Origin of the sequence: Actinoplanes sp. NPDC051851 (assembly GCF_040681165.1) — a bacterium.
Taxonomy (GTDB): Bacteria; Actinomycetota; Actinomycetes; order Mycobacteriales; family Micromonosporaceae; genus Actinoplanes.
In genome coordinates this window covers 1-57,340 of record NZ_JBFAYF010000054.1, presented here as the reverse complement: position 1 = coordinate 57,340, position 57,340 = coordinate 1, and the positions used below count along the sequence as shown (strand labels likewise).

47 protein-coding genes (1 of these 47 cut by a window edge) are annotated in these 57,340 nt (G+C 71.4%); 22 read left to right on the top strand and 25 right to left on the bottom strand.

Annotation, left to right across the window (positions count from 1 at the left end):
• Positions 1-743: the 3' portion of a DUF2716 domain-containing protein gene (locus AB0M08_RS36660; protein ID WP_364503891.1), read on the top strand. Its footprint begins 136 nt before the window's first position; only the last 743 of its 879 coding nucleotides appear in the window; its start codon lies beyond the left edge, outside the window; it ends in the stop codon at positions 741-743.
• On the opposite strand, the gene AB0M08_RS36655 is transcribed toward AB0M08_RS36660, so the two are convergent.
• Positions 704-1,237, bottom strand: coding sequence for a GNAT family protein (locus tag AB0M08_RS36655; protein WP_364503921.1), 534 nt, complete (start codon positions 1,235-1,237; stop codon positions 704-706). The two genes, AB0M08_RS36660 and AB0M08_RS36655, sit on opposite strands and share 40 nt — an antisense overlap.
• Positions 1,238-1,374: 137 nt before the next feature.
• On the opposite strand from AB0M08_RS36655, the gene AB0M08_RS36650 reads away from it, so the two are divergent.
• Positions 1,375-1,623 carry a hypothetical protein gene (locus AB0M08_RS36650; RefSeq protein WP_364503888.1) on the top strand — a complete coding sequence of 83 codons (249 nt, stop codon included), beginning with the start codon at positions 1,375-1,377 and terminating at the stop codon, positions 1,621-1,623.
• Positions 1,617-1,934, top strand: coding sequence for a type II toxin-antitoxin system PemK/MazF family toxin (locus tag AB0M08_RS36645; protein WP_364503885.1), 318 nt, complete (start codon positions 1,617-1,619; stop codon positions 1,932-1,934). The genes AB0M08_RS36650 and AB0M08_RS36645 overlap by 7 nt, the downstream gene beginning before the upstream one ends.
• Positions 1,935-1,985: 51 nt before the next feature.
• Here the strand turns inward: AB0M08_RS36645 and AB0M08_RS36640 are convergent, their stop codons facing one another.
• A complete protein-coding gene (locus AB0M08_RS36640) occupies positions 1,986-4,421 on the bottom strand; it encodes a Tex family protein (protein ID WP_364503882.1) in 2,436 nt (811 codons plus the stop codon).
• A 164-nt stretch (positions 4,422-4,585) separates the two neighbouring features.
• On the opposite strand from AB0M08_RS36640, the gene AB0M08_RS36635 reads away from it, so the two are divergent.
• Entirely contained in the window at positions 4,586-5,305 is a 720-nt protein-coding gene (locus tag AB0M08_RS36635; protein WP_364503879.1) for a protein phosphatase 2C domain-containing protein, read from the top strand.
• Between the two features lie 51 nt (positions 5,306-5,356).
• Here AB0M08_RS36635 and AB0M08_RS36630 read toward each other — a convergent pair whose 3' ends face one another.
• The gene (locus AB0M08_RS36630) at positions 5,357-7,093 is read right to left on the bottom strand and encodes a serine/threonine-protein kinase (RefSeq protein WP_364503876.1); all 1,737 of its coding nucleotides are present in this window, start codon (positions 7,091-7,093) and stop codon (positions 5,357-5,359) included.
• A 196-nt stretch (positions 7,094-7,289) separates the two neighbouring features.
• Between AB0M08_RS36630 and AB0M08_RS36625 the strand changes: the two genes are divergently transcribed.
• Entirely contained in the window at positions 7,290-7,517 is a 228-nt protein-coding gene (locus tag AB0M08_RS36625) for a PspC domain-containing protein (protein WP_364503873.1), read from the top strand.
• A 7-nt stretch (positions 7,518-7,524) separates the two neighbouring features.
• Positions 7,525-7,809: a hypothetical protein gene (locus AB0M08_RS36620; RefSeq protein ID WP_364503870.1), complete on the top strand. Its 285-nt coding sequence runs from the start codon at positions 7,525-7,527 to the stop codon at positions 7,807-7,809.
• A 7-nt stretch (positions 7,810-7,816) separates the two neighbouring features.
• On the opposite strand, the gene AB0M08_RS36615 is transcribed toward AB0M08_RS36620, so the two are convergent.
• From AB0M08_RS36615 to AB0M08_RS36605, 3 genes are read right to left on the bottom strand one after another with little or no spacing between them, the layout of a single operon-like run.
• Positions 7,817-8,323 (bottom strand): redoxin domain-containing protein, encoded by a 507-nt coding sequence (locus AB0M08_RS36615; protein ID WP_364503867.1) that lies wholly within the window; start codon positions 8,321-8,323, stop codon positions 7,817-7,819.
• 1 nt (position 8,324) lies between these two features.
• The gene (locus tag AB0M08_RS36610; protein ID WP_364503864.1) at positions 8,325-9,803 is read right to left on the bottom strand and encodes an NADH-ubiquinone oxidoreductase-F iron-sulfur binding region domain-containing protein; all 1,479 of its coding nucleotides are present in this window, start codon (positions 9,801-9,803) and stop codon (positions 8,325-8,327) included.
• On the bottom strand, positions 9,800-11,416 hold the full coding sequence (locus tag AB0M08_RS36605; protein WP_364503861.1) for a translation initiation factor III: 1,617 nt from the start codon (positions 11,414-11,416) through the stop codon (positions 9,800-9,802). The genes AB0M08_RS36610 and AB0M08_RS36605 overlap by 4 nt, the downstream gene beginning before the upstream one ends.
• A gap of 375 nt (positions 11,417-11,791) precedes the next feature.
• Between AB0M08_RS36605 and AB0M08_RS36600 the strand changes: the two genes are divergently transcribed.
• A complete protein-coding gene (locus AB0M08_RS36600; protein ID WP_364503858.1) occupies positions 11,792-12,586 on the top strand; it encodes a hypothetical protein in 795 nt (264 codons plus the stop codon).
• 111 nt (positions 12,587-12,697) lie between these two features.
• Positions 12,698-13,297 (top strand): DUF3455 domain-containing protein, encoded by a 600-nt coding sequence (locus tag AB0M08_RS36595; protein ID WP_364503855.1) that lies wholly within the window; start codon positions 12,698-12,700, stop codon positions 13,295-13,297.
• Between the two features lie 635 nt (positions 13,298-13,932).
• On the opposite strand, the gene AB0M08_RS36590 is transcribed toward AB0M08_RS36595, so the two are convergent.
• The 5 genes from AB0M08_RS36590 to AB0M08_RS36570 form a co-directional block, all read right to left on the bottom strand.
• Positions 13,933-14,676 (bottom strand): protein phosphatase 2C domain-containing protein, encoded by a 744-nt coding sequence (locus AB0M08_RS36590; RefSeq protein WP_364503918.1) that lies wholly within the window; start codon positions 14,674-14,676, stop codon positions 13,933-13,935.
• 74 nt (positions 14,677-14,750) lie between these two features.
• Positions 14,751-20,207, bottom strand: coding sequence for a carboxyl transferase domain-containing protein (locus AB0M08_RS36585; protein WP_364503853.1), 5,457 nt, complete (start codon positions 20,205-20,207; stop codon positions 14,751-14,753).
• 324 nt (positions 20,208-20,531) lie between these two features.
• Complete coding sequence (locus tag AB0M08_RS36580) at positions 20,532-22,274, bottom strand: glycoside hydrolase family 6 protein (protein WP_364503850.1); 1,743 nt, start codon at positions 22,272-22,274, stop codon at positions 20,532-20,534.
• Positions 22,275-22,441: 167 nt separating this feature from the next.
• Complete coding sequence (locus tag AB0M08_RS36575; RefSeq protein ID WP_364503847.1) at positions 22,442-23,095, bottom strand: HAD-IA family hydrolase; 654 nt, start codon at positions 23,093-23,095, stop codon at positions 22,442-22,444.
• Positions 23,096-23,752: 657 nt separating this feature from the next.
• Positions 23,753-24,325 carry a hypothetical protein gene (locus AB0M08_RS36570; protein ID WP_364503844.1) on the bottom strand — a complete coding sequence of 191 codons (573 nt, stop codon included), beginning with the start codon at positions 24,323-24,325 and terminating at the stop codon, positions 23,753-23,755.
• Positions 24,326-24,574: 249 nt separating this feature from the next.
• Between AB0M08_RS36570 and AB0M08_RS36565 the strand changes: the two genes are divergently transcribed.
• Complete coding sequence (locus AB0M08_RS36565; RefSeq protein WP_364503841.1) at positions 24,575-26,104, top strand: sensor domain-containing diguanylate cyclase; 1,530 nt, start codon at positions 24,575-24,577, stop codon at positions 26,102-26,104.
• A gap of 6 nt (positions 26,105-26,110) precedes the next feature.
• Here the strand turns inward: AB0M08_RS36565 and AB0M08_RS36560 are convergent, their stop codons facing one another.
• Together AB0M08_RS36560 and AB0M08_RS36555 are read right to left on the bottom strand one after the other, a co-directional pair.
• Positions 26,111-27,253: an acyl-CoA dehydrogenase family protein gene (locus AB0M08_RS36560; protein WP_364503837.1), complete on the bottom strand. Its 1,143-nt coding sequence runs from the start codon at positions 27,251-27,253 to the stop codon at positions 26,111-26,113.
• A gap of 29 nt (positions 27,254-27,282) precedes the next feature.
• Positions 27,283-27,501, bottom strand: a complete 219-nt coding sequence (locus tag AB0M08_RS36555; protein WP_364503927.1) for a hypothetical protein — start codon at positions 27,499-27,501, stop codon at positions 27,283-27,285.
• Between AB0M08_RS36555 and AB0M08_RS36550 the strand changes: the two genes are divergently transcribed.
• A complete protein-coding gene (locus AB0M08_RS36550; protein ID WP_364503834.1) occupies positions 27,413-27,607 on the top strand; it encodes a DUF397 domain-containing protein in 195 nt (64 codons plus the stop codon). The genes AB0M08_RS36555 and AB0M08_RS36550 overlap by 89 nt on opposite strands.
• Here AB0M08_RS36550 and AB0M08_RS36545 read toward each other — a convergent pair.
• Positions 27,541-28,308 (bottom strand): DUF6082 family protein, encoded by a 768-nt coding sequence (locus AB0M08_RS36545; RefSeq protein WP_364503831.1) that lies wholly within the window; start codon positions 28,306-28,308, stop codon positions 27,541-27,543. The two genes, AB0M08_RS36550 and AB0M08_RS36545, sit on opposite strands and share 67 nt — an antisense overlap.
• A gap of 115 nt (positions 28,309-28,423) precedes the next feature.
• On the opposite strand from AB0M08_RS36545, the gene AB0M08_RS36540 reads away from it, so the two are divergent.
• Together AB0M08_RS36540 and AB0M08_RS36535 are read left to right on the top strand one after the other, a co-directional pair.
• Positions 28,424-31,345, top strand: a complete 2,922-nt coding sequence (locus AB0M08_RS36540; RefSeq protein WP_364503829.1) for a glycine--tRNA ligase — start codon at positions 28,424-28,426, stop codon at positions 31,343-31,345.
• Between the two features lie 347 nt (positions 31,346-31,692).
• Positions 31,693-32,679 carry a glycerophosphodiester phosphodiesterase gene (locus tag AB0M08_RS36535; protein WP_364503827.1) on the top strand — a complete coding sequence of 329 codons (987 nt, stop codon included), beginning with the start codon at positions 31,693-31,695 and terminating at the stop codon, positions 32,677-32,679.
• A gap of 96 nt (positions 32,680-32,775) precedes the next feature.
• On the opposite strand, the gene AB0M08_RS36530 is transcribed toward AB0M08_RS36535, so the two are convergent.
• From AB0M08_RS36530 to AB0M08_RS36510, 5 genes are all read right to left on the bottom strand, one after another.
• Positions 32,776-33,084 carry a hypothetical protein gene (locus AB0M08_RS36530; RefSeq protein ID WP_364503824.1) on the bottom strand — a complete coding sequence of 103 codons (309 nt, stop codon included), beginning with the start codon at positions 33,082-33,084 and terminating at the stop codon, positions 32,776-32,778.
• Positions 33,085-33,096: 12 nt separating this feature from the next.
• Positions 33,097-34,338 carry an inorganic phosphate transporter gene (locus tag AB0M08_RS36525; protein ID WP_364503821.1) on the bottom strand — a complete coding sequence of 414 codons (1,242 nt, stop codon included), beginning with the start codon at positions 34,336-34,338 and terminating at the stop codon, positions 33,097-33,099.
• A gap of 240 nt (positions 34,339-34,578) precedes the next feature.
• A complete protein-coding gene (locus AB0M08_RS36520; RefSeq protein WP_364503818.1) occupies positions 34,579-36,000 on the bottom strand; it encodes a hypothetical protein in 1,422 nt (473 codons plus the stop codon).
• 23 nt (positions 36,001-36,023) lie between these two features.
• The gene (locus AB0M08_RS36515; RefSeq protein WP_364503915.1) at positions 36,024-37,292 is read right to left on the bottom strand and encodes an aspartate aminotransferase family protein; all 1,269 of its coding nucleotides are present in this window, start codon (positions 37,290-37,292) and stop codon (positions 36,024-36,026) included.
• Between the two features lie 39 nt (positions 37,293-37,331).
• On the bottom strand, positions 37,332-38,696 hold the full coding sequence (locus tag AB0M08_RS36510; RefSeq protein ID WP_364503815.1) for an aminotransferase class I/II-fold pyridoxal phosphate-dependent enzyme: 1,365 nt from the start codon (positions 38,694-38,696) through the stop codon (positions 37,332-37,334).
• Positions 38,697-38,893: 197 nt separating this feature from the next.
• Between AB0M08_RS36510 and AB0M08_RS36505 the strand changes: the two genes are divergently transcribed.
• Genes AB0M08_RS36505 through AB0M08_RS36475 form a run of 7 tightly spaced genes read left to right on the top strand, consistent with a single transcriptional unit; the run spans position 38,894 to position 45,722 of the window.
• Positions 38,894-39,736, top strand: a complete 843-nt coding sequence (locus AB0M08_RS36505) for a nitrilase-related carbon-nitrogen hydrolase (protein ID WP_364503812.1) — start codon at positions 38,894-38,896, stop codon at positions 39,734-39,736.
• Complete coding sequence (gene hydA / locus AB0M08_RS36500; RefSeq protein ID WP_364503810.1) at positions 39,733-41,133, top strand: dihydropyrimidinase; 1,401 nt, start codon at positions 39,733-39,735, stop codon at positions 41,131-41,133. Before AB0M08_RS36505 ends, hydA begins: the two co-directional genes overlap by 4 nt.
• Before the next feature lie 13 nt (positions 41,134-41,146).
• Positions 41,147-42,142, top strand: coding sequence for a TIGR03842 family LLM class F420-dependent oxidoreductase (locus tag AB0M08_RS36495; RefSeq protein WP_364503807.1), 996 nt, complete (start codon positions 41,147-41,149; stop codon positions 42,140-42,142).
• Positions 42,139-42,981: an ABC transporter permease subunit gene (locus AB0M08_RS36490; RefSeq protein ID WP_364503805.1), complete on the top strand. Its 843-nt coding sequence runs from the start codon at positions 42,139-42,141 to the stop codon at positions 42,979-42,981. Before AB0M08_RS36495 ends, AB0M08_RS36490 begins: the two co-directional genes overlap by 4 nt.
• On the top strand, positions 42,978-43,763 hold the full coding sequence (locus AB0M08_RS36485) for an ABC transporter ATP-binding protein (RefSeq protein ID WP_364503802.1): 786 nt from the start codon (positions 42,978-42,980) through the stop codon (positions 43,761-43,763). The genes AB0M08_RS36490 and AB0M08_RS36485 overlap by 4 nt, the downstream gene beginning before the upstream one ends.
• A 5-nt stretch (positions 43,764-43,768) precedes the next feature.
• Positions 43,769-44,533 (top strand): ABC transporter permease subunit, encoded by a 765-nt coding sequence (locus AB0M08_RS36480; protein WP_364503799.1) that lies wholly within the window; start codon positions 43,769-43,771, stop codon positions 44,531-44,533.
• A 46-nt stretch (positions 44,534-44,579) separates the two neighbouring features.
• The gene (locus AB0M08_RS36475; RefSeq protein WP_364503796.1) at positions 44,580-45,722 is read left to right on the top strand and encodes an ABC transporter substrate-binding protein; all 1,143 of its coding nucleotides are present in this window, start codon (positions 44,580-44,582) and stop codon (positions 45,720-45,722) included.
• 4 nt (positions 45,723-45,726) lie between these two features.
• On the opposite strand, the gene AB0M08_RS36470 is transcribed toward AB0M08_RS36475, so the two are convergent.
• From AB0M08_RS36470 to AB0M08_RS36450, 5 genes are read right to left on the bottom strand one after another with little or no spacing between them, the layout of a single operon-like run.
• Entirely contained in the window at positions 45,727-46,503 is a 777-nt protein-coding gene (locus tag AB0M08_RS36470) for a hypothetical protein (protein ID WP_364503793.1), read from the bottom strand.
• Between the two features lie 54 nt (positions 46,504-46,557).
• Positions 46,558-47,442 (bottom strand): hypothetical protein, encoded by an 885-nt coding sequence (locus AB0M08_RS36465; RefSeq protein ID WP_364503790.1) that lies wholly within the window; start codon positions 47,440-47,442, stop codon positions 46,558-46,560.
• On the bottom strand, positions 47,430-47,933 hold the full coding sequence (locus AB0M08_RS36460) for a hypothetical protein (RefSeq protein ID WP_364503787.1): 504 nt from the start codon (positions 47,931-47,933) through the stop codon (positions 47,430-47,432). The genes AB0M08_RS36465 and AB0M08_RS36460 overlap by 13 nt, the downstream gene beginning before the upstream one ends.
• A 47-nt stretch (positions 47,934-47,980) precedes the next feature.
• The gene (locus AB0M08_RS36455; protein WP_364503784.1) at positions 47,981-50,269 is read right to left on the bottom strand and encodes a bifunctional diguanylate cyclase/phosphodiesterase; all 2,289 of its coding nucleotides are present in this window, start codon (positions 50,267-50,269) and stop codon (positions 47,981-47,983) included.
• On the bottom strand, positions 50,266-52,086 hold the full coding sequence (locus AB0M08_RS36450; RefSeq protein WP_364503781.1) for a GGDEF domain-containing protein: 1,821 nt from the start codon (positions 52,084-52,086) through the stop codon (positions 50,266-50,268). Before AB0M08_RS36450 ends, AB0M08_RS36455 begins: the two co-directional genes overlap by 4 nt.
• A 116-nt stretch (positions 52,087-52,202) precedes the next feature.
• On the opposite strand from AB0M08_RS36450, the gene AB0M08_RS36445 reads away from it, so the two are divergent.
• Together AB0M08_RS36445 and AB0M08_RS36440 are read left to right on the top strand one after the other, a co-directional pair.
• On the top strand, positions 52,203-53,228 hold the full coding sequence (locus AB0M08_RS36445) for a hypothetical protein (protein WP_364503778.1): 1,026 nt from the start codon (positions 52,203-52,205) through the stop codon (positions 53,226-53,228).
• Positions 53,229-53,340: 112 nt separating this feature from the next.
• Positions 53,341-54,786: a serine/threonine-protein kinase gene (locus AB0M08_RS36440; protein WP_364503775.1), complete on the top strand. Its 1,446-nt coding sequence runs from the start codon at positions 53,341-53,343 to the stop codon at positions 54,784-54,786.
• 23 nt (positions 54,787-54,809) lie between these two features.
• Here the strand turns inward: AB0M08_RS36440 and AB0M08_RS36435 are convergent, their stop codons facing one another.
• Positions 54,810-55,823 (bottom strand): LacI family DNA-binding transcriptional regulator, encoded by a 1,014-nt coding sequence (locus tag AB0M08_RS36435; protein ID WP_364503772.1) that lies wholly within the window; start codon positions 55,821-55,823, stop codon positions 54,810-54,812.
• 188 nt (positions 55,824-56,011) lie between these two features.
• On the opposite strand from AB0M08_RS36435, the gene AB0M08_RS36430 reads away from it, so the two are divergent.
• Entirely contained in the window at positions 56,012-57,019 is a 1,008-nt protein-coding gene (locus AB0M08_RS36430) for a LacI family DNA-binding transcriptional regulator (protein WP_364503769.1), read from the top strand.
• Positions 57,020-57,340: the final 321 nt, after the last annotated feature.

The following is a 57,340-nucleotide window of genomic DNA, read 5'->3' as shown; positions in this document are numbered from 1 at the left end:
CCCTCGACGCGGGCGAGGACCTGCCCGCGGCGGACTGGCCGCGCGCCCTGCTCGCCACCGAACTGGCGTTCGCGAGCAGCAGCCTCGGTTTCGCCATCGACTGGCCCGACGACACCGGCTACCCCGACCTGGCCGCCATCCGGGTACTGCGCGAGATCCAGGAGCAGTTCCACTACGACCGTCCCCCGGCCACCCCGCACGAGCCCGCGTGGACCCCGATGCCCGACGGCGAGGACGACGAGATCTGGCGACGTTTCCAGGCCCGTTTCGCGTTCCGCCCCGGCATGCGCTCATTCCCCGCGATCGACGAGCCCACCCCGTCGGTCACCTTCGACCTCGCCGCGATCCACCAGCGCCCCGCCCGCTCCACTGCCGCCCACGACGCCCGCACCGACCTCCTGAACGCGTCCGCCCTGACCGCTTTCACGGAGATCCTCCCCGACGGCACCCGGCTGGCCGCCCTCGACTGGCAACACCGGTGCTATTGGTTCCGCCCCGACGTGCAGGCCCGTAGCGGCGGCCCGTGGCGGCTGAGCCCCTGTCCCGACGGCGACTACTACGTCTTCCTCACCGAGGACCTCACCTGCGGCACGTTCGGCCACCCGTGGGAGCAGACCCTCTGCATCTTCGGCGAGCCCCTGGTGACCGCCCTGACCCCGCTCCTGGCCCCGTGGCTCCCGATCAAGCGCTCCTCGCCGCCGTCTCAGGAGCGCGCCGTCCACTCCTCCGCGAGCAGCCCGTAGAGCAGGTCGTCGGTCCACTCGCCCTTGATGAACGTCTGCTGCCGCAGCAGCCCCTCGCGCTGAAATCCCAGCCGCTCCATCAGCCCCGCCGACCGCACATTCCGGGCATCACACTCCCCGGTCACCTTGTGCAGCCCTTGCAGCCGGAACAGCCGATCGAGCACGGCCCCCACCGCTTCAGAGGCAAAACCCTTTTTCTGGTACGCCGCCGCCAGAGTGAACCCGATCTCCGCCTGCTGGAGGTTCTCGTGCAGCCGCACCGCGACGTCCCCGATCAGCACACGCTCTTCCGCGTGCTCCACGGCGTACTGGAACCACCCGGCCTTGTCGGGCGAGCTGGCCGCGAAGTTCCGGACCGCGACCACCGCTTTCTCCACCGGATAGGGCGCCTCCCACGACTGATACCGCGCCACGTCCGGATCCGACCGGTACTCACTGAGCACGCTCGCATCCGACGCCCGGAACCGCCGCAGAACCAGCCTTTCGGTACCCATCAACACCCGCCGAGAATACGACCCGATTCCCGGGGGCGACATCGCCCCTCGTAAGGATGATTCGTGAGGCGTTTGCCCGACAGGTGGCATACCTCCGGTGGACAAGGAAGGCGCTTCCCCATCGGTACGATAAAAGTATGACCGTGAAGCTCAGTATCAGCGTCCCCGACGATGTCGCCGCCTATCTGCAGAGCTCCGGGAACGCCTCCGCCGCGGTGACCGAGGCGGTCCGCCGGGTCCTTCCCGAGACCCGGCGTGCCCGTCAGCGGGAGGCGGCGCAGGCATATGGGGAGTTCCTCCGCAAGCGCACTCCCGAGCAGGTCGAAACCGACCGCCTGTTCATCGAGGCGAGCAACGACATTGCCTTACGGGACAGCGCGTGGTGAGGCGGGGACAGATCTGGACACTGCTCCGCGGCGGCTCCCAGCATCGAGTGCTGGTGATCAGCAACGACGAGTTCAACGCCGTCGAGGAGCTGGCCGCCTGGGCGCTCAGCGTCGTCCGGGAGGTTCCTCATCCCAACCATCTCGCGGTCATGCTCGGCCCGGGCGATCCGTTGAGCGGCGCCCACGTCCGCATCCACGGCGTGGTCCAGATCCTCGACCGCTCGGCTCTGCGCGACAACCACGGCTACGTCTCACACACCACGATGGCCGCCGTCGAGGAGTCCGTCCGCGACTTCCTCGATCTCCCCTGACGGCGTACGAAAAAGGTCCCGACCGGAGCCGGGACCTTTGACGGAGAAGGCTCAGTCGCGGGTGAGACCGGCCCGGCGGAGAGCGTCCGCCATCGCGTCGTTGCCGAACGAAGGCTGACCACCACGCTGGCCGCCGCCCTGACGGCCAGCCTGACCGCCCTGGCCCTGGCGACCGCCGCCCTGACCACCACGCTGGCCGCCGCCGCCCTGACGGGGCTGGCCACCCTGGCCACCGCCGCCTTGACGGCCGCCGCCACCCTGACCACGGCCACCGCCGCCGCCCTGGCCGCCGCGGTCCTCGCGCGGGCCCCGGCCCCGGGACGGCTCGTCGGAGAGGCGCATGGTGAGGGAGATGCGCTTGCGGACCTCGTCGACCTCCAGGACGCGGACCTTGACCACGTCGCCGGACTTGACCACCTCGCGCGGGTCCTGGACGAACTTCTCGGAGAGCGCCGAGACGTGCACCAGCCCGTCCTGGTGGACGCCGATGTCGACGAACGCGCCGAACGCCGCCACGTTGGTGACCACGCCCTCCAGGACCATGCCCGGCTTGAGGTGGGCGATCTTCTCGACGCCCTCGGCGAAGGTGGCCGTGGTGAAGGCCGGGCGCGGGTCGCGGCCGGGCTTCTCCAGCTCCTTCAGGATGTCGGTGACGGTCGGCAGGCCGACGGTGTCGGTGACGAACTTCTCCGGGCGGATGGCGCGCAGGATCGGGCTGTTACCGATCACCGTCCGCAGGTCGGCGCCCGCGTCGGCCAGGATCGTCCGGACCACCGGGTACGACTCCGGGTGCACGCTGGAGGAGTCGAGCGGGTCCTCGCCGTCGCGGATCCGCAGGAAGCCGGCGCACTGCTCGAACGCCTTCGGGCCGAGCCGGGAGACCTTCTTGATCTCCTGGCGGTTGGTGAACGGGCCGTTCTCGTCGCGGTGCAGCACGATGTTCTCGGCCAGTCCGGCGGTGATGCCGGAGACCCGGGTGAGCAGCGGCGCGGAGGCGGTGTTGACGTCCACGCCGACGCCGTTCACGCAGTCCTCGACCACCGCGTCGAGCGAGCGGGCCAGCTTCACCTCGGAGATGTCGTGCTGGTACTGGCCGACGCCGATCGACTTGGGGTCGATCTTGACGAGCTCGGCGAGCGGGTCCTGCAGGCGGCGCGCGATCGAGACCGCCCCGCGCAGCGAGACGTCCATGCCGGGCAGTTCCTGACTGGCGTACGCCGAGGCGGAGTAGACCGACGCACCCGCCTCGGAGACCATCACCTTGGTCAGCTTCGCCTCGGGGTGCCGTTTGATCAGGTCGGCGGCGAGCCGGTCGGTCTCCCGGGACGCGGTGCCGTTACCGATCGCGATCAGCTCGACGTTGTGCTTGGAGGCGAGCGCGGCCAGCCGGTGGATCGACTCGTCCCACTTGTTCTGCGGCACGTGCGGGTAGATCGTGTCGGTGGCGACCGCCTTGCCGGTCGCGTCGATCACCGCCACCTTGACGCCGGTGCGGAAGCCGGGGTCCAGGCCCATCGTGGTGCGGGTGCCGGCCGGCGCGGCGAGCAGCAGGTCGCGCAGGTTCGCGGCGAAGACCCGGACCGCCTCGTCCTCGGCCGCCTCACGCAGCCGCAGCCGCAGGTCGGCGCCGAGGTGGATGAGCACCCGGGTACGCCAGGCCCAGCGGACCGTGTCGAGCAGCCAGCGGTCACCGGGGCGCCCGTGGTCGGTGATGCCGTTGCGCCCGGCGATGCGCCCCTCGAAGTAGCCCTCGTCCTCCTCCGGGTGCGGCTCCATGGTGAGGTCGAGGACCTCCTCCTTCTCACCGCGGAGCATGGCCAGGATGCGGTGCGAGGGGAGCTTCGCGTACGGCTCCGCGAAGTCGAAGTAGTCGGCGAACTTCGCGCCGTCGGTCTGCTTGCCGTCGCGTACCTTGGCCACCAGACGGCCCCGGGTCCACATCTGCTCCCGGAGGTCACCGATCAGGTCGGCGTCCTCGGCGAACCGCTCGATCAGGATCGCCCGCGCCCCGTCCAGTGCCGCCTGCGCGTCGGCGACGCCCTTCTCCGCGTCCACGAAGGCCGCTGCGGCCGCTTTGGGGTCGACGGTGGGGTCGCCCAGCAGTCCGTCGGCGAGCGGCTCCAGGCCGGCCTCACGGGCGATCTGCGCCTTGGTCCGCCGCTTCGGCTTGTAGGGCAGGTAGATGTCCTCCAGCCGGGCCTTGGTGTCGGCCTCGAGGATCTGCTGCTCCAGGGCGTCGTCCAGCTTGCCCTGGGAGCGGATCGACTCCAGCACCGCGGCGCGCCGGTCCTCCAGCTCCCGCAGGTAGCCCAGGCGCTCCTCGAGCGTGCGCAGCTGGGCGTCGTCGAGGGTGCCGGTCACCTCCTTGCGGTAGCGGGCGATGAACGGCACCGTGGCCCCGCCGTCGAGCAGCTCGACCGCCGCGGTGACCTGGCCTTCGCGGACCCCGAGTTCGGAGGCAATGCGCTGATGGATCGCTGTCGTCACGACGACGATTGTTACCGAGGCCGTGGCAGCTTGTCGCGCCGCCCCGCAGACAGCCCCCCGGATGATGCCTCCGGCCTGCGGTGATGCCAAATTTCCTGACACGGGTCGTCCGAGGGGGCACGTTTACTAGAGACAACCCAGGAGGGCTTTGGCATTGTTGCTACATGACGCTTGCTGTCCGGGCGGTCGCCGCCACTGATCAGGGCCTGGTCCGGTCCAACAACGAGGACGCTGTCTTCGTCGGCAATCGCCTCTTCGTGGTCGCGGACGGCATGGGCGGTTTACCGGCCGGTGAGCTGGCCAGTGACATCCTGGTGCAGGCACTCGGCGAGGTCGACCTGAAGCCGGACACCGGAGAGCCGTTGCAGGATCTGATCGACGCGCTCCAGGTCGCCAACAAACAGATCGAGAAGGCCGTCTCCGACGACGACGCCCGCGAGGGCATGGGCACCACGGTCACCGCGCTGCTCCTCTCGGGTGACCGCCTGGCCGCCCTCAACGTCGGCGACTCCCGCTGCTACCTGCTGCGCGACGGCGAGTTCACCCAGCTGACCCGGGACGACACGTATGTGCAGGCGCTGGTCGACCAGGGGGTGCTGACCCCCGACGACGCCCGCCGCCACCCGCAGCGCGCGCTGGTCACCCAGGCGGTCCAGGGCGGCTCGTTCCGCCCGGCCGGCCGGATGATCCCGGTCCGGGTCGGCGACCGTTACCTGCTCTGCAGCGACGGCCTCTCCGACTACGTGGAGGACGGGGTGATCGCCCAGACGCTGCGCGACCACGCCGACCGCAAGACCTGCGCCGCCGAGCTGGTCAACCGCACGCTGGAGAACGGCGCCCCGGACAACGTCACGGTCATCGTCGCCGACGTCGTCGAATCCTGAGAACCTCTTCCGGTACGCCCGCGGCGCGCTCCGGGCGTACCGGAAAGGTCTTCAGCGCCAGATCTTGATGTCGGTGAAGGCGACCTCGTAGGGACCCTTCTCCGGGGCGTCGCGCTCGTTGAAGACGCCGAGCACGATCCGGCCGCCGGTGAAGGTGGGCTCGGTGAGCTCCGCGGTGCCGATCGGCGCGCCCTCCCGGAGGATCTCCACGGTGTTCCCGGCGACCCGCAGTCCGATCCGGGTCGGCGCGGCGTCCAGGGCGATCGGGTCGGCGAGCACGAAGGTGCGCAGCACGGTGATGGTGCCGTCCCGGCGGTGGATGCCGACGTAGACGTTGCGCTCGCAGACCCGGGCCTGGTAACCACGCAGGTCCTGGAAGCGGAACCAGATCGCGGCACAGCTGTCCGGGGTGACCAGCCGGACGCCGACCTCGGCGGAGAGGTCCGCGGGCATCTGGTCGAGCGGCCCGTTGCAGCGGTAGGTGCCGCTGGTCCCGCGGCGGGCGATCAGCGCGCCGTCGAAGGCGCAGCTGGCCTTCTCGCTCGCCTGCTCGCTCGGGATCCAGAGGGACTTCTGCCGGAGGCCGTCCTCGATCAGCACCTCGGCCGGGGAGGAGGAGACGCCGGGCGCGGGCGCCGCCCCGCTCTCCTGGCCGGTGCTCATCACGGCGAGGAGCACGCCCGCGGCCACGGCCACCACCGCGACCAGCGCCGCGGCCGGGACCCAGCGGCGCCGGCGCCGGGCCGGGAGCACCGGCACCGGCGGCGGGGCGCCCTTGGTGGTCTCCGAGATCGGGACCGTGATGATCGAGTTCTCGTCGTAGCCGACCAGGCCGGGCGGGATGTCCAGGGTGGGCGCGTACCCGGTGACGGCCTGCGCCTCGACCGCCGCGGCGCGCAGGTCGGGCTGCTTGGCGAACGCGGCGGCGGTGGCGGCGGCCGGGCGGGGCCCGGAGATCAGCAGGTCGAGCAGCTCGCGGGAGCTGGGCCGGTTGGCCGGGTCCTTCTCCAGCGCGTGCGCGACCAGGTCGCGCAGCGGCGCGGAGAGGCCGTCCAGGCGCGGCGGCTGGGTGAGGATCCGGGCCGCGGTGGCCGGCGGCGAGTCGGCGTTGAAGGGGGTACGGCCGGTGCCCGCGTACGCCACCACGCTCCCCCACGCGAACACGTCCGCCGCGGGCGTCACCGGGGTGTCCCCCTCGGTGCTGAAGCGCTCCGGGGCCATGTAGGCCACCGTGCCGACCATCTGATCGGTCCGGGTGTTCGCGCTCGTCGCCTCCATGGCCCGGGCGATCCCGAAATCGATCACCTTGGGGCTGCCCGGCGCGAGCAGCACGTTGCGCGGTTTGAGGTCGCGATGGATCACTCCGGCACCGTGGATCGCGGTCAGCGCGGTGGCCACCCCGATCGCCACGCCGTGCAGGTTCGAGGCGGTCAGCGGCCCCTTCTCCTCGACCACCTTGGCCAGGGTCGGACCGTCCACGAACTCCACCACGAGGTACGGGTGCTCGTGGTCGGGATCGGCGTCCAGCACCTCGGCCGTACAGAAGGGCGGAACCTGCCGTGCCCGGTCGACCTCGGAGCGGAACCGCCGGCGGAACTCGTCGTCGTGGGCCAGGTCGGCGCGCACCATCTTGACCGCGACCAGCACACCGCTTCCGGTACGGGCCAGATAGACCGTGCCCATGCCGCCCTCGCCGAGCCGCCCGATCAACTCGTAGTCACCGAGTCTGCTCGGGTCGGCCGGCCGCAGCGGCTGTCCGTGCGCGCCCGGCTCCGTGCTGTCGCCCATTGTCCTCGCCGCCCCTTGGACCGCCCCCGCGGCCGCCTTCCTTTCGCCGGAGGCACTGTATCGGGCGGCGTGATCGCGTACGGACCCTAGGGGGCCGGGATCCGGGCTTCCTCGGGGCGTCTCCGGATGGGAAGGCTGGCATCGGGGTATCACCATGGAGTCGTCACCATTTGACGCAGGGGAAAGTGAGAAACCCATGAACGCCGTGCACGACACGATGGCTCGTCAGGGACTGGTCCGCCCGCGCGACGGCCGGATGCTGGGCGGTGTCTGCGCGGGGCTGGGCCGCCGTTTCGGGCTCGACCCGTGGATCGCCCGTCTGCTCTTCGTCGTGATCCTGTTCCTGATCCCGGGCAGCCAGATCCTCGTCTACCCGATCCTCTGGATCCTGATGCCGTCCGAGCAGACCGGCCCCACATGGTGACCCACCGATGACCGTCGTCGCCACGCTCGTCGTCGAGGGCCCGCCGCGGGCCCTCGCCACGGTCACCCGCACCTACGCCGTCACCGTCGACGGCGTGACCAAGGGGCGGGTGCGCGCCGGGCGCACGCTGGAGCTGGCCCTGCCGCCCGGGTCGCACACCGTGCAGGCCCGGGACGGCGGGCACACCGGGCCGCCGCTCCCGGTGCACCTCGGCCCGGGGCGGCGTACCCGGCTGCGGATCGAGCGGGACGGCGCGGGCAAACCGCACCTGACCCCGCTCGACGCGGATTAGCGGCGGATCAGAGAAGGACCAGCTTCTTCAGCTCGCCGGTGAGGGCCAGGTCGTCGAGGTAGCTCTGCTTGACGATCGTCCCGGCCGAGTCCAGCAGCACGTACGTGCTCTGCTGGGTGATCCCGAACTTGTTCCAGATCTTGCCGGGTGTGTCATCCAGGTGGGTCACCGTCCCGACCTGCATGTCCGAGACGAACTCCTTCATCGCGCCGACCGTGCCCAGCCCGGCGATGCCGAGGAAGGTGAGCCGGTCGGCGTACTCCTCGTGGAAGTCGCCGACCGACTGGGCCTCGACCGCGCAGGTGGCGCACCACGGCGCCCAGAACCACAGGATCGACGGCTTCCCGGCCAGCTGGGCGGCGTCGTACGCGACGCCGTCCAGCGTGGTGCCGGTGAAGTCGAGCGTCTCCGGTGTGCCCGCCTTCGACGCGGCCGTGGACGGGGCCCCGGCCGTGGGCTCGGCGCAGGCCGCCAGGAGCAGCGGCAGCGCCAGCAACGCTCGACGAGTGGTCATCTCAGTGGCCGCCCGCCGCCGGGTCGATCAGGCGCAGGGCCAGGGCCGGGCAGACGTTGACCGCCTTGCGCGCCCCGTCCTCCAGCCACGGCGGCAGCGGGGTCTGCGGGAACGCCGGGAACCCGTTGTGGTCCAGCCGGATGATCTCCGGTGCCACCGCCGAGCAGAGCCCGTGCCCGTCGCAGCGCGACCAGTCCAGGGCCAGCTTCCGCGCCCCGGTCTCCGCCGTGTACGGCAGCGGCAGGATGCCCTTGACCGACTTGCCGCAGCCCTCGCCGTTGGCGTGCGCCTCCACGTCCTTGGCGAAGACCTCGAGGGCGGAGAGCGCGAACCGCGAGGTGCCGTCCGGGTGGCTGCACGCGCCCCGGCCCTTGACCAGACCGGCCGCCTGCCGCACGTTCTCCAGCGCGTTGCCGCCGAGCGACACCAGGGTGACCGCCCGGGCCAGGTCGGGCAGGCCGAGCCGGCACGGGCCGCACTGACCGGCCGACTCGCCGGCGAGGTACTGCACCACCTGGGCGGCCTCGCCGATCGGGCAGGTCTTCGAGCCGATCGGGATCAGCATGCCGGCGCCGAGCGTGCCGCCGACCTTGGCGAACCCCTTACGGGAGATCATCACGGTCTCGGCCTGCTTCGCGGTGATCCACTTGCCGTGGTAGCCACCGACCAGCAGACCCGGGCCGATGTCCGCGCCGCACATGTTGAGCACGTCCATCAGCGGGGTGCCGCTGGGCGCCTCGACCACCGCGGGCGAGCTCGACGCGCCGCCGACGGTCAGCATGACCGTGCCCGGCTCCTCCGGCAGACCCACCGAGTTGTACTCCCACGGCCCGAGCCGGGCCGCGATCGCCAGCTGGGAGTACGTCTCGGCGTTGGAGAGCAGGGTGGGCAACCCCATCACGCCGTTGTCGCTGGACCGGACCTTGCGGCCGGGCGGGATGTGCGCCTCGCCGTTGATGCCGCGGACCAGCGCGCCACCCTCACCGGAGATGAACCGGTGGGGCACCGTGACGATCCGGGTCGGGCAGGGCATCTTCCGCTCGGCCAGCGCGGCCATCAGCGAGTTCTGGCCGACACCGTCGTCGGCGACGCCGATGACGATCTCCTCCGCGTCCAGGGCGGCGGCGGCCAGCGCCGCGCCGTCCAGGATCAGGTGCGGGCCGCGGGTCAGGACCGCCTTGTCCTTCCAGGACGGCGGCTCACCCTCGGTGCCGTTGACCACGATGATCGGCGGCAGGTCCTGCCGCTTGCAGGAGTCGATGACCGCGCGGACCTTGCGGGCGAACGGGAAACCCGCGCCGCCACGTCCGCGCAGCTCGATCCGGTCGGCGAGACCGATCAGCTCACCCGAGGAGAGCGCGGCGAACCCGCCGTGGACCTCCTGGTGCGCCTGGAGGTCCAGCCGGCCGTACTCGTCGTAGCCCGCGGTGATCCGCGGGGTCCCGATCGCGGTGACCGGGGGAACCTGCTGGGTGCTCAACGCTCACCGCGCAGCTGCGAGAAGTACGCCTCGTCGTCATCACGTCCCCGGCGGCCGCCGCGCTCCGGCTCCTCGCCACCGCGACGGGACCGACGGGACTCCATGCCGACCAGGGTGGGCGTGTCGTCGTCCGCGAAGTCGACGAACTCGGACCGGCTCTGGCGGCGGGCCCGCGGGGGCTCCTCGTCCTCGTACCGGGCGGCGCGCTGACGCGGGGCGGGCTCCTCGTACCGCGGCTCCTCGTACCGCTCGTCCTCGGCACGGCGGCGGCCACGGGGGCGCTCGTCGTACTCGGGCTCCGGGGCGCGGCGCGAGCGGGGGGCGGGCTCGTCGTCGGCGTACCGGCGCATCCGGGTCTGGGTGTCCTCGAAGTCGTCCCGGCGCATCCGCGTGCCGGTCTCCTCCAGCGAACGCCGCGACCGGGCGCCGGTGTTCTCCTCGTCGTCCTCGAACCGGCGGCTGCGCGGGCGCGGGCCGTCCTCCTCGACGTCGTCGCGACGGCGGCGGGACCGCGGGGCGGGCTCGTCGTCGTAGTACTCCTCGCGGGGACGGCGGGTCACCGCGCGGGTCGGCTCGTCGTACTCGTCCTCGACGGGGCGGCGCTGCCGGGGCGCGGGCTCCAGGTCACGGCCGCCGCGGGGCGGGTAGTCCTCCGCGACCGGGGCCGGGCTGGCCGCGGGGACCTCGGCCACCGGGGCCGGGGCGGGCGGCGCGGGCGGGGCCGGCGGGGTGGCCGGGACCCAGCTCTGCACGTTCGGCGCGGCGGCCGGGGCCATCAGGTCGACGCCGGTGTTGCCACCGCGAGCGCCACCGCCGCCACCGGCGAACCGGTTGCGGGCGCCGGAGGCCGTGGGCGCGACCTCGCTGGGCGGCGCCTTGACCGCGCCGACACCGGCGGCGGAGGAGAAGTCCTTGCGCCGGTTCAGGCTGACCGAGAGGCGTACGGCGAGAGCGACCAGGACGGCCAGGACGCAGACGATGTAGCTGACGATGACCCAGGTCTTCGCCGCGCGACCGGCGCCGAGGCCGTGCAGCAGGGCGATCGGCCACATCAGGTACGACACCGAGTGGATGGTGCGCCACATCCACGGCTTGCCACGGCCGATGAACCGGGCCCGGATCAGGCCGCTCCAGGTCACCATCACCAGGATGTAACCGGAGATCTGGCCGAAGCCGATCCAGAGCGTGTTCGTCGGCGTGATGAACGGGATGAAGATGTCGATGATGCGGATGTGCGACTCGACGGTCTTGGTCCAGAGGTGGATCGCGAGCGCGGAGATCGCCATCACGCCGGTGGTCCGGTGCGTGGACTGGAGGAAGACCCGCTGCCTGATGGAGAGGACCAGGCGGTCGGTGGAGATCACGCCGACCATGATCGTGATGGAGAGCGAGACCAGGGTGAGAACACCCATGTAGAACTCGGAGTAGATGAAGAAGTAGTAGTACCCGACGCGGCCGGGTGCGGTCATCATCGCGACCGCCCATAGTGCCGCCAGGATGCTCGCGGCGAGCAGTATCACCGCGCTCATCGGGACGGACCGGCTTCCCGTAGCGCCGACGTCGACCGCCACCCTACTGGCGGCCGCTTTCTGGTTGTTCTTCGACCGGGCCATTGACTCCTCGTTTTCCGCAACGGTCACGTCCCGTGGGCGGTGGGACGCCGGCGTCCGTGGGGAACGCCCCGTGCTCAAGTTCCGCTGGACCCGCCCGCGGCTGGCTTTCCCCTGCGATGCCCCGGCCGTGTCCTTCCCGGATTACGTGCCGGACGTGCGTTCGGATGAACCCGTTCAGAATTTTTGGTCGGCTCTTTTCCGTGATCGCCCGGACACTCTTCGCACATGGCCGCTGAGCTGCGGCGATGACGCCTCCCGCCAGGCCTTAAGGAGAAGATAAGGAGTGACACGGGTTACGGCGTGAACCATTCGGCCACGGACGGCGAACTATCTGTTGCAAGGCGAATCGAGGGGTACTCCAGGGAGGGGATCGCCGTGCGGTACTACACCGCTCTGCTCTGCGCCGCGCTCGCGGGCGGCGCCATGAGCACGGTCGGTGCGGCGCCGGCCGTGGCCGACGTCAGGGGCATCAGCGTCGAGCTCGACGCACCGAACAACGCGGAGGCCGGCGGCAACGCCCGGACCGTCACCGCGGTCACGTCATCGGAGCTGCGCCAGTGCCGCAAGGTGCGCTTCGCGCTCATCGTGCGGGGCGGCACCGTGCCGGTCGACGGCATCCAGGTCGTACGGTTCGAGGACGACGGCCAGTTCGCGACGCAGAAGACGGTCGAGGACAACACCGCCACGTTCGTCGACGAGGCGGTCGACCCGGGCACGCTCTGCCGGAACCGTACGGTGACCGGCCGCTGGCGGATCGGCTTCACCGGCGAGGCGGGCGGTACGGTCCAGTTCGAGGTGCAGGCCTTCGACGCGCAGAACACGCTGCTCAGCGCGGCCGGCGCGGCGACCGAGGTGGCCGGCACCGCGGAGACCACCGAGCCGTCACCGGAGCCGACCGAGACGACCGAACCGGCCGAGGAGGAGACCACCGAACCCGCGGAGGAGGAGACCAGCGACGACGCGGTCACCCCGGTCGAGGACGAGACCGGCGACACCGGAGCGCTGGAACCGGCGTCCAGCGAGACCACCAGTCTGCTCGGCCCCGGTCTGGTCGTCGGCGGCGTCTGCGTCTGCCTCGGCATCCTGCTGCTGCTCCGGCTCCGCTCACGGACGAAGGAGGCGCGCCGGCAGGCTCAATCCGTTCCGACCGGCTTCTACCCTATGCGCTGATTTGTCGACTTAAGATCACTTCCTCCGGGTGAATCCCCTACGGAACGGGACTGCCCGGGCTTCACGGCGGTTACCGTGAGCCCAGCGTCACCGTCCATAGGGGAGGACTCCGTGACCCCGCGTACCAAGATCGCGTCTGCTTTCGGCGGCCTGGCCGCCGTCGCCCTCGGCGTGCCCGCCGGCGTCTCGTTCGCCGGCACCGGCGAGCGGGCACCGACGGAGACCCGACCGGCGACCACCCAGGACGACAGCTTCCTCGGTGGCGGGCTCACCGTGCCCGCCACCCTGGAGCCACCGCCCGGCAACGCCGTGCACGCCGTCCTCAAGGCCCGCGGCGTGCAGATCTACACCTGCACGTCCGGCGCCTGGCAGCTGACCGAGCCCGCCGCGTCGCTCAACGGCATCACGCTGAGCCCGGTGCGGAAGGTGACCGCACTGCACTTCCGCGGCCCGAGCTGGGAATCCGACCAGGACGGCTCACTGGTCGAGGGCGCCCGGCCGGTCTCCGCCCCGTCCACCACCCCGAACAGCATCCCGCAGCTGCTGATCACGGCGGCCCGCACCCGCGGCGACGGCCTCTTCGGCGGCGTCACCTACATCCAGCGCCTCGCCACGTCCGGCGGCGTCGCCCCGGCCACCACCTGCACGACCGGCGACACCCTGGCGGTGCCGTACCGCGCGGTCTACCGCTTCTTCCGCAAGAAGTCCTGACCCGCCACCACCCCGGCCACCCTTCTCAGGGACGGTGCCCGCACACGGTCACGCGTCGCGGGGCGGCACCGGAACACGATCGCTCACTCCAGGGCGGCACCGGGACACGATCGTTCACTCAAGGGCGGCTGCGGGACAGGACTGACCCCGCTGGTCAATTCTGGACCGCACGGGTGGGACGCCGGATCCCGCGGCGAGTACCCGTCCGAAACACTCGCCGACCGCGGATCGCCGATTCCGTCGGCCAGGTTTCGGCCGGCCAGGTTTCGGTCGCGGGCCCGCCGGGCGGCGGTGCCCGCAGGCGGTGGGCCGGCCGTCCAGGGCGCCTCGGCCGGTCCGGCTGGCGATCCGGGGCGCCTCAGACCGGCCTGGCTGGCGATCCGGGGTGCCTCAGGCCCTCCGAGAGACCCCTGAGCACCAGCCACCAAGATCATCCCAGCAGTTGATCGTGAAAAGTCGATCAAACCCGACGAACCGGGGCCCTGTGGACAAACCCCGACTGTGGATAACCCCCGACCCGGACCATGACCGAGAACGCCCACCCCGCGCCCCCCGCCGGTGACGATCCCGCCGGAATCGACCAGCAGGGACAGGGCTTCCGGCCGGCCGATCGATGTCCGGTCGGGGCGCCGCCGTCACACGACGAGGACGATCGCGGTGGCGTTGTCGGCACCGCCCGCGGTCAGCGTCGCGGCGAGCAGGGCACTGACCGCGGTCACGGGATTCCGGGGCGCCAGGGCGGCGGCGATCTCGTCGTAGGAGAGCTGGTCGGAGACGCCATCGGTGCAGAGCAGCAGCGTGTCGCCGGTGCGCAGCGTGACGTCGAGGACGTCCGGTTCCGGTTCGTCCGGGTGGCCGACGTAGCGGGTCAGCCGGTAGCGGGCCGCCCGTGCCTCGGCCGAGTCCGCCGCCCACCAGCCGTGCACCGCTGCGAGCCAGGCCCACGTGTGGTCGACGGTGAGCAGTTCCAGCAGGCCGCCGCGCAGCCGGTAGACGCGCGAATCGCCCAATTGCGCGATCCGGGCGGTCGCCCCGCCGTCCGATCCGGGCACCCCGGCCAGGGCGGTGAGGGTGCATCCGGTGAGTTCACGCAGATCACGGGCTTTTTCCCGTACGCGCACATGAGCCTCCGCCGTCGCGGCCCGCATCGCCGCGGGGGTGCGGCCCTCCGCGCCGGCCGCGTGCACGACGGTCTCCACCGCCAGGCGGCCGGCGGCCGCGCTCCCCTCCCCCGAACCCATCCCGTCGGCGACCACCGCGAGCGGCGACGACGGATCGAGGTGGAACCGGTCGTAGTTCGCGTCGTAGTGATCGCCGGTCACGCTGCCGCCGGCCGCCCGGACCGGCACGTCCCCGATCCGCCACGACGCTTCGTTCATCTCCACCCGCCCATTAAAACGGCCAGGCCCGATGAGGGGCCTGGCCGTTTCCGCAGGATCTACTCCAGCCGGGTCTACTTCAGCCGGGCCTCGATGGCCTCGATGATCTTCGGGCGCAGGTCGGCCGCCCGGATCACCGCGTCGACCGAGCCGACCTCGACCGCGCGCTGGATGTTGTGGATGCGGTCGAACTCGGCCGCCACCTCACCCTGCTTCTCGGTGCGCACCGACGCCCGCAGCTCGTCCAGCTCCGCCGTCAGCGCACCGCGCTCCGCGCCCGCCGAGACCGAGACCCGGGCCTCCAGCTCACGGACCCGCGGGTCGGCGGCGGTCCGGGCGTTGACCTCGCCGATGAAGACGACCGCCGCCGCCGGGGCGCCACCGAGCACCGAGGCGAACGAGCCCTCCAGGGCCAGAACGGTCATGTTCGGGTTCAGCGCCTTGGAGAAGACCACGAACGCGCCGCCGTGGTAGCGGGAGATCACCACGAAGACGATCGGGCCCCGGAAGTTGACGATCGCCCGGCCGATCTCCGCGCCGTACTCCAGCTGGAGTTTGCGCATCGACTCCGGGGAGCCGTCGAAACCGGACAGGTTGGCGAGCACGACGAGCGGCCGGTTGCCGCTGGCCGCGTTGATCGCCCGGGCCGCCTTCTTCGACGAGCGGGGGAAGAGCGTGCCCGCGCTGTAGGTGTCCGGGCCGTCGGTGGGCGGGAAGCCCCGCCGGGTCACCGACTGCGACTCGATGCCGAGCAGCGCGACCGGGATGCCGCCGAGGTGCACGTCCTGCACCACCGCGGTGTCCGCGTCGGCCATCCCGGCCCAGCGCTCCAGCACCGGGTGGTCCTGGTCGGCGACGGCCCGCATGACCGTACGGATGTCGAAGGGCTTCTTGCGGTCCGGGTTCTTCGCGGCCGAGAAGATCTCCCCGACGGTGGCGAAGTCGGTGCCGGCCACCGTGTGCGGGAAGGGCGAGATGTCCCGGTTCACCGGGTCGGTGGTGGCCGTCCGGCGGGGACCGGACTCGCCGGGCACCACGTACGTGTGGTCGTAGTGCGACATCAGCACGTCGCGGGCCGCCTCGAGCGACGGCGCCCAGTACTGTGCCTGACCGTTCGGGCCCATCACCCGGTCGTAGCCGCCGATGCCGAAGTTGTCCTCGGCCGAGACGCTGCCGGAGAAGTCGAGCGACTGCTTGCCGGTGAGCACCATCGCCGAGTCCGGGGTCATCACCAGGATGCCCTTGGTGTGCATCAGCATGGTGGCCTCGGCGTTCCAGTACGGCTGGGCGCCCACGTTGATCCCGGCGACCACGATGTTGATCTCGCCGCCGTCCTGGGTGAACTCGACGATCCGCTTGAGCGCGGCCGCCACCCAGTCCATGTTCTCGGTGCCGGACTCCATCGAGATCCGGGCGCCGGCGGAGAGGGCGTACCACTCCAGCGGCACCGACATCTTCTCGGCCAGGTCGAGCGCCGCGATCACCCGGCGGCATTCGGCCTCGGAGAGCGCGCCGAGCGACTTGGTCGGGTCGCCGAGCAGCACCACCCGGGCGATGCCCTCCGGGTGCCGGCTGGTCACGGTGGTGACCACGCCCGCGACCAGGGCCGCCTTGTTCCGGCCCTTGGGGCGGTCGACCGGGACCAGCACGTGCTTCTTGTCCAGGTCGTACTCGGTGAAGGCGCCGAGCATGCCGGTCAGCTCGTACGGGTAGACGGTGTTCCGGCTGGCCGCCCGCATCACCTTGAGGCGGTAGTCGTCGAGCGGCTGGACCACCTCGTTGCCGTGCTCGCCGATGGTGAAGGTGGCCCGGCCGGTGACGCCGAAGGTGACCCGGATCGCGATCTTCCGGAGCTCGCCGGTGGAGCGGACGCGCTCCCGGCCGATGAAGAGGATCTCCTCCAGCCCGGCGCCGACCGTGGTCGGCGCGACCCGCGTGAAGATCATCTCCAGCTCGGCGTCGGTGAGCCCGATCGGCGGCCACACGTAGACGACGATCCGGTTGGTGTTGAACCGCTTGTTCGACGGCCGGCCCGCCTGGGCGCGCCGGATCGAGTCGAGACAGGTCGCGATGGTGTCCTCGGCGGACGGCACGGCGACCAGGCGGCCGTCGTGCTCGCGCAGCGCGGTGAGGTTACGGACCTGGGCGAACGCGACCAGCCGGTCGTCCGAAGGGTTGCCCTTCGCCACGCACTGGAAGAGGTAGACCTCCTCGTCCGAGGAGGGCAGCCGGGTGAGGTCGAACTCCCGGAGGCTCTCCAGCTGCATGCGCTCCGCGATGTACGGGTGCAGGCCGCGGATCAGCCGGTCCTCCGCCCAGCCGTCCCCGGCGGGCCGGTAGGTGAAGTGCTGGTGCATGACCGAGCCGTGCCGGCCGGCGACGGTGACGGTGAGCCGGCGTACCTGCTCGGGCAGCGGCGTCCCGGCGATCACCTCGGCCAGCGCGACCGTCATCGCGTCCGGGTCCTCCGGCTGGTTCTCCCAGGCCAGGTAGAGGTCCGCGACGATCTTCCCGTTGCCGCCGGCCAGCTCGGCGAGACCGTTCAGCGCGCCGCCGAACGCGTCGAAGCCGACCGCCGCCGAGACCACCGCCGAGTCGGCCCGGTCCACGACCACCAGCTGGACGCCGCCGGCCTCGGTCGCGCGGACGCCGGTGATGCCCTTGTTGCCGTAGTAGCGCCGGGTCAGCACCTCCAGCAGCACGGTGTTGTCCAGGTTCGCCCGGACCAGCCGCTGGCCGAGCAGGCGCATCAGCGGCTCGGTGCTGCGGACCATCTCCGCGATCCGGTCGGCGCGGTCCGCCGCGGCCGGGTTCTCGTCGAGGAAGCGCAGGTGCTTGCGGATACCGGCGTAGACCAGGGCCCGGTTGCGGCGCAGCAGCGGCTGGCCGAACCAGGCGAAGACCACCCCGCGGGCCAGGTCGGCGATGACCGGGAAGCGCACCTGGGTCGCGGCGACCAGGCGCTCCAGGGCCAGGCCGGCCGGCTCACGCAGCGTCTCGTCCGGCGGCGGCTCCTGCAGCCAGGCGCGGAGCAGACTCGCGATCACGCCCGCGTCGGTGGCGGCCCGCTGCTGGGCGAGGAAGATCCGGAAGACCGCCGCCTCGAGCTCGGGGGTCCGCTCCAGCTCCTTCACACCGTACGATCCCAGCGCCTTGGCGAGCTTGGACTGGAACTTCTCCGGCAGTCCGGCACGCTCCACGTCGAGGCTCTGGAGATAGGCGTGGAAGTACTCGCGCGCGCTGTGCACGTGGCTCAGCCCGGTGCCGTCGTCGCCGGCCGGCCGGTTGCGGCTCAGCTCGGCGAGGGTGGCGAAGACGTCGACCAGGTCGACCTCGCCGGAGAGTGGGCGGAACCCGGCCTCGGTGGACGCTCGGCGCGCGGCCAGGTACCCGGCGAGCACCCGGCGCTCGTCGTGCGGGTCGGCGTCGAACCCGAGCAGCAGGCTGCGCAGCGCGTCCTGGCCATGCTCGGCCAGCGCCCGCGGCGGCACGTCCCCGGTCGCCTCGGGCAGGTCGATCTCGACCGCGTCGCCCGAGGCGGTGTCCTCGTCCTCGCCGTCACCGATCGGCTCCAGGCGCAGCAGCGGGGCACCGCTGTCCACCTTGGCGCCGACCGTGACGGCCAGCTCCTTGAGCCGGGCCTTGAACGGCGCGCGCAGCACCGTCTCCATCTTCATCGCCTCAAGGACCACCACCGGGGCCCCCGCCTCGACCTCGGCGCCGGGCTGCAGCGGGGTCGCCACCACCAGGGCGGGCATCGGGGAGCGCAGCACGCCGCCCTCGTCCCGGCTGATCCGGTGGGTCACGCCGTCCACCTCGACCAGGTGGATCGGGCCGTGCGTACCGGTCAGCAGGCGGTACCGGCTGCCGTTCACGGTGATCTGGCCGGTGTGCTCGTCGTAGCGCTCCAGCTCGACGTCGGCGGTGCGCACCTCGGCGCCCGTCTCGATGCCGACCCGGAAGCGGTGGGCGCCGACCCGGGCGGTGCGGACGCGGTAGCCGACGCCGCGCAGCTTCAGGTCGAGCGGGGTGCCGCTCTGGTGCTGCACCTGCGGGCGGCCGCCGAACGCGGTGGAGAGCAGGCGCTGCTGCTCAGCGCGCTCGTCCTCCTCGTACGCCTCGATCGCGGCGGCGGCGAGGGCGACCGCGGAGTGCCGGTGCGAGACCAGCCGGCCCTCGTTGCGGACCCGGTCGATCCAGCCGGTGTCGGCGCTGGCGTCGATCACCTCGGGCTGGTCCAGCAGGTCGAGCACGAAGCTCTTGTTGGTCGCGCCGCCCTCGATGATCACGACGGTCTCGCGCATCGCCCGGCGCAGGCGGCCGAGGGCCTCGTCACGATCCTTTCCGTACGCGATGATCTTCGCGATCATCGAGTCGAAGTCCGCGGGGATGGTGTCGCCCTCGCTGACGCCGGTGTCCACCCGGATGCCCGGGCCGGCCGGCAGGTCCAGGCGCGCGATCCGGCCCGGCGAGGGGGCGAAGTCGCGGTCCGGGTCCTCGGCGTTGAGCCGGGCCTCGACGGCGTGCCCGCGCTCCACCGGCTGCACCCCGTCCAGCGTGCCGCCGGAGGCGACGTGCAGCTGGGCCTTGACCAGGTCGAACCCGGTGGTCGACTCGGTGATCGGGTGCTCCACCTGGAGCCGGGTGTTGACCTCCAGGAAGGCGAGCAGGTCGTCACCGGGGTGGTAGAGGAACTCGACGGTGGCCGCGCCCCGGTAGCCGACCCGGACCGCCAGCCGCTCGGCCGACGACTTCAGCTCGGCGGCCCGCTCCGGGCTGAGCACCGGCGAGGCCGACTCCTCGATCACCTTCTGGTTGCGGCGCTGCACCGAGCAGTCCCGGACGCCGAGCGCCCACGCGCTGGTGCCGTCCGCGATGACCTGGACCTCGACGTGCCGGGCGCCGGTGACCAGCCGCTCCAGGAAGACGATGCCGCTGCCGAACGCGCGGGCCGCCTCCTGGCTGGTCCGCTCGTACGCGTCGGTCAGGTCCTCCGGGCTGGCGACGACCCGGATGCCGCGCCCGCCGCCACCGGCGGTCGCCTTCAGCATCAGCGGGTAGCCGATCCGCGCGGCGGCCTCGATCGCGGCGTCCAGCGTCTCCACCGGCCCGCGGCTCCACGGCGCGACCGGGACGCCGACCTCCTCGGCGATCAGCTTGGCACCGATCTTGTCGCCGAGCTTGCGCATGGCGTCCGCGCTCGGGCCGACGAAGGTGACGCCGATCCGCTCGCACAGCTCCGCGAAGGCCGGATCCTCGGCGACGAAGCCCCAGCCGACCCACGCGGCGTCGGCGCCGGTCTCCACCAGCGCGCGCTCGAGGGCCTTCAGGTCGAGATAGGGCCGCGCGGCGGCGGGACCGATCTCGTACGCGATGTCGGCCTCTCGCACGAACGTCGCCGTGCGGTCGACGTCGGTGTACAGGGCTACTGTCTGTAACGGCGTCGCGGTCTCCGCCGCGAGCTCACGGACCGCGTGGATGAGCCGCATGGCGGCCTCACCACGGTTGACGATGGCGATACGGCTGAACACGGACCGAGCCCGTCCTTTCCAAGACGCTTTACGGTTACCGGCGAGTAATACAGGCGGTGACCGGTAGCTGACTCTAATGGATCGCAAGACGGGCGAGCCGGAGCCCTTCCGTCACGAAACAGGAAACAGCCACCTGTCCAGCTAGTACACTATTGCGGCAATACGGGCGAGTCGTCCGGGCGGTGGGCGACTACCGCATCATCGCACCGGCACGTTGCATCCATGCTTCTCAATGTAACGCCAAGATCGCCGTGACGGATCCCCCGGACACGGAGAACCCCCGCCCCGGGCATGATCGGGGCGGGGGTTCGTCTTACCGGTGGGTCAGCTCAGCGGCGGGTACGCGTTCGTCATCAGCTGCTGGAACTGGGCCGAGAACCAGTGGCCCGACAACGGCGCGTTCGCCAGCGCCCCGGTGAGGTTGTTGCCGTTGCGGGCGTTACCCGTGTACGTCGGGTCACACATCCGGTCGAAGCCCTTGCCCTCGTCGTTGGCGATCTCGGTGCTGGAGCCGTCCGACTCGCCCGGCGGCTTCGCCCAGACGTACGCGTCGATCCCGGAGGCCGGAGCCGCCGTGGGACGCTCGCCGAGGCCCGCGCCGCTCTGGTTGCACCAGTTGCCGGCGTGGATCCGGCGGTCGATGCGGGACGCGTTCACGAAGGTGTTGAGGTCGGTCGAGGTGGAGGCCGCGGTGGGCCGTGCCGTACCGCCCCAGCCGTTGCGGGAGGTGTCGATCAGCATGCCGATCGTGGACGGGAAGCCCACCGAGACCAGCTTCGTCCGGAACGCCTGGGCGAAGGTGAGCTCGTCGACGTACTGGTTCCAGTCGACCCAGGAGGACTGCCGCACGCTGGTCCCGTTCACCGTGGTGCCGATGGTGAAGTACGGCTCGGTCAGCGCCGAGTAGTTCGCCGTGTCCGTGATGAACCCGGTGACGTTGCTGACGCTGCCGGAGAGGACCGCGGTCTGGTACATCAGGTCGGCGGTGGGCGCGAAGTTCGAGTCCCAGCCGATCCAGCCGTGGTGCGCGGCGTCCAGGTAGTTGTAGACGTTGCCGAGGGCGCCCAGCTTGTTCAGGGCGTACGCGATCCCGGTCTGGTAGTTGCCGTTCGCCTTCATCACGTCGCACGCCGCGGTGGCGCCGGCCGCGCTACCCGTGTTGGTGATCAGGTTCGGCAGCGAGTCGATCTCGACGACGTTGATGATCCGCAGGCTGGCGTACTTCGCGTTCGACATGATCGCGGCGATCGGGTCGATGTACTCGGTCTTGTACCGGCCGATCTCGGTCGGCCCGAGCTCACCGTTGGAGGCGAGCGCCGCGCAGTCCCGGCCCGGCAGGTCGTAGATCACGAACTGGATGTACCCGGCGCCCTGGGCGAGCGCGGCGTCCAGGTGATCGGCGAGGCCCATCCCGCCGTCGACACCCTCGATCGCGGCGATCCGGTCCAGCCAGACCGCGGTCGGGTTGCTGGAGATCCGGCTGCCACCGGTCTCGGCGTCCGCCTTCGCCTTCCACTCCGGGTTCACGTAGCCCTTGGCCCCGGCGTACGGGTTGTCGACCTTGGCACTGGTGCTCGTCGACGTGGACGGGGTCGGCGAGGACGAGGTGGTCGGCGAGCTGGAGGTGGTCGGCGACGTGGTGGTGGTGCCTCCGGTGCAGGCGACGCCGTTCAGCGAGAGGGTGGCCGGCGTGGCGTTCGTCCCCGAGTAGGTCGCCTGGAAGCCGAAGTTGACCGACCCGTTGGTGGCCACGCTGGTCGACCACGACGGGTTGACCGCGGTGACGTGCTGGCCGGACTGGGTGACGGTGGCGTTCCAGCCCTGCGTGATGGCCTGGTTCCCGGCGAAGTCCCAGGTGACGTTCCAGCCGCCGCTGATCGCGTCGCCCAGGTTGGTGACCGTCACGTCAGCGGTGAACCCGTTGCTCCACTGGTTCACCGTGTACTTGGCGCTACAGCCTGCGGCCGCGCTGGCGTCGGTCGCCACGAACGTGGCCCCGGCGCCGGCCAGAAGACTCACGGCGGCGGCCGCCGTGAGCGCTCGGGCCCGGGTGGGAATGGGTCTCATGTGAGGACTCCTCGAGACGTGGGGGGCGGCGCCACGTGGACGGACGCCACTGGGAGCGTCGGCCAACACATCGGTGGCGATCACTGGCCGTGCCGACAGCATGACATGGGAGCGCTCCCAGCGCAATGATCCGGAAACACCCGGGCAACGCCTGGTTCACGCCCTGATCAGAGCCGGTCGAGCACCTCGGCGAGCGTCATGGAGGCCGCGCTGGACAGCACCAGGTCGGCGTGGCCGTACCGCGCGTGCGCGGTGAACGGGTTCGGCACCGCGACACAGCGCAGCCCCGCCGACGCGGCCGCGGTCACCCCGTGCGGGCTATCCTCGAAGGCGACCGCCCGCCCCGCCGGAATCCCGAGCCGCTCCAGCGCCAGGTGGTACACCGCCGGGTCCGGCTTGTGCGTGCCCACCTCATCACCGCTGGCCAGCACCTCGATCCGCGACAGGTCGCCGGTCCGGCCCAGATTGCCCCGCACCCAGGCACCTCGCGAGCTGCTCGCCACCGCCAGGCGCAGCCCCCGCTCCTCCGCCTCGTCGAGCCAGGCCCCGATCCCGGGCGCGAGCCCCAGCGTCAGATGAGCCCTCTCCCGGTACGCGTTCCGCCGCGCATGACTCGCGTCCCGGTCATAGCCGGCACCGACCGCCATGGCCAGCGCCGCATACCGGTCCTCACTGGTATCCCCACCGTGATCCGCGAAGAACCCACCCTCATCCAGCTCCAGCCCGTGTCGGCGCCACTCCCACCGCCAGCTCTCCAGAAGCGTCGTCTCCGTCTCCATCAGCAGCCCATCAAAGTCAAAAACCAACGCCTCAACCCCCACCCCGCGATCATCCCCCACCCCACCCAACACATCACCCCCGATGCATCACCCCTGATGCATCACTCCTGATGCATCACCCCTTGATGCATCAGCCCTGATGCATCAGCCCTTTGAATCCGCCCCCTGATGCATCACCCCCGATGCATCACTTCCGATGCATCACTTCCGATGCATCACTCGTGATCCGACAGGCGTTCTGGCAAGCACACCCGCGTGAAATCCTCGACCGGGTATGCGAGCGGCGATCGTGGTCCGCAGGGCGACCCGGGATCACGATCATGGTCCGCCGGGGCGACGGGAATCCATGATCACCGATCGAGTACTTCCGGCGCCCCTATACGGGCTGCCCACGCACACGATCACGCATCGTGTACGCCCACCGCCCTGCATCCCGGCTGATCGTGAACTCGCACCGCCCGTCCCCCACCGTCCGTGCACGCGGACCGCCCGAATCCGGCCGCTCGTGCACGCGAGCGGCCCGTCCAGCACCGATCGTGTGCACCCGCCGCCCATGCAGCGAGCCGCCCATCCCTCACCGCCCGGGCGCCAAGCGCACCCAGTGATGCGTCGCCTCAGCCGGAACCGTCACGCGCGCCACTGCGTACGGAGCGAAGGCGGACGTCGCGCAGACCGGCCGCGAAAGAGCCCCGGCAGAGCTCAGCGCGGGAGGAGTTGCAGGGGGTGGCAGGTCGGGGTGTCGAGGGAGCGGCAGTACGCCGTGACCTCGCCGGCGTCGAGGAAGTCGCCGAGGGCCACGGTCACCCAGCGGGGCGTACCCGAGGCCGTGCCGAAGTCGCTGGTCCGGAGCAACACGATCGGATGATCAGAACTGGCCATTTCGCGGCGCATCCGCTGGTGTTCCCCGAGCACCTCGACCGGCGCCGCGCCCGAACGTTCGGCCAGTTCGGCGACCCACTGGCCGGCCGGGGTCACGGTGGTCAGGTCGTCGCTGTTGATGTAGGCGAGTTCGGCCAGCGCCGCCTCATCCTCGTCCCCGCCCTCCATCACCGGCGGGTCCGGGCGCGTGCCGAAACCCTCGCGCACGGCCGACACCGCGGTGGCCGACGACGGCGACGGCGGAGAAGGCGACGGCGTGGCCGCGTCGAGGTGCGAGGACGCCAGTATCACACCGGTCACGACGAGGGCGATCGCGGCCACACCGGTCAGCAGCCAGGTGCGGCGGTCGCTCTTGCGCGGTCTGCTTTTCGCGTACGGGTCCCGAGAAGCCATGTCGCTCCCGCCGTGAACACAAGCCCCGTGGGGTGACTCGACGCTAGCCCCGGGACACCTTGATGAGACGCTAGCCCCGGGACACCCCGATGACCAGCGCGGACGACGGTATTCAGTCGACCGGGGACCGCTCTGCTCCGGACGTACGCCCAGGGGAGGCGGAAGCGGAGATCCCGCCGCAACCCAACTGCGCCCCGCACCGGGCGTCCGGAGGCTCAACCGGCGGGCGCGCGTGCCGACCCTAGGACCATGACCGTGGGCAACGGAGTGCCATCCGCCGGACCTCTCACCGAGGTGACCGGCAGCTCGGCCGTGGAGCCGGACCGGCAGGGGCTACTCCTGGCGGAGCTGGTCGGGTTCATGACCAAGGACACCCCTTCGGTCCAGCACGTGCTCGATCTGACCGCCCCGCACCTCACCGAGATCGCCGGGCTGACCGCCGCCACCGTCTACGAGCTGGACTCGGAGACCGGCATGATGAGCGCGACCGCCCGGCTCGGCGAGCCGGGGCGGCGGGACCAGCTGGTCGCCGGCAAGGTGTTCCGTACCCCGGCCGGTGGCAAGCCGGTGGTCAACGGCGAGCAGATGGCGATCCGGCTGCGCATCGGCGGGCAGACCGTCGGCGTGCTGCTGCTCACCGGTACCGCCCTGGCCGAGCTGCGCGACGACACCGTCTCGACGCTCGCCCTGCACCTCGCCACCACGCTGCAGGGTTTGTTCGCGGAGAAGCAGCGTCAGTTCGTGGCGCACACCAGCTCCACGATCCAGGACCTGTTCGAGAAGGGTATGTCGGCCGGCAACGTGGAGGCCGCCGCCGAGCTGCTAGCCCACTCCTGCGCGACCGCGTTCCGCACCGAGTACGCCGGCCTGCACCTGGTCGACGGCGAGGGCCGGATCCGGTACGTGTACGGCGTCGGGCTGCCCGCCGAGAGCAACCGCCAGGTCTTCGACAACATGGTCGGCAAGCTCGCCAACGACTCGGCGCTCTGGCGTGCCGCCGCCGAGTCCGGCGAGCCGCTGCTCTTCGCCGACACCAAGGCCGCCAAGGTGCTGCCCGGTGGATTCATCGAGGTGGCCGGCGTGCAGTCGTTCATCGCGGTCCCGCTGATCTCCGGCAGCGGCCCGGTCGGGCTGGTCCTCTGCGGCGACGCGTCCGGAGCCCGCGAGTGGAGCTCCCGGGACCGCATCCTGGCCCAGCAGCTCTCCGTCGAGGGCGCCCTCATCATGGACAGCGCCCGGATGCGCGAGGCCGCCCAGATGCACGTCGAGGAGCTGACCCACCAGGCGTTCCACGACTCGCTGACCGGCCTGCCGAACCGCAAGTACCTGCTGGACCGCGGCGAGCAGGCGGTCGAGATCGCCATCGCCACCGGCACCCGCCTGGGCCTGCTGCTCCTCGACCTGAACGGCTTCAAGCAGGTCAACGACACGATCGGCCACCACGCCGGCGACGTCCTGCTGCAGCTGGTCGCGAAGCGCCTGGACTCGGTGATCCGCCGCCCGGACATGGTGGCCCGGCTCGGCGGCGACGAGTTCTCGGTGCTCATCACCACCAACCCGGACGAGAGGTCGGCGGTCGCGGTCGGCGAGCGGATCTGCGAGCGCTTGAAAGACCCGTTCCAGATCGACGGCCGCGAGATCCGGATCGGCGCCAGCATCGGCGTGGCGATGTTCCCGTCCCACGCCACCGAGTTCGGCATCCTGATGAAGGACGCCGACGCGTCGATGTACCAGGCCAAGCGCTCCGGCGGCGGCGTCTACCTGACCCCGCCGCGCTGAGGTCGCTCAGACGAAGGCGCCGTGGCCGGTGACGGCGCGGCCGACGATCAGGGAGTTGATCTCGCGGGTGCCCTCGTACGAGTAGATCGCCTCGGCGTCGGCGACGAACCGGCCGATGTCGTAGTCGAGGACGATGCCGTTGCCGGCGAGCAACTCGCGCGCCCAGCCCACCACCTCGCGCATCCGGGTGGTGCAGTACGCCTTCGCCAGCGCCGAATGCTCGTCCCGGTACTGCCCCGCGTCCTGCAGCTGGGCCAGCCGGACGCACATCCCGAGCGAGCCGGTCACGTTGCCGACCATCCGGACCAGAAGATCCTGGATCAGCTGGAAACTCGCGATCGGCCGGCCGAACTGCTCGCGCTCCTTGGCGTAGTCGAGGGCGATCTCGTACGCCGCCAGCATCACCCCGACCGCCTGCCAGGCCACCCCGCTCCGGGTCTGCCGCAGCACCGTCGCGGTGTCCGCGAACGAGTTCGCGTCCTGCAACCGGTCCGCTTCCGGTACGCGTACGTCGTGCAGCTCGATGTCCGCGTTCTGCACGATCCGCAGCGCGATCTTGTTCTCGATCTTCGTCGCCGTGAAGCCGGGCGCGCCGCCGGGCACCACGAAGCCCTTGACCCGGTCGTCCGCCTCGTCCCGCGCCCAGACCACGATCAGGTCGGCGAAGGTGGCGTTGCCGATCCAGCGCTTGCGCCCGTTCAGCACCCAGGTGTCACCCTCGCGGCGGGCGGTCGTCCTCAGCCCCGCCGCCACATCCGACCCACCGGTCGGCTCGGTCAGCGCGAACGCCCCGATCTGATCGAACGCGGCCATCCCGGGCAGCCACCGCTCTCGCTGCTCCGGCGACCCGCACGTCTGAACGCTCCCCATGGCCAGCCCGGCGTGCACCCCGTAGAAGGTCGCCATCGAGGCGTCGGCCCGCGCCATCTCCAGCGCCACCCACCCGGTGAGCAGCGCGGACTGCTCCCGCCCGGCCAGCCCGAGCCCCGCGAACCCCTTGACGAGATGAGCGGGGAACTCGGCCCGCGCCCAGTACTCGTTCGCGATCGGACTCACCTCGGCGCCCAGGAACTCCCGGACCCGGTGCACGACCGCCGCCTCATCCTCGGACAGCAGTCCCTGAAACCCATAAAGATCTCCAGCCAGCATCCCCAGCTACTTCCCCACGGAGCGCCGCGCTAGACCTCACCGTGGAGATCCGGGTATTCGTAAGCCATCACCCAGGCGGGGTCATCGTTTTTGTCACCGCGCGGCCCGGCGTTACGCTCGGGCCGCCGCGTTATCGGCAACCGAATTGGGGGGCAGTTCATGAAACCGGTATGGCGTAAGAGTTCATATTCCGTCGCGAACAGCGCCTGCGTGGAGATCGCGATGAGCGATAACCGGGAAATCGTCATGATGCGGGATTCCAAGAATCCGTCGGGACCGGTCCTCACCTACGGCTCGGGAGCGTGGCGCTCCTTCGTCGAGGACGTCCGGGCCGACCGGCTCCGCCTGGCGTAGGCGCGGCCGAAGACCAGCAGGCCACCCAGGACCACGAGACCGGAGACAGCCACCGCCGCGCCACCGGGGAACGGGCGCGCCTTCGCCGCCGGCGCACCCGTTCCGGTGGCCACCCTCCCGGCGGCCCGGAATTCCCCGGTCACGATATCAATGAATCTATGCCGCTCCGGATGCTCACGGGTGCCTATCCACGCATCGCCGACGCGGGCCCACCATTGCCTGGTGATTCCACTGCGGAACATGCTCGCGGCCATCCCCCGCAATTCCTCGTCGTCGATTTCGCCGAGCTCCCAGATCGCCAGCCAATACATCATCGTGAGATTGGCGTAGATCTCCTGCCGGGCGTGATCGCCGCGAGCGGTCTCGGCGTCGAGGACCTCGATCAGCTCGGGGTTCTCGATGGCCAGCTTGAGAAGCTCCAGGTGCTGCTGCCGGTCGAGGTCGGCGAGTTCCTGGCGGATCTGGCGCTGCTGGAAGAGCAGGGAGGCTCCGACGCCGCTGAGCGCGAGCGCGGAGAGCAGCGCCGAGGCGCCACCGAAGGCGTCGCCGATGTCGGCGAGACGGTCCCAGGGGAGGGCGGCACCGGAGAGCAACACCATCGCCACGGGAACGGCCAGGCCGAGCGACAGCACGGCGAACGCGGTGACCATCCAGAACCTCAGGGCGGCCGGCTTCGGCGCATTCACCCATCCCGTCGTCATGGACCCAGCATGACCACGCATAGCAACCATTCGATTGCTATCCGTGCGCCACGTTGGACTCGTTCCGGGGAAATCGGCTGCTGGGACTCCGGGCGGGCGTCCTAGACTTCGGCGCATGCTCACCATGCAGGACGCACTGGCCAGGTTGACCGCGTACTGGGCGGAACAGGGGTGCCTGACCGTGCAGCCGATGAACACCGAGGTCGGGGCCGGGACGCTGAATCCGGCGACGTTTCTGCGCGTGCTCGGGCCGGAGCCGTGGAAGGTCGTGTACGTCGAACCCTCCGTGCGGCCCGACGACTCGCGGTACGGGGAGAACCCGAACCGGCTGCAGACGCACACGCAGCTGCAGGTGGTCCTCAAGCCGGACCCCGGTAACCCGCAGGAGCTCTACCTGGGCAGCCTGGCCGCGATCGGGATCGACGTGGCGGCGCACGACGTGCGGTTCGTCGAGGACAACTGGGCCTCGCCGGCGCTGGGCGCGTGGGGGCTGGGCTGGGAGGTCTGGCTGGACGGACTGGAGATCACCCAGTTCACCTACTTCCAGCAGGCCGGTGGGCGCAACCTCGATCCGGTGAGCGTGGAGATCACGTACGGGATCGAGCGGATCATCATGGCACTGCAGGAGAAGCAGCACTTCAAGGAGATCGCGTACGCCCCGGGCGTGAGCTACGGCGAGGTCTTCGGGCAGTCCGAGTACGAGATGTCGCGGTACTACCTGGACGACGCGGACATCGACGCGAACCGGCGGCTGCTGGAGATCTACGCGGGCGAGGCGCAGCGGATGATCGACGCGGGGCTGCCGGTGCCGGCGCACACGTACGTGCTCAAGTGCTCGCAGGCGTTCAACGTGCTGGACTCGCGCGGCGCGGTCTCCACGGCCGAGCGGGCGGCGGAGTTCGGCCGGATGCGACGGCTCGCCGGTGAGGTGGCGAAGCTCTGGGTGGCCCGCCGCACCGAGCTCGGGCTTCCGCTGGGCACCGTCGACGAGCCCGCGCCGGCCCGTCCGGCGGGCGCCGCGCGGACCGGGACGGCCGCGCGCACGCTGGTCTTCGAGATCGGCACCGAGGAGCTGCCGCCGGCCGAGCTGCGGTCGGCGCGCGAGCAGGTGGCGCGCCTGGTCACCGAGGGGCTCGGCGGGACACGGCTGGGGCACGGCGAGATCCGGGTCTTCGGGACGCCGCGCCGGCTGATCGCGGTGGTCCAGGCCGTCGAGCCGCGCGAGGAGGATCACGTACGCGCGGTGCGGGGCCCGCGGACCACGGCCCCCGCCGCGGCGATCGAGGGCTTCGCCCGGGGGCAGGGAGTCTCGCCGGACGAACTCGGCGAGGGCGAGTTCAACGGCGTACTCCACAAGATCCTGGAGAGGCACGAGGCGGGACGCGCGGCACCCGAGGTGCTCGCCGACGTGCTGGCGAAGGTCGTGACCGGGCTGCGCGCCGCGAAGAACATGCGCTGGAACGATCCGTCGCTGGCCTTCAGCCGCCCGGTCCGCTGGCTCACCGCGCTCTGGGGCGACGACGTGGTCCCGGTGGCGGTCTCCACGCTGGCCGCGGGACGGCGGACCCGGCTGCTGCGCACCGCCCTGCCGCCGGAGATCGAGATCGCGTCGGCCGAGACGTTCATGGAGACGCTCGGGGTGAACGGCATCGTCGCCGACCACGAGGACCGCCGCGAGCTGATCGTGATCGGCGCGCAGGACCTGGTCTACCCGGACGGCACCGTCGACGTGACCGGCGAGGCCGCGCTGATCGACCAGATCACCGAACTGGTGGAGCAGCCGCTGCCGCTGCTCGGCACGTTCGACGAGGGCTACCTGACCCTGCCGGACGCGGTGCTGACCACAGTGATGCGCAAACATCAGCGATACCTTCCGGTACGCGACGAGGACGGCCGCCTGCTCCCGATGTTCGTCACGGTGGCGAACGGGCCGGTCGACGTCGAGTTGGTCCGCACCGGCAACGAGGCGGTGCTGCGCGCCCGGTACGAGGACGCGCGCTTCTTCTACCGGGCCGACCGGGAGACGCCGCTCGCCGCCCTGCGCGCCCGGCTGGACCGGCTCACCTTCACCGACCGGCTCGGCTCGATGGCGGACCGCGCCGGCCGGATCGCCGTGCTCGCCCAGCGGCTGGCCACCCTGCTGGACCTGTCGTCGCCGGTCCTGGACCGGGCCGGTGAGCTGGTCAAGTTCGACCTGGGCTCGCAGCTGGTCACCGAGATGACCAGCCTGGCCGGGGTGATGGCCCGGGACTACGCGCTGCACGCAGGCGAGGAGCGTTCGGTCGCCCAGGCGGTCTTCGAGGCGGAGCTGCCCCGGCACACCGGCGACGAGCTGCCCCGGACGATCCCGGGCGCGCTGCTCTCGCTCGCCGACCGGCTCGACCTGGTGGCCGGGCTCGCCGCCACGGTGGGCCTGCCGACCGGTTCGAGCGACCCCTTCGCGGTACGCCGTGCGGTGCTGGGCCTGATCGCCGTGCACCGGAACACGCCGCCGGTCTTCGCCCTCGACCTGACCGAGGCGCTCGCCCTGGCCGCGGAGGCCCAGCCGGTCCCGGCGCCGCCCCTCGACGCCCTGGGCGAGTTTCTGGCCCGGCGCCTGGAGCTGGTGCTGACCGAGGAGGGCCACCCGGTCGACCGGGTCCGTGCGGTGCTCCCGCACGCCGGCCGCCCGGCCCTGGTCGACGTGCTGCTGGCCCAGCTCGCCGGTCACGCGGACAGCCCGGTCTTCGGCGCACTGGACCGGGCCCGGCGGATCGTCCCGGCGGGCACCGCGCCCGGCTACGATCCGGCCCTGCTGAAGGAGCCCGCGGAGATCGCGCTGCACGAGGCGGTCATCGCTCTCCCCGAGATCGGCAAGACCGACCTGTCCGCATTCGTCGAAGCGACGACCCCGCTGGTCGCGCCGATCACCGCGTTCTTCGACGACGTGCTGGTGATGGCCGAGGACCCCTCGATCCGGGCGGCCCGGCTGGGGCTGCTCGCCACGGTCCGCGACCTCGGCGACGGCCTGCTCGACTGGCCCCGGCTCCGCCTCTGACCTCCGTCGGGGGCGGCGGGCCCGTACCCACCACCCCGCCGCGACGATAAGATCTCGGAAGGTGGAGCAGGTATCGTCGTCTGCCGATGCGAGGAACGGCGTGGCGAGCGTTGGCCCGGCGTTTCCGGGCAGGCCACGAAGCTGTCGCCCGGGCGACGGATCCGTCACGTCGACTGCCTCTCGGTACCGTCCGGCCAGCGGGGCCGGACCGGGAACTCGGTGGAGGAAACGTGGCAGATCGCCGTCAGGTGCTGCGCCTCGGTGCGGCAGCCGCTGCCGCACCCGCGCTGGGTGCGGCGGTGTCCGCACCGGCATGGGCAGGATCGGGACAAGGGAGCGGGAAGCACGTGACGTCGCTGGTCGTCGGGCACCGGGGGGCCTCCGGGTACCGGCCCGAACACACGCTGGCCTCCTATGAGCTGGCCGCCCGGATGGGTGCCGACTACATGGAGCCGGATCTGGTCATCACCAAGGACGGCGTGCTGGTCTGCCGGCACGAACCGGAGATCGGCGGGACCACCGACGTGGCCGCGCACCCGGAGTTCGCCGACCGGAAGCGGACCGTGGTCCTCGACGGGTCCGCCGTCACCGGCTGGTGGGTGCACGACTTCACGCTGGCCGAGCTGAAGACGCTGCGCGCCGTCGAGCGCATCCCGGCGATCCGGCAGCACAACACGCTCTACGACGGCTACTTCACGGTGCCGACCTTCCAGGAGCTGCTCGACCTGCGCATCCGCCTGAACCGGGAGCTGGGCCGGGACATCGGCGTCTTCCCGGAGACCAAGCACCCGACGTACCACCGGAACCTGGGCCTGGAGCTGGAGACCCCGCTCGTCAGGATCCTGCGGAAGAACGGCCTGGACAAGCGGGGCGCGAAGGTCTTCATCCAGTCGTTCGAGGCGGTGAACCTGAAGGACCTCGCGGACGATCACCGCGTCGAGGTGCCGTTGATCTTCCTGAGCAGCGCGTCGGGCACGCCCTTCAACGACCCGCGCAGCTACGCCGACTACCTCACCCCGGCGGGTCTCAAGGAGCTCTCCGAGTACGTCGGCGGCCTCGGACCGGACAAGGCGCAGATCATCCCGCGCAACGCCGACGGCACGCTGGGCACCGCGACCAGTCTGGTCGAGGACGCGCACGCCGCCGGGCTGCAGGTGATCCCGTACACCTTCCGCGCGGAGAACAGCTTCCTGCCGGCGGAGCTGAAGGTGGGCACCGACGTGACGGCCTACGGCAAGGCGATCGACGAGCAGATCACCTTCCTGCGCACCGGCATCGACGGTCTCTTCACCGACCAGTCCGACATCGGCGTCCTGGCCCGCAGCCTGGCCTGAGCTGACGGCATGCGCACGGCCCGGCGGTTCTCCGCCGGGCCGTTTCCTTGGGAGGTACGTCCGAAAACCCGCCCCGTGCCTGCCGGGAGAAGCGGGCTACTTCGGCACGATCGTCGGGTAGATGTGCTCGAAGCTGAGCTTGTTGCCGAACCCGCTGGCGATGATGAACGTCAGTCCGAGCAGCACCCCGGCCACCACCACCGCGAAGAGCACCCAGCCGAGCACCGTACCGGCCGGCTGCTTCGCCCCCGCCGTCACGCCCTGCGTGCTGACCGAGGCCTCGCCCGCGCCCCAGGCCAGCGAGCGGATGCCGAGCGCGAAGAGGACCGGCATACCGGCGCCGAGGATCAGACCGGCCAGCAGAACCTGCCACGCGCCGTCGAGCGCGAATCCCACGTTGTGCATGTCTCTCGTCCCTCAGTTCGCGGTGGCCATACGGACCGGCTCGACGGCCGGCTCATCCGGAGCGGGCGGGGTGGTCCCGTCCCAGTCGTCGTTGACGTTCTCGTGGTCGACCCGGCCGGACCGGGACCGCCACCACATCGCGCCCGAGGCCGCGACCAACAGCAGGAAGACCACGAGGGCACCGGCGAGACCGCCGATCGTGTCGCCGATCCACCACATCGCGGCGCCGATCAGGCCGGCCGCGGGGAGGGTGATCAGCCAGGCCGCGACCATCCGGCCCGCCACCGACCAGCGCACCGTGGCGCCGGGCCGGCCGATGCCGGAGCCGAGCACCGAGCCGGTGGCGACGTGCGTGGTGGAGAGCGCGAAGCCGAGCTGGCTGGAGGCGAGGATCACCGCGGCGGCGCCGGACTGCGCGGCGGTGCCCTGCGGTGGGTTGATGTCGGTCAGGCCCTTGCCGAGGGTACGGATGATCCGCCAGCCGCCCAGGTAGGTGCCGGCCGCGATGGCGAGCGCGCACGCGACCTTGACCCAGAGCGGGATGTTCTTCGTGTCGCTCCAGTCACCGGCCGCGATCAGCGCGAGGGTGATCACGCCCATCGTCTTCTGCGCGTCGTTGGTGCCGTGCGCCAGCGAGACGAGCGACGCGGACCCGATCTGGCCCCACCGGAAGCCCTTCTCGGTGTACCGGGCCGCGATCCCGTTGGTCACCTTGAAGATCAGCCAGGTGCCGACCATGGCGACCAGCGCGGCGATGACCGGGGAGATCACCGCGGGCAGGAGGACCTTGCCGACGACGCCGTCGAGCTTCGAACCGTCGCCGTTCCAGTTGACCCCGGCCCAGCCGAGGCCGGCGACGGTGGCGCCGATCAGGCCGCCGAAGAGCGCGTGCGACGAGCTGGAGGGGAGGCCGACCAGCCAGGTCAGCAGGTTCCAGACGATCCCGCCGACCAGTCCGGCCAGCACGATCAGGAGCAGGGCGGACCCGCCGTCGGCGAGCAGATCGGCTCGGGGAGCGCCGGTCTTGTCCTGGATCTTCACTACCGCGTTCGTGACGGTGAGAGCGACCTCCACGGAGAGAAACGCTCCGATCAGGTTCAGCACACCGGAGAGGGCTACGGCGGTCTTGGGCCGCAGGGCCTTGGTCGCGATGGAGGTGGCCATCGCGTTGGCCGTGTCGTGGAACCCGTTGGTGAAGTCGAAGGCGAGTGCCGTCACGACCACCAGCGCGAGGATCACGGATGTTTCTGTCACGAGGGTGATCGTGAACGAGTTACCGGCGCACATCCATAGGGAGAACCTGGCATGTACAAGATTCCCCGCTCGTTAACCTCCCGTTCTCCTAAATCTGCCTCTCAGTAATCGATTGACTACTATACGTGTCTGTCAACAAAGGATGGGTGAACATTTCCCTACTAAAAGACGCGCTTCAATCCCGACAAAACCGGCATCCGGCGAACGCGGTTGCGCCCGCGTTAAAAGATGGACATCGATTCAGTCGCGCCGGAGGCGGCGGGCCACCCCGGCCGCCGCGGTGGTCGCGAAGAGCAGTCCGGCACCGATCAGCAGGTACCCGATCCAGGCCGTCCAGCCGCGCGGCAGGTAGGCCGGCTGCTGACCCAGGTCGACCACGGGTAACAGCAGGTCAGCGGCGTACGCCAGGGCGTGGAACTCGGGCGCCTTGGGTGCCTCCGCGGCCCGTGGCGGCACCACCCCGAAGACTACCCAGCCCAGCACGAGCAACCCCAGCAACCAGGCCGCCGCGCGCCGGGGCCGGTAGCCGTACCCGACCGTGACGTCCTGCAGCCACCCCCACAGTCGCCGGGTCCGGGGCAGCGACTCCCGGCGCCGCCGCTCCCCCGCCAGCCGGACCGCCCGGGCGTCGTCGTCCCGCCCGCCGTTCATGTAAATCGCGGCGAGCCGCCCGTACACCTGTGGCCTGAATTGTGACGGATCGCGGCGTAACCACCGCAGTCGCTCCTCGACCGGCGCCGCCCCGGCGATCACGTCGTAGGTGAACCCGCCCAGGGTCAGCGAGTGCGGCCAGGTCTCCGGGCTGTCGCGCAGCAGCCCGATCCGGGCGTACCCGAGATCGACCCGCCCCGGGATCGGCACCGCGGTCTGCAGCATCAGCTCGGGGGCCTCCAGGCTGCGCAGGTCGACGGCGCGGTGCCCGGGTTCGGTGAGCGTCAGCCGACTCAGCGTCAACAGGCTCCCCACCACGACGTTGCTCAGCCGCATCGACCCGGTGACGGTGGTCCCGCCAGAGAGGTCCAGCACCGCACCGACCCGCAGCCCCGCCCCGTTGAGGGCCCAACCACCGGGATTGTCGAGGACCGCACCGGTGAGCCGCAGCGAGCCCACCACCTCCGCACCGTCCAGACAGAGCTCGCCGTGGCACTCGAAGCCCTCCCGGGCCAGGATGTTCCGCGATGCCGTCAGCTGGGTGCCGTCAAAGGCTCTTCCCGCACCGCTCACCTTGGAGCCGTCCAGGACGATGGCCCCACCGATTCTGGCCCCTGCCAGGCTGAGCTGACCGGTGAAGATCGTGCCGGAGAGTCGGATCCCCGCAGAGATCTCGGTCACCGCAAGGTTCAAACCGGGCAATTCGCAGTCGACAAGTCTGAGTCTGCGCATACGGGCGCCGTAAATATCCGGTGCATCGGTGAAATGGCAGTTTCTCAGGCTGATCGATCCGCCGATATCCGCATGGCTGAGAACGAGACGACCGGTGATCACCGCCCCGCCGAGACGGAGCGCGGCCTGCTCGCCGTCGACCGCGGGCCGGGCGCCGAGCAGGAGCGCGCGGAGCACCTCGGCCCGGACCTCCTGCCCGGGCCGCAGGTTGATCCACCGCCCGGTCGGGAACGCGTCCCAGACGAGGCGTTCGATATCGGTCAGGTCGGCCTCGTCCACACCGGACACGGTAGCGAGCGGTGTCAGCCGACCCGGGACTCCGCGTCGGCGGTGGCGATCGCCTCGGTGAGGACGGCCAGGCCGGTGCGGGCCTCGTCCTCGGTCAGCGTCAGCGGCGGACCGATCCTGATCACATTGCCGTAGAGGCCGCCCTTGCCGACCAGCAGGCCGTTCGCCCGGCAGAGGTCGAAGACGCGCGCGGTGACGGCCGGGTCCGGCTCGGTGGTCCCGGTGCGGACGAACTCCAGCCCGATCATCAGGCCCCGGCCGCGGACGTCGGCCAGGATGCCGTACCCGAGAAGGGGTTGAAGGCCGTTGAGCAGGATCGACCCGACCCTCTTCGCGTTGCCCTGCAGGTCGTGGGAGAGCACGTAGTCGAGGACCGCGTTGCCGGCCGCCGCGCTGACCGGATTGCCGCCGAAGGTGGAGAAGCTGATCGCCGGGACCGCGTTCATGATCTCGGCGCGGCCGACCACGCCGCCGAGGGCGAAACCGTTGCCGATGCCCTTGGCGAAAGTGATCAGGTCCGGGGTGACGCCGTGCGCCTGGTGGCCCCAGAAGTGGTCGCCGGTCCGGCCCCAGCCGGTCTGCACCTCGTCGGCGATCAGCAGGATGCCGTGTTCGGCGAGGACCTTCCGGTACGCCCCGAGCAGCCCGTCCGGGCCGGACACGAAGCCGCCGACGCCCTGGACCGGCTCGGCGATCATCCCGGCCACGTCGCCGGCGCTGACCGTGGCGAGCACCTCGCGCAGGTCGTCGACGGCCGCCTCGACCAGATCGTCCCCGGACATCCCGGCCATCCGCCCGCGCAGCCGGTCGGCCGAGGCGAGCCAGTGCACGGTGAGCGGGCTGAGCGAGCTCGACGACCAGCTCCGGTGCCCGGTCACCGCCATGGTGGCGAAGGTCCGGCCGTGGTAGCCGTTCTTGACCGCCAGGATCTGGTTGGAGCGGCGCGCGTTGGTGGCGAAGAGCAGCGCCGACTCGTTCGCCTCGGTGCCGGAGTTGGTGAAGAAGACCCGGGCGTCCGGGATGCCGGAGAGCCGGGCGATCTTCTCGGCCAGCTCGACCTGCTGCCGGATCAGGTAGAGCGTCGAGGTGTGCGCGACGCCGGTGTCGATCTGCGCGCGGACCGCGTCGCTGATCTCGGCGATGTCGTACCCGACCATGGTGGTCAGCACGCCGCCGAAGAAGTCCAGGTAGGTACGGCCCTCCGCGTCGGTGACGTGGCGGCCGGAGCCGGAGACGATCTCCAGCGCGTCCTCGCCGTAGTAGACGGGCATCCAGGCCGGCATGACCGCGCGGTGTCGATCCAGTAGGGACAACGAAGACTCCTATCGCCAGCCGTGGGGGTGGCCACGGCCCCGGGGGCCGCTGCCGCGGCCGGTCTGCAGGGCGGCCGCCGCGAGCACGGCGGCCAGTTCGTCGTAGCCGCCGGCGACCAGCCCCGCGGTGATCCGCAGGTGGTCGCCGCCGAGTGGGGTGACGCAGAACGGCGCGCCGGGCGCCGCCGCGACCCCGTGGGCGGCGAGCGTGACCATCGCGTTCTGCTGATCGGGAACGGGCAGCCAGAGGTTGATCCCGTCGCCGTCGCCGACCCTTACGCCCTCCTCGTGCAGGGCCTTCACCAGCGAGGACCGGCGTTCCGCGTACGCCGTCCGGGCCACCGCGACCTGGGCGATCGACGCCGGATCGGTGAGCAGGTCGAGCAGCACGGCCTGGAGCAGGCGGCTGGACCAGCCGGGCCCGAGCATCCGGCGGTCGGCGATCTGGTCGACCACCGTCGCCGGCCCGCCGATCGCCGCGAGCCGCAGGTCCGGCCCGTGGCTCTTGGAGAAGCTGGCCACGTGCACGGTCCGCTCCGGCAGGTACGTCCCGACGCTGACCGCCGGCGCGGTGGCGATGTCCCCGGCGTGGTCGTCCTCGACGACCAGGACCTCCGGGAAGGCCGTCAGCACGGCCGCCAGCGAGGCGGCCCGCTCGGGCGTCATGCTCACCCCTGCCGGGTTCTGCGCCCGGGGCTGCAGGAAGAGCGCGACCGGCCGGAAGTCGGCGAGCAGGTCGCGCAGCACCGACGGGTCCGGCCCGGCCTCGTCCAGCGGCACCCCGACCACCGTGGCGCCCAGCGCCTGGAGCAGGTCGAGCAGCGGCGCGAAGGCCGGGTTCTCCACGAGCACGTGGTCGCCGTAGCGCAGGGTGGCGCCGCAGATCCGGTCGAGCGCGTCCAGCGCGCCGTCCACCACGGTGAGCCGCTCCGGCGGGTACGGCCACCGCTCCCGCAGCACCGCCTCCAGCTCGGGCAGCACCGGGTCGTCCAGGTAGCTCCGGGAGTGCCGCCCGTCCCCGATCCGGCGCAGCGCGTCACTCAGATCGGGGAGCAGCGCCGGGTCGGGTACCCCGGTCGAGAGATCCCGCTCCAGGGCGATGGAGGGCCTGCTCAACCGGGTGAAGCGGGGGTGACCGGGCCCGGCCACGAACGTGCCGGAGCGCCCCCGGGTCTGGATGGCCCCGGCCAGCGCGAGGTTGCGCCAGGCCTCGCTGACCGTGGTCGGGCTGACCCCGAGAGCACCGGCCACCGCGCGGACGGTGGGCAGCCGTTCACCGGCCGGGAGCCGACCGGCGGTGATCAGCCGGCTCACGGCCGCGGCGATGCCCCGGGCGCTGCGGTCCTGGACCGCCCCGGTGATCAGCGGCAGCAAATTACCTCTCCGAAACAATCGGTTACAACATCGCAATTGTTCGCTTCAATGTGTGTCGTTAGTGTCCTACGGCATCAGCCGCCGACATGCAAGGCCTGGCGCTGGTACTACTACGAGGAGTAGACACACGATCACAGGCGCTCCACCGGCGCACTGCGCGTGCTGAAGATCGACAATTTTCGAAGGGAAGGGCCGCCATGACGACCGGAGTCGTTCGCGCCGCCCTCGTCCAGACCAACTGGACGGGCGACAAAGAATCGATGATCAAGGCGCACGAGGCGTACGCCCGCGAGGCCGCCGCCCAGGGCGCCAAGGTGATCTGCTTCCAGGAGCTCTTCTACGGGCCGTACTTCTGCCAGGTCCAGGACGCCGCCTACTACGAGTACGCCGAGTCCATCCCCGGGCCGACCACCGAGCGCTTCCAGGCCCTCGCGGCCGAGCTCGGCATGGTGATGATCCTGCCGATGTACGAGAAGGAGCAGGAGGGCGTCCTCTACAACACCGCCGCGGTGGTCGACGCCGACGGCACGTACCTCGGCAAGTACCGGAAGAACCACATCCCGCAGGTCAAGGGCTTCTGGGAGAAATTCTACTTCCGGCCGGGCAACCTCGGCTACCCGGTCTTCGACACCGCGGTCGGCCGGATCGGTGTGTACATCTGCTACGACCGGCACTTCCCGGAGGGCTGGCGGGCGCTCGGCCTGAACGGCGCGCAGATCGTCTTCAACCCGTCGGCCACCAGCCGGGGCCTCTCCAGCTATCTCTGGCAGCTGGAGCAGCCGGCCAGCGCGGTCGCGAACGAGTACTTCATCGGCGCGATCAACCGGGTCGGCGTCGAAGAGCTCGGCGAGAACGACTTCTACGGGCAGACGTACTTCGTCGACCCGGAGGGGAAGTTCGTCGGCGAGGTCGGCGACACGCACAACCCCGAGCTGATCGTCCGGGACCTGGACCTGAGCCTGCTCAAGACGGTCCGCGAGCGCTGGCAGTTCTTCCGCGACCGCCGCCCCGACTCGTACAACGGGCTGGTGCAGCCGTGAGCACCCTCATCAAGGGCGGGATCGTGATCGGGCCGACCGGCCCGGCGCCCGCGGACGTGCTCATCGACGGCGAGACGATCGTGGCGCTCTTCGCGCCCGGCAGCGCCCCGGAGGGCCCCGACGTCATCGACGCCACCGGGAAGTACGTGATCCCCGGGGCGGTCGACGCGCACACCCACATGGAGCTGCCGTTCGGCGGCACCCACGCCAGCGACACCTTCGACACCGGCACCAAGGCCGCGGCGATCGGCGGCACCACCACGATCATCGACTTCGCGGTCCAGAAGACCGGCGAGGTGGTCCAGGACGGGCTGGCCGCCTGGCACGGCAAGGCCGACGGCAACTGCCACATCGACTACGCGTTCCACCAGATCCTCGGCGGGGTCGACGACGAGTCGCTCAAGGCGATGGACTACCTCGTCAGCAACGAGGGCATCACCAGTTTCAAGCTGTTCATGGCGTACCCGGGGGTCTTCTACTCCGACGACGGCCAGATCCTGCGGGCGATGCAGAAGGCGCGCGACAACGGCGCCATGATCATGATGCACGCGGAGAACGGCCCGGCCATCGACGTGCTGGTCAAGCAGGCCCTGGAGCGCGGCGAGACCGACCCGATCTACCACGGCATCACCCGGCCGCAGGAGCTGGAGGCGGAGGCGACCAGCCGGGCGATCTGGCTGGCCAGCGTCGCCGCCGACTGCCCGCTCTACATCGTGCACCTCTCCGCGTCGAAGGCCCTGGAGCAGGTCAAGCACGCCCGCGACCTGGGCCGCAACGTCTTCGCCGAGACCTGCCCGCAATACCTCTACCTCACGCTGGAGGACCAGCTCGGCGCGCCGGGCTTCGAGGGCGCCAAGTGGGTCTGCTCCACCCCGCTGCGCAGCGGTAAGGAGAGCCACCGCGACGACCTCTGGACGGGCCTGCGCACCAACGACCTCTCGGTGGTCTCCACCGACCACTGCCCGTTCTGCATGAAGGACCAGAAGGAGCTGGGCATCGGCGACTTCTCCAAGATCCCGAACGGCATCGGCAGCGTCGAGCACCGCGTCGACCTGCTCTACCAGGGCGTCGTCGACGGCAAGCTGTCGCTGGCCCGCTGGGTGGAGACGATCGCGACCACCCCGGCCCGGATGTTCGGCCTCTACCCGAAGAAGGGCGTCATCCAGCCCGGCTCGGACGCCGACATCGTGCTCTACGACCCGAACGGGCGCACCCGGATCAGCGTCGAGACGCACCACATGAACATGGACCACTCCGCCTGGGAGGGCTGGGAGATCGACGGCAAGGTCGACACCGTCATCTCCCGCGGCGAGGTGATCGCGTCCGGCGGCGAGTACACCGGGCGGGCCGGCCGGGGCCGGTACGTCAAGCGCGGCCTCAGCGACTACCTGCTCTGAAGGGAGGGCGTACATGGACATCGGTGTCGTGATGCAGAACGACCCGCCCGCCCTGGCCCTGGTCGAGTGGGCGAAGAAGGCCGAGGCGGCCGGCTTCAGTCACTTCTGGACGTTCGACTCGCACGTGCTCTGGCAGGAGCCGTACGTGGTCTACTCGGCGATCCTCGGCGCGACCGAGCGGATCGTGGTCGGGCCGATGGTGACCAACCCGGGCACCCGGGACTGGACGGTCACCGCCTCGACCTTCGCCACCCTCAACGAGATGTACGGCAACCGGACGGTCTGCGGCATCGGCCGGGGCGACTCGGCGCTGCGGGTCCTCGGGCTCACCCCGCAGACCCTCGGCCAGCTCCGCGAGAGCGTCCTGGCGATCAAGGGCCTCGGCAACGGCGAGAAGGTGACCGTTCGCGGTCAGGAGCTCCAGCTCGCCTGGGCATCGGAGAGCACCCTCGAGGTCTGGGTCGCGGCGTACGGTCCCAAGGCCCTGGCCCTGACCGGCGAGGTGGGCGACGGGTACATCCTGCAGCTCGCCGACCCGGACATCGCCGAGTGGATGATCAAGGCAGTCAGGGCGGCCGCGTCCAAGGCCGGAAGGGACCCGGACGCGATCAAGTTCTGCGTGGCCGCGCCCGCCTACGTCGGTGACGACCTGGATCATCAGCGCGACCAGACCCGCTGGTTCGGCGGCATGGTCGGCAACCACGTGGCCGACATCGTGGCCCGGTACGGCGAGTCCGGCGCGGTCCCGCAGGCGCTGACCGACTACATCAAGGCCCGGCAGAGCTACGACTACGCCGAGCACGGCCGGGCGGGCAACTCGCACACCACGTTCGTGCCGGACGAGATCGTCGACCGGTTCTGCGTGCTGGGCCCGGTGGAGAACCACGTCACGCGGCTGCGGGAGCTCCAGGAGCTGGGCGTCGACCAGTTCGGCGTCTACCTCCAGCACGACGGCAAGGACGAGACGCTCGCCGCGTACGGCGAGAAGATCATTCCGGCGTTCACATGAGGCGCGCGCTCGCGATCCCGACCGGGTTGATCCTGGCCGCCGCGGCCTGGGAGGGCTACAAGGCGGCCGGGAACCCTGAGGGGACGGTCCTCTTCGGTGTACGGGTGCTCCCGCGCGCCGACGACCTCTCCATGCCGCACCTGTGGACCATCGCCGAGCGGCTGGCGAAGCCCGAGCTGACCGGGGGCGACCCGGTGTGGCAGGTGGTGCTGCACGCGTGCCTGTTCACGCTCGGCATCACCGCCGCCGGGTTCGCCGCCGGCACCCTGGTCGGGCTGCTGCTGGCCGTTCTCATGCAGCGGTTCCGGATCGTCGAGCGCGGTCTCCTGCCGTACGTCATCCTCTCCCAGACCGTGCCGCTGGTGGCGCTCGCGCCGCTGGTGGCCGGCTGGGGAGGCAGCATCATGGCGCCCTGGATGTCGGTCGCCGTGATCGCCTCCTACCTGGCGTTCTTCCCGGTCGCGGTGGGGATGCTGCGCGGGCTCCAGTCGCCGTCCGCCGGCGGTGTGGAGCTGATGCGCAGCTATGCCGCGGGGTGGTGGCGCACGCTGGTGAAGCTCCGTTTCCCGGCGGCGCTGCCCTACCTCTTCCCGGCGCTGCGCTTGGGCGGCGCGGCGGCGGTGGTCGGCGCGGTGGTCGGCGAGATCTCCACCGGCACCCGGGGCGGCATCGGCCGCCTGATCATCGAGTACTCCCGGGAGGCCACCTCGGATCCCGCCAAGGTCTACACAGCGATGCTCGGTGCCGCCCTGCTCGGCCTGGTCGTCGCCGGCCTGGTCGCCCTTCTGGAGTTGCCGTTGATGCGGCACCGCAAGCACGTGGAGGTCGTCACCCTATGAGCTCGGTGGTCGTCGACAAGGTCACCAAAGTCTTCAACCAGGGCAGGCCCGACGAGGTGCTCGCCCTCGACAACGTCGATCTGACCGTGGGCGACGGCGAGTTCGTCTCGCTGATCGGGCCCTCCGGCTGCGGCAAGAGCACGCTGTTGCGCCTGGTCGCCGACCTGATCGCGCCGACCACCGGCACCGTCACGGTGGCCGGCAAGGACGCCGGGAACGCGCGCAAGGATCAGGCGTACGGCATCGCGTTCCAGCAGGCCGGGCTCTTCGAGTGGCGGACCGTCCGGCGCAACGTGGAGCTCCCCCTCGAGCTGCGCGGCGTCTCCCGCTCCGAGCGCAAGGCCCGCGCCGAGCAGATGCTCCAGCTGGTCGGGCTCGCCGACTTCGCCGGTCACTACCCCGGCCAGCTCTCCGGTGGCATGCAGCAGCGCGTCGCGATCGCCCGCGCCCTCGCCGTCCAGCCGCCGCTGCTGCTGATGGACGAGCCGTTCGGCGCGCTCGACGAGATGACCCGGGAGCGCCTGCAGTCCGAGCTGCTCGGCATCTGCACGGCCACGAAGACCAGCGTCATCTTCGTGACCCACTCCATCTCCGAGGCGGTCTTCCTCTCCGACCGGGTGGTGGTGATGTCGGCGCGGCCCGGCCGGATCACCGCCGACGTCGCGGTCACGCTCCCGTCCCGGGACGACGCCGGCCGGCAGTCGCCGGCCTTCTTCGAGAAGATCACCGAGGTGCGTCAAGCTCTTCGCGGCACGCCCGCGCCGATCACGGCGGAGGCCTGATTCCCTTGCGTACGCTCGGACGCGCCCTGCCCCCCATCGTCTTCGGCGTCCTCGCGCTCGTCGCCTGGGAGCTCACCGTCCGGCTGGGACGGATCGCCCCGTTCATCCTCCCGGCCCCCTCGGCGATCTGGCAGCAGATCGTCGAGCAGCGCGGCTACATCTGGTCGGCGGCCCTGGCCAGCGGGACGAACGCGCTCCTCGGCCTGATCGGCGGCAGCCTGCTCGCGGTCGTCGCGGCGCTCGCGGCCAGCCGGTTCCGGGCCCTGGACGCGATCTCCGCCCCGTTCGCCGCGCTGGTCAACACGCTGCCGATCATCGCGCTCGCGCCGATCCTGAACAACATGTTCGAGTCGACCAGCAGCCTGCCGCGCCGGCTGGTCACCGCGATCGTGGTCTTCTTCCCGGTCTTCCTGAACACGCTGCGCGGGCTGCGCGAGGTGAACCCGGTGCACCGGGAGCTGATGCACACCTACGCTGCCGGCGGCTGGACGTTCGCGGTCAAGGTACGGCTCCCCGGCGCGCTCGCCCACCTCTTCACCGGGCTGCGGCAGGCCTCCTCGCTCGCGGTGATCGCCGCGGTGGTGGCCGAGTACTTCGGCGGGCTGCAGGACGGGCTGGGCGCCCGGATCACCTCGGCGGCGGCCTTCACGGCGTACCCGAGAGCCTGGGCCTTCGTGACCGGCGCCTGCCTCCTCGGCCTCACCTTCTATCTGGTCACGCTCCTGCTGGAACGCCTCGCGATGCCGTGGCGCAACCGGCTCATCGCTTAGCTCGCTCCTCTGTTTCCCACCCCCCTTCACCAGCCAGGAGGACACGATGCGACGTACCCGGATATTTGCCTCTATCGTCACCACTTCCGCCCTTCTCCTCACCGCCGCCTGCGGCACCGCCGACGGCACCGGCTCGGCCACGCCGACCACGAGCGGCGGCCTCACCCCGATCAAGCTGCAGCTGCAGTGGTTCTTCCAGGCCCAGTTCGCCGGCTACATCGCCGCCGTCGACCAGGGCTTCTACAAAGAGCAGGGCCTGGACGTGACGCTGCTGGAGGGCGGCACCGACATCGTCCCGCAGACCGTGCTCGCCACCGGCAAGGCCGACTACGCGGTCGCCTGGGTGCCCAAGGCGCTCGCCTCCCGCGAACAGGGCGCCGGGATCACCGACGTCGGGCAGATCTTCGCGCGCTCCGGCACGTACCAGGTGGCCTGGAAGGACAGCGGCATCACGAAGGCCGCCGACCTCAAGGGCAAGAAGGTCGGCAACTGGGGCTACGGCAACGAGTTCGAGCTCTTCGCCGGGATGACCAAGGCCGGTCTCGACCCGGGCAAGGACGTCACCCTGGTCCAGCAGCAGTTCGACATGCAGGCGCTGCTCAAGCGGGAGATCGACGCCGCCCAGGCGATGAGCTACAACGAGTACGCCCAGCTCCTGGAGGCGAAGAACCCGAAGACCGGCAAGCTCTACACCCCGGACGACTTCTCGATCATCGACTGGAAGACCGAGGGGTCGTCGATGCTGCAGGACGCGGTCTGGGCGAACACCGAGAAGCTGAACGACCCGGCGTACCAGCAGCAGACGGTGAGGTTCCTGACCGCCACGATCAAGGGCTGGGCGTACTGCCGGGACAACGCGCAGAAGTGCGTCGACCTGGTCGTCGCCAAGGGCTCGAAGCTCGGCAAGAGCCACCAGCTCTGGCAGATGAACGAGGTCAACAAGCTGGTCTGGCCGTCCACCGGCGGCATCGGCGTGGTGGACGACGCGGCCTGGAAGCAGACCGTGGAGATCTCGCAGACCACCAAGAACCAGACCGGCGAGACGGTGCTGACCAAGGCCCCCGAGGGCCTGGCCTACACCAACGACTACATCAACCAGGCCCTGGAGCAGGCCAAGACCGCCGGCGTCGACGTCACCGGCAGCAGCTTCCAGCCCGCCACGGTCACCCTCGAAGAGGGCGGCGCGTGAGGTTCTAGATCGGCATGAGGCGGACCGCCAGGGCGACCGTGGTCAGGTCGCCCTGGCGCAGCTTCTCCGCCGCGTCCCGCTCGCCGAGGTGCTCCAGCCGGACCGCGTGCTGGGCGATCAGGCCGTCCTCGCCGTTCAGCAGGCGGCGGGCGATGTTCGACTGCGCCGGGCTCAGCTCCGCGTACGCGCAGCGGTCCAGCGCCGCGATGGTCCCCTCGTCCAGGGTGCCGCTCATCGCCCGCTCGGTGACGATCTTCAGCAGCCAGTTCGGCCACCAGTTGTACCGCCCCACGATCGAGCCGGAGGCGAGCGCCGCGGCCGGGTCCTGACCGGCGGCGAGCATCTTCACCGCGATCGTGGTGTCGAACCGCTCCATCCGCAGCGCCCCGACGAAGACCCGCAGGATGGTCTGCGTCTTGACGTACGCCTCGGCACCGTACGCGGCCTCGCCGATCCGCCCGTTCATCAGGTCCAGCAGCGCCTGCGCCTCGCCGGCCGAGAAGTCGCCGCCGGAACGCTCGACCAGCCGGGCGACCGTCTCCTCGAGCCGCTCGACCGACCGGCCCGCCCGCACCGCCAGCTCCTCGCTGGCCGGTTTGTTCAGGCTCCGGACCACTACCTCCAGGGCGATCTCCGCCTCCCGCCGCAGCAGCGGCGACGCGATCTTCGCGGTGAGGAGGTCGCCCAACTCCTCGGTGAGGTACGCGAGGTCGAAGCGCTCGGACTTCTCCGGGAACTGCGCCCACCACGATGCGGGGTGCCGGGGCTGGTCAACTGTCACATGACCAAGCGTGCCGCACCGGATTTGCAACGGCAAGCGACCGAGGGGCTACTCTCAGTGGCCTTGTTCACGAGGCTTTTTGGTAAGGCCGGACACGTCCAACAGACCGTTCTTGATCAGGGTCCGGCTGAGTGGACGAGTCAGCTCGGCGAGCCGGAGACAGCCCTTCTCCCCCAGCGTCGCGTACGCCGGCTCGGCCAGCCGGTCGGTGGTCGCCTCCAGCTCGGCCTTGAACCGGGCGCCCTCCTCGCTGAGCCGGTCGCCGTCGATCAGCCCGCGCTCGCGCAGCCCCTCGGTGGCCGCGTCCCACGCCTCGCCGCTCCAGCCCCGGGTGTACCGCAGGAACCGGTAGGTGCCCTCGTCGCCGGCCGCCGCGGCGTGCAGCACGATCGCCTCCAGGCCGCCGACCCCGGCCTCGACCAGCGCCGCGACGTGCCCGTCGCCGCGGAACTCGCGCAGCAGCGTCTGGGCGTGGAAGAGCACCAGGTGCGGCTCCTCCGGCCAGGCCAGCTCGGCGTACGCGGCGAAGAGCGGCCGGCCCTGCGGGATGGTGGTCGCGTGCAGCGCCGCCGTCCGGGCCAGCTCGGCCGCCTCGGCGACCTCCGGGCCGGCCAGGGTCGCGGCGCCCAGGCCCCGGGTCAGCGCGGCGGTCACCGTGGTCAGCCGGTCGGCGAGCATCCGCTCCGGGGTCACCGTCTCCCACGCCGCGGGCAGCGCCTGCGCCACCAGCGCCGGGTTGAAGTTGTAGAAGGTGGCGGTCACCAGGCTCGGGCCGACCGCGCCGAAGACCGCGCCACGGGAGGCGAAGTAGCCCTTGACCGGGCTGATCCCGGCCCGGACATGCGCCTCGGCGGCCTCCGGGACCAGGTAGATCATCGCGTGCAGCGGCTCGGTGGCGCGCCAGGCCAGGCGGGACGGGCTCTCGGTCAGGGTTCCCACGGCAGCTCCTCGGCCTCGGTGACGACGGGTGTGGCCGCGGAGTGCTCCGGCGCGGCCAGTTCGGACACCGTATGCCACTTCCCGCCCCGGCGGGCGGCCTCGCGGACCACCATGTGCACCGGCAGCGGCGGGGGCGGGAACGGGCCGGCACCCCAGCGCACCCAGATCGCCAGCCGGCCGGCCGCCGCCTCGGCGAGCAGCTTGTCGACCGTGCGCTGCCGGTCCGTCCGGTCCACCTCGATCGCGATCGGGACGGCGCCGGGGCGGGCGCAGGCCACGTCGAGCACCGAGTTGCCGCGCAGCGGGGGCGGCAACGGGAAGACGCTGGGCGCGCGGCGGTAGACCCGCCAGCGGCGGGCCACCGCCCAGTCGGCGACCGACTCGACGATCCGCGCCGCGGCGCCGGCCTCGCTGAGCTCGGTGAAGGTCAGATACTCCAGCCACTCGGCGAGCGACGCCGCGGTCGCCGAGCCGTCGTCCACGGTGTCCATCACTCGTACCTTAAGCCCTGATCTGAAGTAGGCCTTTGATCTGATCCTCACGCGGCCAGGCCGAGGCGGCGCTGCGCGGCGAGCAGGGCGGTGATGTCCTCCGGCGGCACCGGACGGCCGAAGTGGTAGCCCTGGCCGACCGTGTAGCCGAGCCGGGCCAGCCGCTCGGCCTGCTCCCCGCTCTCGATCCCCTCGGCCACCGTGTCCAGGCCGAACGCCCCGGCCAGCTGGACCACCGCGCGGGCCACCGCCTGCCGGGCCTCGGCCGCCGGGGTGTTCGGCTCGTCCAGCTCGATGCCGTCCACGAAGGACTTGTCCAGCTTGACGATGGCGGCCGGGAAGGTGTGCAGCAGGCTCAGCGAGGACTCGCCGGTGCCGAAGTCGTCCAGCGCGAGGCGGACGCCCATGTCGTGGATCTCGTGCAGCACCCGAAGCACCTGGGTGCCGCGCAGCACCGCGGACTCGGTCAGCTCCAGCACCAGGTGCTCGGCGGGCAGTCCGGAGTCGGCGAGCGCGGCCCGCACGTCGGCGACGAAGTCCGGGTCGTGCAGCTGGCGGACCGAGACGTTGGGGCCGGCCTTCTGCAGCACCTCGGGGCCGAACTCGGCGAGCCAGGCGGCGGCCTGCCGGGTGGTCTCGCGCAGCACGAACCGGCCCAGCGGCACGATCAGCCCGGTCCGCTCGGCGGCCGGGATGAACTCGGCCGGGGAGATCAGCCCCCGCTCCGGGTGCTCCCAGCGGACCAGCGCCTCGACACCGATCACCCGCCGGTCGGCGAGGTCGACCAGGGGCTGGTAGAAGACCCGGAACTCGCCCGCGTCCAGGGCCCGGCGCAGGTCGCCGCCGAGCAGCGCGTCGGCCTGGGCGGGCCGCTCCATCCCCTCGGCGTACCGGACCCAGTTGGCCTTGCCGCGCTGCTTCGCGGTGTACATCGCGGCGTCGGCACGGCGCAGCAGCTGGCTCGCCGGGGTGCCGGCCGCCGCCGCGGCGATGCCCGCGCTGGCGTGCACCAGCAGCCGGTGGGCGCCGATCGGGGCGGCGATCGCGGTCATGATCCGCGCGGCCACCTCCTCGTCCCGCCCGGGCGCGGTGATCAGCACCGCGAACTCATCGCCGGCCAGCCGGGCGGGCTGGCCGGCGTCACCGGCCGCCGCGCGCAGCGTCCGGGCGAACGCGGTCAGCAGTTCGTCACCGACGTCGTGGCCGAGCGAGTCGTTGATCGCGTTGAAGTCGTCCAGGTCGACCAGGAGGACCGTGGTGTCGCCGGTCGCCAGGGCCGCGTCCAGCCGCTCCCGGAAGAGCCGCCGGTTGGCCAGGCCGGTGAGCGTGTCGTGCCCGGCCTCGTGGAGCAGCCGGGCCTCGGAGGCCTCCCGCTCGCGCAGCAGCCGGGCGTTGTCCCGGTTGATCACCAGCTGGCGGACCGAGACCAGCGTCATCACCAGGGCCGCGGCGCTCACCACGATCCGGCCCTCGGCGAGACCGTCGCTCAGGTCGTTGTGCCCGAAGAGCACCTGGGCCAGGGGGACGTCGACCGCGATCACCGCGAGGTAGGGCAGCCAGACGCCGGTGCGGCGCGGCGGGGTGGCGGACGCGTACCGCTGGCGCAGCACGGCGAGCGCGAGCAGCAGCGGTGCCAGCGGCATGAAGACCGCCTGAGCCGGGACCGCGCCGTCGGCGCTGTGCGCGACGGCGAGCCAGGCCACCCCGGCGGCGGTCAGGCCGGTCATCGCGACCAGCCGGACCGAGATCCGGTCCACCGGGCCACCCGCGATGTACGTGACCTTGGTGATCGCACCGGCCGCGAAGACGAAGGCGAGCAGCACGACGGCGAGCACCGAGGTGCTCCACGGCTCCGGCGAGGTGATCATGGGGACCAGGCCGAAGTGCCAGAGCAGCGTGGCGCAGCCGAGGAACGCGATCGACCGGTCCAGCCACTGTTTGCCGCGTTCGTACCAGGTGGAGACGCCGAGCGGGACCATCGCCACGGCGACCATGGCGAGCAGCAGGCCCACGCCGGCCAGGGCGGCGGCGGAGACCGGCATCGGCGGGAGCACCGGGTCGGTGCGGAACGCCGCGCCGGCCAGGACCGCGTAGCCGGCGGCCATCAGCGCGCCGGCCACCTCGAGCGTCCGCCAGAAGCGGCGGCCGACCGGGTCGAGCGGCGCGTCGCGGAGCAGCGCGTGCAGGGCCGCGACCGCGCCGAGCAGGCCGAGCGGCATGAAGAGGTAGCCGACCGCGGCCGGGCCGGCGCCGGTGACCAGCCAGCACGCGTACCAGACGACGCCGAGCAGGGAGATCAGGCCGGTGAACGCCGCGTGGCGCCACGGTCGTCTCATGACACCCACTCCCGGGAACGTTGCTTGTCGGCGTACATCCGGAGGTCCGCGACGTGCATCAGGTTGTCCGGGTCGTCCGCCGGACCGGCCGCGACCCCCACGCTGGCGCCCACCGTGAGCGTCCGCCCGCCGATCTCCGCCGGCCGGGCCAGGTCGGCTCGCAATTCTCCGGCAATCCGGTGCGCGCCGTCCAGACCCGCCCCGGCCAGCACCGCGAACTCGTCGCCGCCGAGACGGGCGGCCAGATCGTCCGGGCCGGTCCGGGCGCGCAGCCGGTCGGCGACGTGACGCAGCACCGCGTCACCCGTCGCGTGGCCGTACGTGTCATTGATCTGCTTGAATCCATTGAGGTCGACGAGGAGAACCGCGACCTCGCCGGTGGTCGTGACGATCCGGTCGGTGAAGAGTCGCCGGTTGGCCAGACCGGTCAGCTCGTCGTGCCCGGCCTGGTACCGCAGCCGCTCACGGAGCTCCCGGGACTCGGTGACGTCCCGCGCATTGACGACCACACCGCCGATGCCCGGCTCGTCCGTACGGTTGACCGCCACCGCCGACTGCCAGCGCCACGAACCGTCCGCGTGCCGCACCCGCGCCTCGAACTTCAGGCACGCGCCCGCCTCCACCCAGAGGTCCCCCAGCATCGGGACGAGCCGCTCGGCGTCCTCCGGGTGGATCAGCTCGAGCAGCCGCCGGCCCAGGTAGTCCTCGACGGTCCGGCCGAGGATCCGCTCCACCGCCGGGTTGATGTAGGTGATCACCCCGATCGGCGCGACGATGTAGGTGATGTCCGAGGAGTGCCGCAGCAGCGCGTCCACCCGGCCCAGGCTCTCGTCCAGGCGGTCGAGCAGCACCCCGTTCTCGGCGAGCACCACCAGCTGACGGGCCACCACCAGGGCGACGTTGAGGAGCAGGCCGATCAGGGCGCCCCAGGCGGAGAGCCCGAGGCCCTCGGTGGCCAGCACGATCACCAGGGCGGCGGCGGAGATCACGGTTCCGGCGTACGGCAGGGCCCGGCAGACCGGCCCGGCCGAGTACCAGCGGGCGGGTTCCCGGCGACCGCCCGCCAGCAGCAGGTGGATCCGCGGCGCCGCCACCATCAGCAGGCAGGGGAGCAGGATCAGCAGGATCGGGAGCACCGTGCCCCGGACGCTGCCGCTGGGCAGCAGCGCGTTGCCGAGCGCCTGCAGCGCCGAGGAGAGGATCACCGGCGCGGCGGCGGCCTGGACGATCGGGCTGTTCTCGCTCGACCCGAGCTTCACGGCGACGAAGACCGCGCAGAGCAGCACCCCGCAGCCGACGATCGCGGTGAAGTACGCGGAGACCCCCACCGCACCGTGGTGCGGCCGGGTCATCAGACACCAGGTCACCACGCCCGCCGCACTGAGCACGATCGCCGCGTCCAGCAGGAACCGGATCCGCTCCCCGCGCGCCCAGGGCCCGTTCGGGTGGAACGCCGCGGCACCGAGGACGAGCGCCGCGCCCAGCACCCCGGCGACCATCTGCACCGGCTGCAACACCCGCACGTCGGCACCCGGGTCGCGGAGCACGCTGACGAGCTGCGTCCCGTCGCCGGTCGCGAAGATCAGGCCGGCCGCGGACATCGCCCACCAGAACCGGCGCCCGGCGGCGTCCGCGGCGAGCCCCCGGTAGACGCGGTGCGAGAGCGCGAAGACGGCCAGGTCGGCGAGGAACACGACCAGCCAGCAGAGCACCAGCTGCGCGCGGGCGGTGCCCAGGCCCAGGCCGTACGTGACGACCAGACCGAGACTGATCAGCGTGAGCGGGAGCAGCACCCGGTCCTTAACCAGTGCAGGCATGACGTGAACCCCCGATTCGCTGTACACCGGTTGTTCGACCGCCGCCGTGGCCTCTTTAAGGTTCCGCAACTCGCGCTTCTTCCACCCGGGCACCGCCCGCCCATACATTCGCACTCATGAATCTCATCGCACGGATCGCCGGGTGCCTGCTTCTGACCGGTTCCGCCCTCGCCGGGGGCACGCCCGCGCACGCCGCGGTGAGCCGGGCCGACCTGGCGCTGCGCTGGGCGCCGATCCACTACCAGGACGTCGACGTGACCGGCTCGCACGCCCTGGCCGGCGCCGCCGACATGATCACCAGGGTCGACTTCGACGGGGACCTGAACGGCCGGAACAACTGGGACGACGCCGGGCAGGACACCACGGCGTACGCGTACTACTCGGTGGTCGAGACGGCCACCCACTACTACCTCGTGTACTTCTTCTTCCACCCGCGTGACTGGGTGGACCACCCGTTCTTCGAGACCGAGCACGAGAACGACGGCGAGGGCCTGCTGGAGATCGTCGAGAAGGACGGTTCGGCGTACGGCGCCCTCCGGGCCGCGGTGACCGTGGCGCACAGCGACTTCTACTCGTACCTGCCGGCCGGGAGCAGCTGGAGCGCGGGCGGCGAGACCGTGGACGGGACGCTGCAGACCATGTCCTCGCCGCACGACGACTTCGCGCACCCGGTGACCGCGCAGGAGGCCAAGGGGCACGGGCTGAAGGCGTACCCGCAGTACACCATCGACGGCGACGGCGTCGTCTACTACCCGTCGACCACGGCCGAGGCACCGGAGAGCGCGAACGACCGGGACGTGCGGTACCGGCTGATCGACCTGTTCGCCCCGGGCGGACTCTGGGCGGAGCGGGCGAACAGCACGCTCTACGCCGCGCTCGGCACCTTCGCCGGGGACACCACCGGCGGCTGCGGCACCGGCACCTGGGGCTGCACCACGAACTCGGCGAACGCGCCGTGGGGCTGGGACGACGGCGACGACGCACCGGCCCGCGGCGAGATCGCCACCGACCCGGCGGCACTGGCCGCCGCGTACTTCACCGTCCCGGGCACGCTCTCCCTCGATTACACCGACAACGGCTACGCCGTCGCCGCCGCCGCGCTCAGGAAGGCCGCCGAGACACTGCCCAGGACCATCGACTGATCAGAGGTTGATCCGGTGGGACCCGGCGGCCGTGTTACTCACCGTGAGTTCCTTCACGACCCGTCGAGCCTCCCGGTTGACACGCGGGGCCGACTGGGCGAATGTTCCGGTCATGCACGAAGTCTGGCCGGCCCCGGGTGTCCTCCTGACCTCGCGGTACCGCCTCGTCTCGCTCCTGGAGACCGGTGGCATGGCGCAGGTCTGGCAGGCCACCGACGAGCTGCTGGACCGCCCGGTCGCGGTCAAGCTCCCGGCCGGCGACACCCAGGCCGCCCACCTGGCCTGGCGGGAGGCGCGGCTCGCGGCCAAGCTCTCGCACCCCGGCATCGCGGCCGTGCACGACTACCGCGAGGCGGTCCGGACGGACGGCTCGGTCGCGCCGTTCGTGGTGATGGAGCTGCTCGACGGCGAGACGGTGGCGGCCCGGCTCTGCGACGGCCCGCTCCCCTGGCCCGCGGCGGCGGCCGTCGGCGCGGCGGTGGCCGGTGCCCTCGCGGCGGCCCACGCCGCCGGGGTGGTGCACCGCGATATCAAGCCCGGCAACGTGATGCTCTGCAAGGGCGGCGTGAAGCTGCTCGACTTCGGCATCAGCGCGGCCGCGGGCGAGCCGGACGAGGACGACACCGGTGCCACCTTCGGCACGCCGGCGTACGCGGCCCCCGAACGCCTCGACGGCATGCCCGCCGAACCCGCCACCGACCTGTACGGCCTCGGCGTGCTGCTCTTCGAGATGGTCGCGGGCGTCCCGCCGTACGACGTGAACACCTGGGAGGAGCTGGCCGCCGCCCGGGTGATCGGCCCGACGCCGCTGCCCGCCGGGGTGCCGGTGGCCCTGCGGCAGCTGATCGCCCGCTGCCTCGCCGACGACCCGGCCCGCCGCCCGGTCGCCGCCGAGGTGTGGAAGGTGCTCGCCGAGCTCACCCCCGGCGAGGAGGCCGGCGCGCCGACCGTGCCGCTGCCGGGCGCCCGCCCCACCGGCACGTCCCGGGTGCCGACGCTGGGCCAGCCCCGCCGGGTGAGCAAGGTACGCCCGTTCCTGGTCGGCATCGGGCTGGGCACGGTCGCGATCGCGTTCCTGGCCGCGGTGAACCTGGTCTCCCAGCCGGACGAGTCCGCGCTGCGCACCCCGGTGGCGACGATACCCACCGCGAACCCGCTGACCACGGTGGACCGGGATCCGGTCGACCCGACCACCGAGGCGACCACGTCCTCGCCGAGCCCGTCGCCGACCGCGACGGTGACCGTGACCGCCACACCGACCGCGGAGCTGACCGCCCAGACCAGGACGGTGCTGACCGTGGACGCGGCGCTGCGCCGGGTCCGGACCGCGGTCGACCAGGGCGCGGCGAGCGGCGACATCCGGTCGGACGTGGCGCTGGACTTCCAGAACATCCTCCGCCAGCTGGCCCTGACCGAGGACACCGCCGACATCACCGGCCAGGTCGCCCTGCTCCAGCAGAAGGTCCGTCAGCGCGTGGACGAGGGCGGCATCGCCGAGGGCACCGCCGACCTGCTCCAGGCCCGCCTGACCGATCTGAGCCAGGCAGCCGGCGCCTGAGCGCCGGCCGCGGCGGAGACGTCCTACGCCGACCCGCGCAGAATCAGCCGGGTCGGCAGGACGGTCTCCCGCTCCACCGGTTCCTCACCGTCCAGTTTGGCCAGCAGGAGGCGGACCATCTCCTGCCCCATCTGCTCGACCGGCTGGTACACGCTGGTCAGCGGCGGCTGGGTGTGCCGCGCCACCACCGAGTCGTCGAACCCGATCACCGCGACGTCCTCCGGCACCCGCCGCCCGGACCGCCGCAGCACCTGCAGCGCCCCCGCGGCCATCATGTCCGACGCCGCGAAGACCGCGTCCAGCTGCGGATGGTTGGTGAGCAGCCACTCCATCGCCATCGCGCCGCTGATCTCGCCGAAGTCGCCCGAGGCCGCCGGCCCGTCGCCGACCACGTCCCGGTAACCCTGGTACCGCCCCAGGCCCGGCGCGGTGTCCATCGGCCCGGTGATCGTCGCGATGTACCGCCGCCCCTGCTCCACGAGGTACGAGACCGCGGCCCGGGCACCACCCCGGTTGTCCGCGTCCACGAAGCTGATCGGCCCCGGGTGGGCGGGCCGCCCGGCACGCACGGTCGGCACCCCGCGCTCCTCCAGCACCGCCGGCAGCGGGTCGTCGCCGTGCACCGAGAGCAGCAGCGCGCCGTCCACGTGCTGCCGGGTCAGGTAGCCCTCCAGCTGCCGCCGCTCCTCGGGCGCCTGCGCGATCATCAGGACCATCTGCAGGTTCCGCGCGACCAGCACGGAGGAGACCGACTGCACGATCCGCCCGAAGAACGGCTCGGCGAAGAACCGCTCCCCGGACTCGAAGACGACCAGCGCGATCGAGTCGGTACGCTGTGTCACCAGCGCCCGCGCGGCCCGGTTCGGCACGTACCCCAGCTCGTCGATCGCGGTCTGCACCGCCTCGCGGGCCCGGGGGCTCACCTGCGCCGACCCGTTGACCACCCGGGAGACCGTGCCGCGGCCGACACCGGCTCTGGCCGCGACCTCCTCCAGCGTGGGCCGCCCCGCAGAGCGGTTGCTGTGCTGATCCCTCATCGCCAGCCGTCCTTTCCGCGTAACCGGCTGGAGACAAGGTACAACCGCCACACCGCCGGGAGCGCCGATTGTAATAGCCGGATCCACGACCCCGGGAGCGCTCTCATCCGACTGACCGCGGACACCGCCCGGTCCGGTAGATCAGATCCGCCTGCCGGGGCCGCCGAACCTATCTCTATGCTGTGCGGATGGCGGTCACCTTGGCAGATGTCGCCCGGCTGGCCGGGGTCTCCCCCGCCACCGTGTCGCGCGTCATCAACGACAGCGCCAAGAAGGTCGCACCGGAGCTCCGAGAGCGCGTCCTGGCCGCCGTCGCCCAGCTCCACTACGTGCCGAACGCGCACGCGCAGAACGTCGCCCGCCCCCGCAAGTCCGCGGTCGGCGTGATCGTGCACGACGTCTCGGACCCCTACTTCGCCGAGATCACCCGCGGTCTCCAGCGCCAGGCGGGCGCGCAGGACCGGCTGCTGGTGATCTGCAACAGCTACCGGGAACCGGAGCGCGAGCTGGCGTACGTCGCCCTGCTCCGCGCCCAGCAGGTGCACGCGCTGATCCTGGCCGGCTCCGGCTACCACGACGACGCGTTCACCGCCCGTCTCAACGCCGAGCTCGGCGCGTACCAGCAGGCCGGTGGCCGGGTCGCGGTGATCGGCCGGCACGAGCTGGTCGGCAGCGCGGTCCTCCCGGCGAACGAGCAGGGCGCGTACGACCTGGGCTGCCGGGTCTTCCACCAGGGACACCGCCGGGTCGGCGTGATAGCCGGCCCCCGCCTGCTCACCACCACGACCGACCGGCTGACCGGCATCCGGCGTGCCGCCACCGAGCTGGGCGTCCGGCTCGACCACGTCGTGCACGCCGACTTCACCCGCGACGGCGGCGCGCTGGCCACCGCCGAACTGCTCGACACGGTCCCCGACCTCACCGCCATCATGGCCCTCAACGACTCGATGGCCGTCGGTGCCCTGGCGACCCTCCGCGACCGCGGCATCCCGGCTCCCGATCAGATCTCGGTGACCGGTTTCGACGACATGCCGATCGCCCGCGACGTCACGCCGGCCCTGACCACGGTCCGTCTCCCCCTCGTCGACATGGGCGACCGCGCCATGGCCCTCGCCCTCGACGACGACCCGGGCCCCCTCTCCGAACGCGCCCCGGCCACCGTCGTCTGGCGCTCCAGCTGCACCCCGCCTTCCTGACCCCACTTCTCCGGTACGCTCGCCGGCCCACCCGCCGCGCTCAAAAGGCGGCCACCGCCGGGCCGCGCGACCCGATCACCTCCCGGCCCCCTGCCGCGCCCCACCGTCCTGGCTGGTGCTCAGGGGTGGCTCGCTCCGCTCGACACACCCCTGAGCACCAGCCAAAACCGCGACCGGCGCGCCCGGCCAGGCCGTGCACCGCGGGCCGGAGACGGCGAACGGGCTGGTGTTCCGGGATCGAGGACTGCTTCCCAGCCGCACGCCGCACCCACCCCCGTCGGCTCCCTCGCCGCCGGCTTCCTCGGCGCCACCGCCTCACCC

Excerpts from the sequence above, each read along its gene's own strand:
- AB0M08_RS36580 (WP_364503850.1), bottom strand. The coding sequence starts at position 22,274 with ATGAGACCCATTCCCACCCGGGCCCGAGCGCTCACGGCGGCCGCCGCC.
- AB0M08_RS36490 (WP_364503805.1), top strand. The coding sequence starts at position 42,139 with ATGAGGCGCGCGCTCGCGATCCCGACCGGGTTGATCCTGGCCGCCGCG.
- AB0M08_RS36630 (WP_364503876.1), bottom strand. The coding sequence starts at position 7,093 with ATGGGCGACAGCACGGAGCCGGGCGCGCACGGACAGCCGCTGCGGCCG.
- AB0M08_RS36540 (WP_364503829.1), top strand. The coding sequence starts at position 28,424 with ATGCTCACCATGCAGGACGCACTGGCCAGGTTGACCGCGTACTGGGCG.
- AB0M08_RS36590 (WP_364503918.1), bottom strand. The coding sequence starts at position 14,676 with ATGAACGAAGCGTCGTGGCGGATCGGGGACGTGCCGGTCCGGGCGGCC.
- AB0M08_RS36555 (WP_364503927.1), bottom strand. The coding sequence starts at position 27,501 with ATGACGATTTCCCGGTTATCGCTCATCGCGATCTCCACGCAGGCGCTG.
- AB0M08_RS36485 (WP_364503802.1), top strand. The coding sequence starts at position 42,978 with ATGAGCTCGGTGGTCGTCGACAAGGTCACCAAAGTCTTCAACCAGGGC.
- AB0M08_RS36505 (WP_364503812.1), top strand. The coding sequence starts at position 38,894 with ATGACGACCGGAGTCGTTCGCGCCGCCCTCGTCCAGACCAACTGGACG.
- AB0M08_RS36635 (WP_364503879.1), top strand. The coding sequence starts at position 4,586 with ATGACGCTTGCTGTCCGGGCGGTCGCCGCCACTGATCAGGGCCTGGTC.
- AB0M08_RS36430 (WP_364503769.1), top strand. The coding sequence starts at position 56,012 with ATGGCGGTCACCTTGGCAGATGTCGCCCGGCTGGCCGGGGTCTCCCCC.
- AB0M08_RS36495 (WP_364503807.1), top strand. The coding sequence starts at position 41,147 with ATGGACATCGGTGTCGTGATGCAGAACGACCCGCCCGCCCTGGCCCTG.
- AB0M08_RS36625 (WP_364503873.1), top strand. The coding sequence starts at position 7,290 with ATGAACGCCGTGCACGACACGATGGCTCGTCAGGGACTGGTCCGCCCG.
- AB0M08_RS36460 (WP_364503787.1), bottom strand. The coding sequence starts at position 47,933 with ATGGACACCGTGGACGACGGCTCGGCGACCGCGGCGTCGCTCGCCGAG.
- AB0M08_RS36620 (WP_364503870.1), top strand. The coding sequence starts at position 7,525 with ATGACCGTCGTCGCCACGCTCGTCGTCGAGGGCCCGCCGCGGGCCCTC.
- AB0M08_RS36435 (WP_364503772.1), bottom strand. The coding sequence starts at position 55,823 with ATGAGGGATCAGCACAGCAACCGCTCTGCGGGGCGGCCCACGCTGGAG.
- AB0M08_RS36475 (WP_364503796.1), top strand. The coding sequence starts at position 44,580 with ATGCGACGTACCCGGATATTTGCCTCTATCGTCACCACTTCCGCCCTT.
- AB0M08_RS36565 (WP_364503841.1), top strand. The coding sequence starts at position 24,575 with ATGACCGTGGGCAACGGAGTGCCATCCGCCGGACCTCTCACCGAGGTG.
- AB0M08_RS36605 (WP_364503861.1), bottom strand. The coding sequence starts at position 11,416 with ATGGCCCGGTCGAAGAACAACCAGAAAGCGGCCGCCAGTAGGGTGGCG.
- AB0M08_RS36655 (WP_364503921.1), bottom strand. The coding sequence starts at position 1,237 with ATGGGTACCGAAAGGCTGGTTCTGCGGCGGTTCCGGGCGTCGGATGCG.
- AB0M08_RS36570 (WP_364503844.1), bottom strand. The coding sequence starts at position 24,325 with ATGGCTTCTCGGGACCCGTACGCGAAAAGCAGACCGCGCAAGAGCGAC.
- AB0M08_RS36550 (WP_364503834.1), top strand. The coding sequence starts at position 27,413 with ATGAAACCGGTATGGCGTAAGAGTTCATATTCCGTCGCGAACAGCGCC.
- AB0M08_RS36455 (WP_364503784.1), bottom strand. The coding sequence starts at position 50,269 with ATGAGACGACCGTGGCGCCACGCGGCGTTCACCGGCCTGATCTCCCTG.
- AB0M08_RS36445 (WP_364503778.1), top strand. The coding sequence starts at position 52,203 with ATGAATCTCATCGCACGGATCGCCGGGTGCCTGCTTCTGACCGGTTCC.
- AB0M08_RS36560 (WP_364503837.1), bottom strand. The coding sequence starts at position 27,253 with ATGCTGGCTGGAGATCTTTATGGGTTTCAGGGACTGCTGTCCGAGGAT.
- AB0M08_RS36545 (WP_364503831.1), bottom strand. The coding sequence starts at position 28,308 with ATGACGACGGGATGGGTGAATGCGCCGAAGCCGGCCGCCCTGAGGTTC.
- AB0M08_RS36450 (WP_364503781.1), bottom strand. The coding sequence starts at position 52,086 with ATGCCTGCACTGGTTAAGGACCGGGTGCTGCTCCCGCTCACGCTGATC.
- AB0M08_RS36615 (WP_364503867.1), bottom strand. The coding sequence starts at position 8,323 with ATGACCACTCGTCGAGCGTTGCTGGCGCTGCCGCTGCTCCTGGCGGCC.
- AB0M08_RS36440 (WP_364503775.1), top strand. The coding sequence starts at position 53,341 with ATGCACGAAGTCTGGCCGGCCCCGGGTGTCCTCCTGACCTCGCGGTAC.
- AB0M08_RS36650 (WP_364503888.1), top strand. The coding sequence starts at position 1,375 with ATGACCGTGAAGCTCAGTATCAGCGTCCCCGACGATGTCGCCGCCTAT.
- AB0M08_RS36530 (WP_364503824.1), bottom strand. The coding sequence starts at position 33,084 with ATGCACAACGTGGGATTCGCGCTCGACGGCGCGTGGCAGGTTCTGCTG.
- AB0M08_RS36515 (WP_364503915.1), bottom strand. The coding sequence starts at position 37,292 with ATGCCGGCCTGGATGCCCGTCTACTACGGCGAGGACGCGCTGGAGATC.